Source organism: Actinoallomurus sp. NPDC050550, from assembly GCF_040655075.1.
Lineage (GTDB): Bacteria > Actinomycetota > Actinomycetes > Streptosporangiales > Streptosporangiaceae > Actinoallomurus.
Genome location: NZ_JBFAJC010000029.1, coordinates 54865 through 112535 on the forward strand (window position 1 = coordinate 54865; position 57671 = coordinate 112535).

The 57671-nt window shown below is 70.7% G+C and carries 52 protein-coding genes (1 of these 52 running past the window's edge); 25 read left to right on the forward strand and 27 right to left on the reverse strand.

Annotation, left to right across the window (positions count from 1 at the left end; translation table 11 throughout):
- Positions 1-284: the 3' portion of a DUF6596 domain-containing protein gene (locus AB0I04_RS33045; RefSeq protein WP_360893376.1), read on the forward strand. 928 nt of this gene lie to the left of the window's left edge; only the last 284 of its 1212 coding nucleotides appear in the window; the start codon falls outside the window, past its left edge; its stop codon occupies positions 282-284.
- Between the two features lie 283 nt (positions 285-567).
- Entirely contained in the window at positions 568-1821 is a 1254-nt protein-coding gene (locus tag AB0I04_RS33050; protein WP_360893379.1) for a HEAT repeat domain-containing protein, read from the forward strand.
- Positions 1822-2271: 450 nt separating this feature from the next.
- Here the strand turns inward: AB0I04_RS33050 and AB0I04_RS33055 are convergent, their stop codons facing one another.
- The 14 genes from AB0I04_RS33055 to solA all read right to left on the reverse strand — a co-directional run bounded on the left by AB0I04_RS33055 (position 2272) and on the right by solA (position 19611).
- Positions 2272-2517 carry a hypothetical protein gene (locus tag AB0I04_RS33055; RefSeq protein WP_360893382.1) on the reverse strand — a complete coding sequence of 82 codons (246 nt, stop codon included), beginning with the start codon at positions 2515-2517 and terminating at the stop codon, positions 2272-2274.
- Between the two features lie 78 nt (positions 2518-2595).
- The gene (locus tag AB0I04_RS33060) at positions 2596-5748 is read right to left on the reverse strand and encodes a Tn3 family transposase (RefSeq protein WP_360893385.1); all 3153 of its coding nucleotides are present in this window, start codon (positions 5746-5748) and stop codon (positions 2596-2598) included.
- 740 nt (positions 5749-6488) lie between these two features.
- Complete coding sequence (locus tag AB0I04_RS33065) at positions 6489-7772, reverse strand: FAD-binding oxidoreductase (protein ID WP_360893388.1); 1284 nt, start codon at positions 7770-7772, stop codon at positions 6489-6491.
- Between the two features lie 14 nt (positions 7773-7786).
- Positions 7787-8467, reverse strand: coding sequence for a haloacid dehalogenase type II (locus AB0I04_RS33070; RefSeq protein WP_360893391.1), 681 nt, complete (start codon positions 8465-8467; stop codon positions 7787-7789).
- Positions 8468-8472: 5 nt separating this feature from the next.
- On the reverse strand, positions 8473-9438 hold the full coding sequence (locus AB0I04_RS33075; RefSeq protein ID WP_360893394.1) for an aldo/keto reductase: 966 nt from the start codon (positions 9436-9438) through the stop codon (positions 8473-8475).
- A complete protein-coding gene (locus AB0I04_RS33080; RefSeq protein ID WP_360893397.1) occupies positions 9413-10912 on the reverse strand; it encodes an aldehyde dehydrogenase family protein in 1500 nt (499 codons plus the stop codon). The genes AB0I04_RS33075 and AB0I04_RS33080 overlap by 26 nt, the downstream gene beginning before the upstream one ends.
- Positions 10909-11883 carry a M14 family metallopeptidase gene (locus AB0I04_RS33085; RefSeq protein ID WP_360893400.1) on the reverse strand — a complete coding sequence of 325 codons (975 nt, stop codon included), beginning with the start codon at positions 11881-11883 and terminating at the stop codon, positions 10909-10911. Before AB0I04_RS33085 ends, AB0I04_RS33080 begins: the two co-directional genes overlap by 4 nt.
- Before the next feature lie 21 nt (positions 11884-11904).
- Positions 11905-13296 carry an aminotransferase class III-fold pyridoxal phosphate-dependent enzyme gene (locus tag AB0I04_RS33090; RefSeq protein WP_360893403.1) on the reverse strand — a complete coding sequence of 464 codons (1392 nt, stop codon included), beginning with the start codon at positions 13294-13296 and terminating at the stop codon, positions 11905-11907.
- Positions 13293-14153 carry an ABC transporter permease gene (locus AB0I04_RS33095; protein WP_360893406.1) on the reverse strand — a complete coding sequence of 287 codons (861 nt, stop codon included), beginning with the start codon at positions 14151-14153 and terminating at the stop codon, positions 13293-13295. Before AB0I04_RS33095 ends, AB0I04_RS33090 begins: the two co-directional genes overlap by 4 nt.
- The gene (locus AB0I04_RS33100; RefSeq protein ID WP_360893409.1) at positions 14150-15070 is read right to left on the reverse strand and encodes an ABC transporter permease; all 921 of its coding nucleotides are present in this window, start codon (positions 15068-15070) and stop codon (positions 14150-14152) included. The genes AB0I04_RS33095 and AB0I04_RS33100 overlap by 4 nt, the downstream gene beginning before the upstream one ends.
- Positions 15071-15073: 3 nt before the next feature.
- Positions 15074-16207, reverse strand: a complete 1134-nt coding sequence (locus tag AB0I04_RS33105; protein ID WP_360893412.1) for an ABC transporter ATP-binding protein — start codon at positions 16205-16207, stop codon at positions 15074-15076.
- Positions 16200-17309: an ABC transporter substrate-binding protein gene (locus tag AB0I04_RS33110; RefSeq protein ID WP_360893415.1), complete on the reverse strand. Its 1110-nt coding sequence runs from the start codon at positions 17307-17309 to the stop codon at positions 16200-16202. The genes AB0I04_RS33105 and AB0I04_RS33110 overlap by 8 nt, the downstream gene beginning before the upstream one ends.
- Before the next feature lie 138 nt (positions 17310-17447).
- On the reverse strand, positions 17448-18449 hold the full coding sequence (locus AB0I04_RS33115) for a succinylglutamate desuccinylase/aspartoacylase family protein (protein ID WP_360893418.1): 1002 nt from the start codon (positions 18447-18449) through the stop codon (positions 17448-17450).
- A gap of 28 nt (positions 18450-18477) precedes the next feature.
- A complete protein-coding gene (solA, locus tag AB0I04_RS33120) occupies positions 18478-19611 on the reverse strand; it encodes an N-methyl-L-tryptophan oxidase (protein ID WP_360893421.1) in 1134 nt (377 codons plus the stop codon).
- Between the two features lie 247 nt (positions 19612-19858).
- On the opposite strand from solA, the gene AB0I04_RS33125 reads away from it, so the two are divergent.
- From AB0I04_RS33125 to AB0I04_RS33135, 3 genes are all read left to right on the forward strand, one after another.
- Positions 19859-20617 carry an IclR family transcriptional regulator gene (locus tag AB0I04_RS33125; protein WP_360893424.1) on the forward strand — a complete coding sequence of 253 codons (759 nt, stop codon included), beginning with the start codon at positions 19859-19861 and terminating at the stop codon, positions 20615-20617.
- 84 nt (positions 20618-20701) lie between these two features.
- Positions 20702-21979 (forward strand): transposase, encoded by a 1278-nt coding sequence (locus tag AB0I04_RS33130; RefSeq protein ID WP_360893427.1) that lies wholly within the window; start codon positions 20702-20704, stop codon positions 21977-21979.
- 11 nt (positions 21980-21990) lie between these two features.
- Positions 21991-22491 carry an MFS transporter gene (locus tag AB0I04_RS33135; protein WP_360893430.1) on the forward strand — a complete coding sequence of 167 codons (501 nt, stop codon included), beginning with the start codon at positions 21991-21993 and terminating at the stop codon, positions 22489-22491.
- Positions 22492-22505: 14 nt separating this feature from the next.
- Here AB0I04_RS33135 and AB0I04_RS33140 read toward each other — a convergent pair whose 3' ends face one another.
- The 3 genes from AB0I04_RS33140 to AB0I04_RS33150 are packed head-to-tail and all read right to left on the reverse strand — an operon-like array spanning position 22506 to position 25722.
- On the reverse strand, positions 22506-23264 hold the full coding sequence (locus tag AB0I04_RS33140; RefSeq protein ID WP_360893433.1) for an ABC transporter permease: 759 nt from the start codon (positions 23262-23264) through the stop codon (positions 22506-22508).
- Positions 23261-24790, reverse strand: coding sequence for an ABC transporter permease subunit (locus tag AB0I04_RS33145; RefSeq protein ID WP_360893436.1), 1530 nt, complete (start codon positions 24788-24790; stop codon positions 23261-23263). Before AB0I04_RS33145 ends, AB0I04_RS33140 begins: the two co-directional genes overlap by 4 nt.
- A complete protein-coding gene (locus tag AB0I04_RS33150; RefSeq protein WP_360893439.1) occupies positions 24787-25722 on the reverse strand; it encodes an ATP-binding cassette domain-containing protein in 936 nt (311 codons plus the stop codon). The genes AB0I04_RS33145 and AB0I04_RS33150 overlap by 4 nt, the downstream gene beginning before the upstream one ends.
- A 183-nt stretch (positions 25723-25905) precedes the next feature.
- Here AB0I04_RS33150 and AB0I04_RS33155 point away from each other — a divergent pair, with 183 nt between their 5' ends.
- From AB0I04_RS33155 to AB0I04_RS33210, 12 genes are all read left to right on the forward strand, one after another.
- Positions 25906-26568 carry a response regulator transcription factor gene (locus tag AB0I04_RS33155; protein WP_360893442.1) on the forward strand — a complete coding sequence of 221 codons (663 nt, stop codon included), beginning with the start codon at positions 25906-25908 and terminating at the stop codon, positions 26566-26568.
- On the forward strand, positions 26565-27710 hold the full coding sequence (locus AB0I04_RS33160; RefSeq protein WP_360893445.1) for a HAMP domain-containing sensor histidine kinase: 1146 nt from the start codon (positions 26565-26567) through the stop codon (positions 27708-27710). The genes AB0I04_RS33155 and AB0I04_RS33160 overlap by 4 nt, the downstream gene beginning before the upstream one ends.
- 69 nt (positions 27711-27779) lie before the next feature.
- Positions 27780-28751 carry a LysR family transcriptional regulator gene (locus AB0I04_RS33165; protein WP_360893448.1) on the forward strand — a complete coding sequence of 324 codons (972 nt, stop codon included), beginning with the start codon at positions 27780-27782 and terminating at the stop codon, positions 28749-28751.
- A 44-nt stretch (positions 28752-28795) separates the two neighbouring features.
- Positions 28796-29977, forward strand: a complete 1182-nt coding sequence (locus tag AB0I04_RS33170) for an alpha/beta fold hydrolase (protein WP_360893451.1) — start codon at positions 28796-28798, stop codon at positions 29975-29977.
- Positions 29974-30957, forward strand: coding sequence for an NADPH:quinone reductase (locus AB0I04_RS33175; protein WP_360893454.1), 984 nt, complete (start codon positions 29974-29976; stop codon positions 30955-30957). Before AB0I04_RS33170 ends, AB0I04_RS33175 begins: the two co-directional genes overlap by 4 nt.
- 117 nt (positions 30958-31074) lie before the next feature.
- Positions 31075-31458, forward strand: a complete 384-nt coding sequence (locus tag AB0I04_RS33180) for a DoxX family protein (protein WP_360893457.1) — start codon at positions 31075-31077, stop codon at positions 31456-31458.
- 65 nt (positions 31459-31523) lie between these two features.
- Positions 31524-32447 carry an RNA polymerase sigma-70 factor gene (locus AB0I04_RS33185; protein ID WP_360893460.1) on the forward strand — a complete coding sequence of 308 codons (924 nt, stop codon included), beginning with the start codon at positions 31524-31526 and terminating at the stop codon, positions 32445-32447.
- Positions 32448-32747: 300 nt separating this feature from the next.
- Entirely contained in the window at positions 32748-33155 is a 408-nt protein-coding gene (locus tag AB0I04_RS33190) for an Hsp20/alpha crystallin family protein (protein ID WP_360893463.1), read from the forward strand.
- 75 nt (positions 33156-33230) lie between these two features.
- On the forward strand, positions 33231-33434 hold the full coding sequence (locus AB0I04_RS33195; RefSeq protein WP_360893466.1) for a DUF1918 domain-containing protein: 204 nt from the start codon (positions 33231-33233) through the stop codon (positions 33432-33434).
- Positions 33435-33534: 100 nt separating this feature from the next.
- On the forward strand, positions 33535-34293 hold the full coding sequence (locus tag AB0I04_RS33200) for an HAD family hydrolase (protein WP_360893469.1): 759 nt from the start codon (positions 33535-33537) through the stop codon (positions 34291-34293).
- Positions 34294-34476: 183 nt separating this feature from the next.
- A complete protein-coding gene (locus AB0I04_RS33205) occupies positions 34477-36837 on the forward strand; it encodes a phosphoketolase family protein (RefSeq protein ID WP_360893472.1) in 2361 nt (786 codons plus the stop codon).
- On the forward strand, positions 36813-37904 hold the full coding sequence (locus AB0I04_RS33210; protein WP_360893475.1) for an acetate/propionate family kinase: 1092 nt from the start codon (positions 36813-36815) through the stop codon (positions 37902-37904). Before AB0I04_RS33205 ends, AB0I04_RS33210 begins: the two co-directional genes overlap by 25 nt.
- Positions 37905-38082: 178 nt before the next feature.
- On the opposite strand, the gene AB0I04_RS33215 is transcribed toward AB0I04_RS33210, so the two are convergent.
- The 5 genes from AB0I04_RS33215 to AB0I04_RS33235 all read right to left on the reverse strand — a co-directional run bounded on the left by AB0I04_RS33215 (position 38083) and on the right by AB0I04_RS33235 (position 43536).
- Positions 38083-39243: an MFS transporter gene (locus tag AB0I04_RS33215; protein ID WP_360893478.1), complete on the reverse strand. Its 1161-nt coding sequence runs from the start codon at positions 39241-39243 to the stop codon at positions 38083-38085.
- 29 nt (positions 39244-39272) lie between these two features.
- Positions 39273-40445 carry an ROK family protein gene (locus AB0I04_RS33220; protein WP_360893480.1) on the reverse strand — a complete coding sequence of 391 codons (1173 nt, stop codon included), beginning with the start codon at positions 40443-40445 and terminating at the stop codon, positions 39273-39275.
- Positions 40446-40622: 177 nt separating this feature from the next.
- Positions 40623-41381, reverse strand: coding sequence for an ABC transporter permease (locus tag AB0I04_RS33225; RefSeq protein WP_360893483.1), 759 nt, complete (start codon positions 41379-41381; stop codon positions 40623-40625).
- On the reverse strand, positions 41378-42322 hold the full coding sequence (locus AB0I04_RS33230) for an ATP-binding cassette domain-containing protein (RefSeq protein ID WP_360893486.1): 945 nt from the start codon (positions 42320-42322) through the stop codon (positions 41378-41380). The genes AB0I04_RS33225 and AB0I04_RS33230 overlap by 4 nt, the downstream gene beginning before the upstream one ends.
- A gap of 5 nt (positions 42323-42327) precedes the next feature.
- Entirely contained in the window at positions 42328-43536 is a 1209-nt protein-coding gene (locus tag AB0I04_RS33235; protein ID WP_360893489.1) for a cytochrome P450, read from the reverse strand.
- 146 nt (positions 43537-43682) lie between these two features.
- On the opposite strand from AB0I04_RS33235, the gene AB0I04_RS33240 reads away from it, so the two are divergent.
- The 3 genes from AB0I04_RS33240 (at position 43683) to AB0I04_RS33250 (ending at position 46244) form a co-directional block, all read left to right on the forward strand.
- Positions 43683-44366: a helix-turn-helix domain-containing protein gene (locus tag AB0I04_RS33240; RefSeq protein WP_360893492.1), complete on the forward strand. Its 684-nt coding sequence runs from the start codon at positions 43683-43685 to the stop codon at positions 44364-44366.
- Positions 44367-44577: 211 nt separating this feature from the next.
- Complete coding sequence (locus AB0I04_RS33245; RefSeq protein WP_360893495.1) at positions 44578-45321, forward strand: helix-turn-helix transcriptional regulator; 744 nt, start codon at positions 44578-44580, stop codon at positions 45319-45321.
- Positions 45322-45344: 23 nt separating this feature from the next.
- Positions 45345-46244 (forward strand): hypothetical protein, encoded by a 900-nt coding sequence (locus AB0I04_RS33250; RefSeq protein ID WP_360893498.1) that lies wholly within the window; start codon positions 45345-45347, stop codon positions 46242-46244.
- A 263-nt stretch (positions 46245-46507) separates the two neighbouring features.
- On the opposite strand, the gene AB0I04_RS33255 is transcribed toward AB0I04_RS33250, so the two are convergent.
- Complete coding sequence (locus AB0I04_RS33255; RefSeq protein WP_360893501.1) at positions 46508-47014, reverse strand: tyrosine-type recombinase/integrase; 507 nt, start codon at positions 47012-47014, stop codon at positions 46508-46510.
- Positions 47015-47113: 99 nt separating this feature from the next.
- On the opposite strand from AB0I04_RS33255, the gene AB0I04_RS33260 reads away from it, so the two are divergent.
- From AB0I04_RS33260 to AB0I04_RS33270, 3 genes are all read left to right on the forward strand, one after another.
- A complete protein-coding gene (locus AB0I04_RS33260) occupies positions 47114-47905 on the forward strand; it encodes an alpha/beta hydrolase (RefSeq protein ID WP_360893504.1) in 792 nt (263 codons plus the stop codon).
- 70 nt (positions 47906-47975) lie between these two features.
- Positions 47976-48626, forward strand: coding sequence for a TetR/AcrR family transcriptional regulator (locus AB0I04_RS33265; protein ID WP_360893506.1), 651 nt, complete (start codon positions 47976-47978; stop codon positions 48624-48626).
- Between the two features lie 224 nt (positions 48627-48850).
- A complete protein-coding gene (locus AB0I04_RS33270) occupies positions 48851-50095 on the forward strand; it encodes a hypothetical protein (protein WP_360893509.1) in 1245 nt (414 codons plus the stop codon).
- A gap of 156 nt (positions 50096-50251) precedes the next feature.
- Here the strand turns inward: AB0I04_RS33270 and AB0I04_RS33275 are convergent, their stop codons facing one another.
- From AB0I04_RS33275 to AB0I04_RS33285, 3 genes are all read right to left on the reverse strand, one after another.
- Positions 50252-51562 (reverse strand): FAD-binding protein, encoded by a 1311-nt coding sequence (locus AB0I04_RS33275; protein WP_360893512.1) that lies wholly within the window; start codon positions 51560-51562, stop codon positions 50252-50254.
- Between the two features lie 65 nt (positions 51563-51627).
- The gene (locus AB0I04_RS33280; protein ID WP_360893515.1) at positions 51628-52065 is read right to left on the reverse strand and encodes a DUF4267 domain-containing protein; all 438 of its coding nucleotides are present in this window, start codon (positions 52063-52065) and stop codon (positions 51628-51630) included.
- A 42-nt stretch (positions 52066-52107) separates the two neighbouring features.
- The gene (locus AB0I04_RS33285) at positions 52108-52746 is read right to left on the reverse strand and encodes a hemerythrin domain-containing protein (protein WP_360893518.1); all 639 of its coding nucleotides are present in this window, start codon (positions 52744-52746) and stop codon (positions 52108-52110) included.
- 101 nt (positions 52747-52847) lie between these two features.
- On the opposite strand from AB0I04_RS33285, the gene AB0I04_RS33290 reads away from it, so the two are divergent.
- Positions 52848-56063, forward strand: coding sequence for a BTAD domain-containing putative transcriptional regulator (locus AB0I04_RS33290; protein WP_360893521.1), 3216 nt, complete (start codon positions 52848-52850; stop codon positions 56061-56063).
- 271 nt (positions 56064-56334) lie between these two features.
- Complete coding sequence (locus tag AB0I04_RS33295) at positions 56335-56820, forward strand: DUF1062 domain-containing protein (protein ID WP_360893524.1); 486 nt, start codon at positions 56335-56337, stop codon at positions 56818-56820.
- 120 nt (positions 56821-56940) lie between these two features.
- Here AB0I04_RS33295 and AB0I04_RS33300 read toward each other — a convergent pair whose 3' ends face one another.
- Complete coding sequence (locus AB0I04_RS33300; protein WP_360893526.1) at positions 56941-57642, reverse strand: TioE family transcriptional regulator; 702 nt, start codon at positions 57640-57642, stop codon at positions 56941-56943.
- Between the last annotated feature and the right edge of the window lie 29 nt (positions 57643-57671).

The following is a 57671-nucleotide window of genomic DNA, read 5'->3' on the forward strand; positions in this document are numbered from 1 at the left end:
TGATCCTGGAACGGATCACGCCCAACCCGATGGTCACTCTCAACCGGGCGGTCGCGCTCGCCGAGACCGAGGGCCCGCCGGCCGGGCTGGCCCTGCTGTCCACCTTGGACGATGACGAGCGGATGGCCGGGCACCACCGGCTGCTGTCCGTACGGGCGCATCTGCTGGAAAAGACCGGCGATGTGGCCGGGGCGTACGAGCACTACCGGCACGCCGCGAAGGCCACCGCCAGCCTCGCCGAGCAACGCTACCTGGAATCCCGCGCCGGCCGGGTCAGACCGTAGATTCCAATCGAGGCCACCCAACGCGGAATCCGACGGCCCCCGCCGTACCAGAGGCCCCGGTCGCGGTCATCGTCCCTTCTCGCCGTGCTCGTCGACGGCGGCACGGCGGAGCGCGTCCAGGCCCTCCGCTCGGGTCCGTGCGCAGGGCGTCTAGATCCGTCGGCCTAGCGCTGGGGAAGGCCGGGCGCGGTTACGCACCTCGCCTTGTCCACCGTCCGGGGGTGTGCCAGGGTATGGGTCGTCCGCATCGCAGGTGATGCGTCCCCGAGAATTGAAGTGATACGTGGACAGGCGTCTGCGTCGGATCGCCGCCAAACTGGCGATCGCTCCCCACCTGCCCGGACGATCGCATTCGTTCGGCGAAGAACAACACCGTTTCCGACTGGGCCCGCCTTTGACGGCGGCCGCGGTCCGCCGGTTTGAGACCGAGCACCAGATCGCGCTTCCGCGTGGATACCGCGACTTTTTGATGATGCTCGGGCACGGTGGCGCCGGACCTTACTACGGGTTGCTGCCCCTGGGCAGTTGGCGGTACTCGGTCCGTGGCGATCTGCCATCTGGGCACCTGGCCCGGCCGTTCCCGCTCTCCCCCGGGACCAGTCCGGGGCCGCAGTGGTGGCGGCACGTGGGCACCCCGGACGAGCCATTCACCGGCGCGATCCCGCTGGTCCATCAAGGGTGCACCTATGCGAGCCTGCTGGTCGTGACCGGCTCGGCCCGTGGCCGCGTCGTCGACATCGACCTGGACCTGCAGCCACCGTTCTTCCCTGGCGATGCCGACTTCCTCGACTGGTATGAACGCTGGCTCACCGAAATCATCGACGGGGTCGACAGTACGGAGTGGGGGTTCAGCACCTCGCTGCCGGGCACCCAAGCTCAGCTCACCGCCGTACTACACGATCACCTCGACCCGCTCCAGCGCGCCCGTGCAGCGCAGACGCTGGGCCGCCATCCCGGCCTGACGCCACCCGCCCGAGCCGCGCTTGTGCACGCCGTCCACGTCGACGATGACCCCCAGGTCAGGTCGAAGGCGCTGTGGGCGCTGACCAATCCGCTGCTCGACCGGGATCGGCCCGTCGTGGAACACGCACTGGACGACATCGATCCGAAGGTCCGGGCTCTTGCCGTGCGGCGGTTGGACCGGCGAGGAGAGCATTGGCATCCGCGCATCCGGCAGGCTTTGCGGGACCTCGACGCCGAGGTCAGGCAGGCGGCGATCGCCGCCTTGCGGCATTCGGAGCTGCTGACCGAAAGTGATGTGCTGCCACTGCTGGACGACCCATCGGGGCCGGTGCGCGCGGACGCCATCGTGACATTGAGCGCACTGGGTTCACCGCACTTTGCGGCTGCAGCCCGAGCCGCATTGGACGATCCGCACGGCGCCGTCCGATATTGCGGCCTCACCCGTCTCCGTCGCGCCCGGCTCCTTACCTCAGAGGATCTGGCCAAGGTCATCGACGATCCCGATCCCTGCATCCGCGACCACGCAAAACGGTTTCAGGGCAGTACGCCGCCAGTGAGGCTTCACAGCGAATAACTGACATGGCCTGTGCGATGACCCACAGCAAAGATGCCCGAACGGCCATGTATCACTTCTGCTGGACACGCGGCCACCGAGCACATCCACCCCACTTCGCCCCCGAACTTCGCCGATTCTTCGCGGCCTGACCTCGAGACGAGCACCCGTACCCGGCCCCGGGGAACAACGGAACAGCGGTTGGCGCTAAGCGATTGATCTTGCTGGTACTCGGCCTCGGTGGGCTGGAGGACCTGGTCTTGGAGGCGCTGTCCCCGGTTCGCGATCACTGGAGCGCGCTGTTTGATCTCGCTCGGGCAAAGGATCGTTTTCGAGACGGTCGCCGGAAACCCCTGCACTGTCGATGTCCGAAGTCGACTGCACGGATGCCCGTAGTCCTCTGCACGCCGACTCGTTGCCGGGTCAAGCGATCTAGCAGGGGCAGGACGGGTTCCCTCGATGCGCCGGCAATCAACGAGGCGCCTTCCAGATGAAGTGATGTGCTTCGGTCTCACTGCCGCTTGCGGTGCTGCGCGTGGTCGAGGTCGTGGTCACGAGTTCCCATCCCGCGTTGGCCATCTCGGAGAAGTGGGCATTGGCTGCGTCATCGAACTCCTGCAAATAGTTGACGTACTCCGCCTGGGTGCGCTTTCCCACACGCACGGTCCGGGTTCGCTGTATCAAGATGGTCGTTTGCCGGTACTGCCATCCGCTCATCGTCGAAGCGTATCGGGGTCGAAGCTGGCTGTTTCGGTAACGTTCGTTACCGAGACGCGTGAGGGGGATCGTCTGGGGCTACACCCCGTCCTCGCCCACCCACTCGTCGCCGTCGGACAGGTTGGGGACATCGCCGAGCTGGCGCAGGCCGGCGGCGGGTGTGGAGGCGGCGATGGCGTAGCGGCCCAGGCAGTTGAGGTGGGCGTGGCCGAGTGGGGACAGCCGGGTGGCGTCGGTGTCGGAGACCGGGACCCCTTGGGCGCGCAGTTGGTCGACGGCGGCCGACAGGTACGTGGAGTTCCACAGCGCGGCGTTGACGACCAGCCCCAGCGCGGCCAGTTGGTCTTCTTGGCCTTCGCGGTAGGCCTGGCGGATCTGCCCGTTGCCGCCGTGGCAGATCCGGCGGGCGAGCCGGTGCCGGGACTCCTGCACCGTGAGCTGCTTGTTGAGCTTGCGGCGGTAGGTGTCATCGATCGGGTCCAGGATGGACAGCAGGTGCAGCGTCTTGTCGATCCGCCCGTACTCGGCGAACGCCTGCCCGAGCGGCGTCGGGCGCCCGCCTCGGGCGAACATGCGCAGCAGGTCATAGGCGCGGACCTGGTTCGTGACCAAGGATCCGGCGACCCGGGTCATGTCCGACCACTGGGTGTGGATCTTGTGCCGGTTGATCTTGTTGCGGGCGATCGCTTCCAGCGGGCCGTACTCCGGCGCCGTCCCGTCGGGCAGGTCGGCGCGCCAGAACCGTTGATCGCCGAGGTCGGCGAAGCGGGGCGCGAACCGGTAGCCGAGCATGGAGAAGATCCCGAACACCATGTCCGAATCCGAGGCCTGGTCGGTGGTGACGACCTCGGGTCGCGGCCCGGCGTCGATGTTGATCAGCGTGTCGAGGATGTACAGCGAGTCGCGCGGGGTGCCCGGCACGACCATCTGCCCGATCCCCATCACCTGGTCGTTCACGGCGTTCAGGAGCGTGAGGCCGCGTTTGTAGCCGAAGTACTTCGGCGAGGGGGCGGCGTTGATCGTCTGGACGGGGACGACGAACCGCAGCCCGTCGACCGAGGCGAGCAGCCCGCCGCCCCACAACGCGACGATCGGCACGCTCCGCTGGGCCTCGATCAGGATCGCGTTCGCCGCGGCGTGGGTCTCGGCGCGCACGTAGTTCTGATCGACGTGGGACAGGCGGCCGCGGGTCAGCGCCTCGTCCCCGTCCTTGATCACCGGGGTGAGGCCGACGTTGCAGGCTTCGGCGACCAGCAGGGCCACCAGCGATCGCGGCAGATCCGGCATGCGGGTGGAAACCTCGGCCAGGTGCACGTAGGCGTCCAGGAACCCGGTCCAGGAATGCACCTCCAACAGCAGCTCGGGCAGGTCGATGCGCGGCAGCATCGCCTGGCACGCCGCGCGCAGCCACTTCAGCGACGCGCTCTCGCCGAGCGCGCCGAGCTTCTCCACCGACAACCGGGCGTGCCCGTCGCTGGGGGTGACCACCCGGACCAGGGCATCGTCGCCGGCTTCGGCGAGGCGGCCGGCCATCTGCTTCCACGCCGCGTCCAGCGCCAAGATCTTGGCGTCCAGGTGAGCCTGGACCGGGTCGGTGAGCGACAGCGACGCGAGCACGTCCTCGCTGATCGCCTCCCACGCTTTGCCGTCCAGCAGGTGCGCGCGCGGGTCGGCCCACCGCAGCGACGGGGAGGCGAACACGTCCCGGACCTGCAGCGCCCGATAGAGGGCCTCCAGGACGCACACCACATACGCGTCGCGATCGACCGCGCCCTTCGGCAGGTCGGGGCTGGCGAACACCGGCCGTTTCCACGCCGCGCTCACCAGCGAGGTGTCGATCTCTTTCGGGACGAGGGGCTTGCGGGACACCTGCCGGCGCGCCAGCTCCGGCAGGCGCCGCACGGCGGCCAGGACCTTGCGGCCGCCGGCCGCCGCTGACAGGGCCTTTGATTCACCGAGGAGCTTGAGGAACGGCCGGACGGTGTTGTACTTGTCCACCAAAGCAGCGCGCAGCGCCGCCTCGGCGGCGCCATCGTCGGCCGGGACGAGCTCCTCGACCTGTTCCAGCGCGGCCAGGACCTGTTCCTTGGTCGCCCCGGCCTGGTCGGCGACCGCCGTCCACAACGCGGCCGGGTCCAGGTCGGCGTTCGTCTCGGCGACCAGATCCAGCTGCTCCACCAAGACCCGGCCCGCCCGCGTCAGCAGCTTGGAGGCCTTCTCCAGCCTCGGCAGCATCGCCAACCGGTCGCCCGAGGACTTGCGGCGCGCCGGAGAGATCAACCTGGTGGCCATCAGCAGCGCGAACAGGTCCAGCGCGTCGTCGATCGCCTCAGCCTCCAGCGACCGGGTCACCGCCAGCAGCGTCGCGGTCTTGCGCGGCTCCTCCAGCCTGGCCAGCAGCGGCGCCTTGCTGCCCGCTCCGTACTTGGCCAGAGTCTTCATCCGCCGGACCGGCACCTTGCCGACCTGGACCCGCCCCAGCCGGAACCGGGCGATGTCATCCACCCGCTGCAACGCCCGCACCATCTCCGGACCCGACTGCCGCTTCGGCGAGCGCCGCAGCCGCTCCAGCTCCGACACCTGCGCGCCCGCAGGAACCTCCAGCAACCCCGACAACGCCTGCGGCAGGGCCGGATCGGCGCGTTCCACCTGACGCGCCACCGTCGCGTACAGGCGCTCATCCGCCTGCTCCCGCACCGACGCCACCAGGCGTTCCAGCACCGTCACCCCGGGCAGCAGCACCCGATGCCGCCGCAGCCACGCCACCGACTGATCGAACAGCGCCGTCGGCCCCTCCGCATGCGTCCACGCCCGCCCATGCAGGAACGTCAAGAACCGCTTCGAGGCCACCCGGCCCTCCCACGAGTCCCGATCGCCGAACACACGGAACCCGTAAGCGTCCCGGATCATCCACGCGTGGTCGTACGCCGTCTGCGGACGCACGGTGTACTTCTTCACCTGCGAGGGATCCCCGATCCCCAGCTGCTCGGCCAGGTAGTCCACCACCGGCCACGGCACCGCCAAAGGGTCCTCCAGGAACAGGCCCTTGTACCGGACCGTCCCGATCTGGATCGCCACGCCCAGACGATGCGAATCCTGACGCGACCGCGCGATCACATCCCGATCGAACGCGTCCAGGAAGAAGAACTTCTCCAGATCCGACAGCGACGGCAACTCCTCGAACGCCGAATAAGCCCTGACCTGGTCATCAGACAAAAACCCCACAGGCATGAACGACGACGGTAGACACGCCGCCTATCACCCAGTAACAACCAGATAGATGCCAGATGTCCGATTCCTTGCCGGAAATGATCAACCCCAACTCACCCCAGAAACACAAGATCATTCTCAGCGATAACGGCTGTTCCTGGGTTCCCCAACCCCGGAGGTGGCTAAAGATCCCGCCCGCCCCGGCCCACAGGACCGCAGCGGAACAGGACCGGAATCGACGGTGAGCGGTGCGGCCGGCGGAATGCCGCAGGCACCCGGAGGGCGAAGTTCTGCCGGCGGCACTGCGCCCCAGATCGCAAACTGGCGGCGGTGCGGGGTGACGGCGACGGGCAGGCTCCGCGCGGGCGGTCATGCGAACAGCGGGCGGTCCGCCTCTCGGCTCGGGCGCGAACGGCCCCCAGGCCGCACGCGCAAGCCCGAAGCCGAGGAGCGGACCGGGCGGCGGGAGCGCCGCCGCCCGCCCCGGATCTCCTGAGCGATCCTGACCTGTCCGACTCGGAACGCCTGCCATGCTTGCGGCTCGGTAGGCGCTGATGCCGCTCAGGCGGCCTGTCCCCTTCGTTGGTCTGCGCACCAGCCGACCGGCGTCGGCCTCGCCGGAGCGGAGTCCGAACGGAGCCATAGGCGAGGTGCCGAGTTGGCCGCACGCGCCGCGGCCCCCGAAGGCAGGCCCTCGACGCGCGGAGCCCCGGCCGGCGCGACCCGAAAGGGCGCCGGCCGGGAGCCGGGACCGGCCGTGGTCAGCGCAGCCGGTCCTTGGCCTTGTAGTAGGCCCCGGCGAACGGCAGGAACCAGGCGGTGCCGTTGTAGAAGGGCACCGGGACCTTCGGGAAGCCCAGACCGCGCAGCGGGTTGGCGTCCGGATGGCCGTCCATGACCTCGGCCATGGCCCGCCCCATGTACGTCGCCATCTGCACGCCGTGGCCGCAGTAGCCCATCGAGTAGTACACGCCGTCGATCTCGCCGGCGTGCGGGATGCGGTCGTAGCTGAACCCGACGCTGCCGCCCCAGACGTAGTCGATCCGGACGTCGGCCAGCTGCGGGAAGATCTCGGCCATCTCCCGCTTCAGCACCTGCCCGCTCTTGCGGTCCGAAGCCGGGTCCGACGGGGCGAACCGGGCCCGCCCGCCGAACGCCAGCCGATTGTCGGGGGTCAGCCGGATGTAATGCCCGATGTTCTTGGAATCGACGACCAGCCGGGCCCGCGGGATGACCTCACCGGCGAGCTCCTCCCCCAGCGGCTCGGTGACGATGATGAAGCTGCCGACGCAGATCAGCCGCTGCCGGAACCACGGCATGGACCGGTCGGTGTAGGCGTCGGTGGCGGCCATGACCTGCCGGGCGCGGATCGTGCCGTGCAGGGTCTCCACGAGGAACCGGCCGTCCGGGGCGCGGGTCACGGCGGTCGCCGCGTTGCGCTCGCGGATCACCGCTCCGGCGCGTTCAGCGGCGGCGGCCATGCCGTGGACGTACTTGCCCACGTGCAGGCCGGCGCTGAGCGGGTCCAGCAGGGCGCCGTGGTAGTAGTCCGAGCCGAGCTCCGACCGCAGCTCGGTCCGGTCGAGCAGCGTGGTCCGATGATCGAAGTCGGCGGCCAGGACGCGCTGCTGTTCCTTCATCGCGGCGAAGTGCTCGGGCTTGAACGCCACGCCGAGCCGGCCGGACCGCTTGAAATCGCAGTCGATCTGCTCGTCGACGGTCAGCTTCTCGACGACGTCGACGGCCTCGCGGAAGGCGCCGTAGAGTTCGCGGGCGCGTTCTTGCCCGTAGCGTTTGCGGGCCTCGCCGACGCCGATGGTGATGCCCTGGGTGCACATGCTGCCGTTGCGGCCGGAGGCGCCCGACCCGACCTTGTCCTTCTCGACGAGGACGACGTCGGCGCCCTTGCGGGCGGTGTGCAGCGCGGTGGACAGGCCGGTGAGGCCGCCGCCGATCACGACGACGTCCGCCTCGTCGGGCAGGTCCCCACCGGACCGGTCGGGGAACGGCGGGGCGGTGTCGAGCCAGTAGGGGATCTGCTTCATGCGGGTCTCCGGGGTCAGCAGCCGAGCAGGGCGGGCAGGCCGGACAGGTCGGGCAGTTCGTCGTAGGGCCGGTAGTCGGCGCTGCCCGGGCGCCCGTACCGGTTGATCCACACCCGGCGGTGCAGCCCCAGGTCACGGGTGGGGATCAGGTCGTACTCCCAGCCCTGCGCGACGTGGATGACCGAGGACGGCTCGACGCCCATGGTCTCGTGGGCGTACTCGAAGGTCTCCCGTGAGGGCTTGTAGGCCTTGGCCTGCTCGGCGGTGATGACGTGGTCGAACTCCACGCCGATGTTGGCGACGTTGTGCTTGATGAGGTCGTCGTCGGTGTTGGAGATGATCGCGATCTCGTACCGGCTCTTGAGGGCCCGCAGCGCGTCCGGCACCTCGGGGAAAGGCCCGAACGTCGGGACCGCCGCGACGAGGGCCTCGCCGTCGGAGGGACGGTAGTCCAGGCCGTGCAGGCGCATCGCCTTCTCCATGCTGGAGTGCAGCACCTCGTCGTAGGGGCGGTAGGCCTCCAGGACGGCCTGGAACCGCATGACGCGGAAGTCGTCGAGGAACTCCTCGACGTTCAGCCCGTCCAGGTCGAGCCGGTCCGCGAGCACCTTCAGGGTGGTCGGTCCGAGCTGGAAGTCGATCAGGGTGCCGTAGGCGTCGAAGGTGACGATCTGCCGCATGTTCTCCAACCTCATGGTCTTCAGACCACCCGCTCGCCGGGGGTCACGATGTCGTCGAGTGCGGCCAGGTCGGCCGCGTCGGGGGTCCAGTCGGCCGCCGCCGCGTTGGCGGCGACCTGTTCGGGGGTCATGGCGCCGCAGATCACCGAGCCGACCGCGGGCAGCGCGGCCAGACCGCCCACGGCGACCTGCAGGAGCGTCAGGCCGCGTTCGGCGCCGAACGCGCGCAGCGCCTCGACCCGGTCGAGCGCCGCCTCGGTCAGCCAGCCCTCCCGCCACGACAGCCTGCTGCCGGGCGGCGGTGCCTCGCCCTTGCGGTACTTGCCGCTGAGCAGGCCGTTGGCCAGCGGATAGTACGGCAGCAGGCCGACGCCGAACCGACGACAGGCGGGCACCAGCTCGGTCTCGGCGGAGCGGTCCAGCAGGTGGTACCGCGCCTGCACGGCGGTGAACGCGGGCAGGCCGGCCGTGCGGGCCTGCCAGGCCGCGTCGGCCAGCGTCCAGGCGGGCAGATTGGAGCAGCCGACGTGGCGCACCTTGCCCTCGGCGACCAGCTCATCGAGCGCGCCGAGCGTCTCCTCGATCGGAGTGACGCCGTCGGGCTCGTGGTACTGGTACAGGTCGATGCGGTCGGTGCCCAGCCTGCGCAACGACTCCTCCACGGCGTGCCGCACGTACCGGGGCGCGCCGCGCGGGCCGTACCGGTCGGCCTCCTCGCCCATGCTCATGCCGAACTTCGTGGCCAGCACGACCTCGTCGCGGTGGCCCTTGAGCGCGGCGCCGAGCAGGCGCTCGCCGTCTCCGGCCGCCGCGCCGCCGTACGCGCCGTAGATGTCGGCGGTGTCGAACAGGGTGATCCCGGCGTCCAGTGCCGCGTGCACGATGGCGCGGGTGCCGTCCTCGTCGAGCCGGGAGGCGATGTTGTTGCCGCCCAGGCCGACGGTCGAGACGAGCGGGCCGTCACTGCCGAGCCGCCGGTAGCGCACGGTCACCTCCCTGCGTGAAGCCGAGGCAGACGTTCTTGACCTGCGTGTAGCTGGCGAGGGACTCCATGCCCTTCTCCCGGCCCCAGCCGCTGTGCTTGTAGCCGCCGAAGGGCAGTTCGACGCCCGTGCCGACGCCGGTGGCGTTGACGTACACCTGCCCGGCCCGGATCCCGGCCGCCAGGCGCATCGCCCGGTCGACGTCCCGGGTCCACACGTAGGAGGACAGGCCGTACGGGCTGTCGTTGGCGATCGCGAGGGCCTCGTCGGCGTCGTCGAACTCCAGCACGGTGATGACCGGCCCGAAGATCTCCTCCCGCGCGGTGCGGGCGTCGTTGGTGAGCCCGGTCAGGACGGTGGGCTCGATGAAGTACCCATCGGCCAGGGCCGGGTCCGCCGGCCGGCCGCCGCCGGCGCGGACGACCGCGCCCTCCTCCCGGGCCAGGGCCAGGTACCGCTCGACCCGGTCGCGCTGCCGGGCCGACACCAGCGGGCCGATGTCCGGGTCCGACAGGCCGGGGCCGGGCCGCATCGCCTCCGCGTGCTTGACCAGCAGGTCGAGGAACTCCTCCGCGCCCCGCTGCAGTAGCAGCCGGGTGCCCGCCGAGCAGGTCTGCCCGGCGTTGCCGAACGCCGAGCCCGCCACCGCGGCCAGCGCCCGGTCGAAGTCGGCGTCGGCGAAGACGACGACCGGGGACTTGCCGCCGAGCTCCACCACCGAGGGCACGACGTTCGCGGCGGCGGCCTGAGCCACCTTGACGCCGGTCGCGACCGAGCCGGTGAAGGTGATCTGGTCGATGCCGGGATGGCCGGCCAGCGCGGCCCCGGCGTCCTCGCCGTATCCGGGCACGACGTTGAGCACGCCCCACGGCAGCCCGCATTCGACCGCGATCCGGCCGATCTCCAGTGGGCTCAGCGGCGCCTCCGGCGACGGCTTGAGGACCACGGTGCAGCCGGCGGCCAGGGCCGGCGCCGCGCCGCGCGCGGTGTTCTGCAGCGGATAGTTGAACGGGATGATCTGCCCGGAGACGCCGATCGGCTCGCGGACGGTGTAGTCCAGCAGGCCGGGCCCGAGCGGGACGGTCGTGCCGGCCGGCTTGTCGGCGGCACCCGCGTAGAACTCGAAGTAGCGGGCCGCGGCCTCGACGTCGGCGCGGGCCTCGCGCAGCGGTTTGCCGACGTCCAGGCTCTCCAGCCGGGCCAGCGCCTCGCCCTGCGCGCGGATCTCGGCGGCGATGCGGGCCAGCAGGCGGCCACGGTCGGCGGCGCGCATCCCGGCCCACTCCGGGCAGGCGAGCGCGGCCCGCGCGGCGGCCACCGCCCGGTCCACGTCGGCCGGGGCGGCCCGGGACACCTCCGCGACGGGGGCGCCGCAGGACGGATCGACGACCGTGAAGGTGCGGCCGTCCGCGGCCGGGACGCGCTCACCGTCGATGAGCAGCCCGCGAACGTCCTGGCGTCCTGTATCGCCGGTCACGGCCGGATCTCCCCGCGCACCGCGCCGAAGATCACAACTTCGTCGCCGGGGCGTACGGTGCGGATCCTGCGCTGCCACAGCACGATGCCGTCCTCCGGGGCGCGGACCTCCTCCAGGGTGCGGCCGTAGTGGTCGACGACGCTGCCGAGCAGGTCGCCGGCCTTGCACTGGTCGCCCGGCCCGGCGTGGCCGAGGAAGAAACCACCGGCGGCCGAGCGGGCGAACGTCCCGGTGACCTCCGTGTAGCGGTCGCGCAGTTCGACCTCGCCGTCGATCATCTCCAGCCGGCGCATGATGTTGCGCACGCTCCCGACGTGCAGGTCGACGGTCCCCTCCCGGTAGGTGCCGCCGCCCGCCTCGATGGTGATGGCCGGTTTGCCCGCCTGCAGCGTCGACAGGCGCGCCGTGCCGCCCCAGGAGCCGCCCTTCCAGATCAGCTCGTGACTCGCCGCCAGACCGATCGGGGTCGCCAGCTCCTCGTATCCGCCCTGCACGATCGTGAGCGGGGCGATCTCCCCGAACGTCCCGCCGGTGTGCAGGTCGACCAGCGCGTCGACGGCCGGGATGACCTGCTCGACGAAGGTCGCGGCGAGCCGGAGCGAGAAGGAGCCGTCGGCGTCCCCGGGGAAGATTCGGTTGAGGTTGGCGTGGTCGAGGCCGCTGGTGCGGGCGGCGGCCTCGAAGGCGGGCGTGTTCACGCAGGGGATGCCGACGAGCGTGCCGCGCAGCGTGGCCGGATCGGTCTCGGCGAGGACGCGGCGGACCGCCTCCATCCCGTCGTACTCGTCGCCGTGCACACCGCCGTCCACGCACAGCACCGGTCCGGGCGCGGCGCCGTTGACCACGATGACCGGCATGCCGAGCTCGACGCCGTACGAGCTGACGCCGACCGGGATCAGGCCCTCGGCGCGTTCGCCGGGCGCGCAGGTCACCGGGCCGATGGTGTACGCGGTCGTGGTGTCCACCGTCATGTTCGATTCCTCGTTCCGTCGTCAGTGGATGGGGATGGCCGGGGTCGTCAGCCGCGCGGACGCGCGCTCCAGCGCGTCCGCGATGATGTCGACGATCCGGTCGAGCAGGTCCCGGTCGCCGACCAGCGGCGGCGCGATCTGCACCAGTGGCGCGGCGCGGTTGTAGACCCTCGCCAGCAGCCCGGACTCGCGCAGGGCACGCGGGATCAGGTCGCCGACGAGTTCGGCGCGGCAGGCGTCGCTGAAGCCGCCGTCCTCCCGGTCGCCGGACAGCTCGACGGCGTAGAAGAACCCGGCGCCGCGTACGTCGGCGACGATCGGCAGCGCGGCCAGCGCCGCCATCCGCTCGGCCAGGTGGTCCTGCAGGTCCCGCACGTTGTCCAGGACCCGCTCGCGCGTCATGATGTCGATGGCGCGCAGCGCGATCGCCGCGCTCACCGGATGGCCGCCGAAGGTGTAGCCGTGGTTGAGGACGGCGCCGGGGCGGTTCAGCACCTCCACGACCCGGTCCGCGACGAGCGTGGCGCCCATCGGGGCGTACCCGGCGGTGAGGCCCTTGGCGACCGTGACGATGTCGGGCCGGACGCCGTACCGGTCACCGCCGAACCACTCGCCGAGCCGGCCGAACGCCGTGATCACCTCGTCGGCGACCAGCAGGAAGCCGTACCGGTCGGCCAAATCCCGCAGCCCCTGCCAGTAGCCGGCGGGCGGCGTGATGCACCCGCCGCGGTTCTGGACCGGCTCGGCGATCATCATCGCGATCGTCTCCGGGCCCTCGGCCAGGATCGCGGCCTCGACGTCGGCGAGGAGGTAGGCGGTGAAGGCCGCGTCGTCGGCCATGCCGGCCAGCCCGTGGCGGTTGGTGTTGGCCACGAAGCGGGTCTCGATCGCCGGGTCGCCGTACGGCTCCCGCAGGCCCGGGTCGTCGGTCAGGGCCAGCGCGCCGAGCGTCAGCCCGTGGTAGGCGCCGCGCCGGGAGATGGCCTTGGTACGGCCCGGCTCACCGCGCAGCGCGTGGTACCGGCGGGCCATTTTCAGGGCGGTCTCCACGGCCTCGGCTCCCCCGGCGCTGAAGAAGACGTGGTCCACGCCTTCGGGTGCCAGGGCGGCGAGCCGTTCGGCCAGTTCGATGGCGGCCGGATGCGCCGAGGCGGACCACAGCGGGCTGAAGCACAGCTCGCGGATCTGTCGGTCCGCCGCCTCGGCGAACTCACCGGCGTAGGAGTAGCCGAGCTGGCAGCAGTACAGCCCGGACAGCCCGTCGATGTAGCGCCTGCCGTCGGTGTCCTCGACGTGGACTCCCTCGCCCCGGCGCAGCACGAACACCGGCGTGCCGTCGGGGCCGAGCGAGCCGTTGGACGTCATGTTGAGCAGCAGGTGCCGTGCCGCCAGGGTCGGCCATTCGGTGGTCATGGGGCCTCGTTTCCGGGGAGGGCCGCGGCCGACTCGACGGGGAGCAGACCGCTCGCCCGGCCCGAGCCCAGCCGGCGCGCGACGCCGACCAGCGCGAGGGCGAGCACGGCGACGGCGATGAGGACGGCGCTGATCGCGGTGACCGTCGGATCGACGTCGTAGTTCAGCACGTTGAACACCTGCACCGGCAGGGTGGTCGTGTTGACCGAGGACAGGAACTGGGAGATGAAGAACTCGTCGAAGCTGGTGATGAAGGAGAAGATCGCGGCGGCCACCATCCCGGGAGCGGCGAGCGGGAAGGTGATGCGCCGGAAGATCGTCAGCCGGCCGGCGCCCATGCTCGCCGCCGCGTCCTCCAGCCGCTCGTCGATGCCGCGCAGCGTCGCCATCAGGATGAGCACCGCGATCGGCGCGGCCAGCACGGTGTGGCCAAGGGCGATCGCGATCGGGCTGCCGAGCATCGCGGCCGGGTCGAACAGCAGGAACAGCCCGAGCGCGATGACCACCTGCGGGATGACCATCGGCGCCAGGACGAGCCCGTAGACCGCCGAGCGCAGGGGCAGGTCGCTGCGGACCAGCGCGGTCGCGGCGGTGACGCCCAGCACCAGGGAGAACACCGTGGTGATCGAGGCGACGAGCACGCTCAGGGAGAGCGCTCCGGGCCACTTGCTGCCGGAGGCGAACAGCTGGTGGTACCAGTTGAACGTCCACGAGTGCGGCGGGAAGGAGCCGAGCGCGTCGTTGCCGAACGAGGTCACGACGATCACCACGATCGGCATCGCCAGGAACAGCAGGATGACGGTGGAGGCGACGGCCAGGCAGATCCGCCCGGCCCAGGTGCCGCGCAGGCCGATCATGCCGCACCTCGCTGCCTGGCGTTGGCGCCGATCGCTCTGGCCAGGCGGAGCAGCGACAGCCCCGCGAAGGTGAGCAGTAGCAGGATGACGCCGAGCGCCGCCGCGCTGTTCCACTGGTTCTGCTTCATGACCTGGTCGTCGATGAGCGCCGCGACGACCGTCTGCTTGGTGCCGCCCATCAGTGCCGGGGTGAGGTAGTAGCCCAGGCAGAGGATGAAGCTGAGCACCGCGGCGTTGACCAGGCCGGGCGCGACCAGGGGCAGGTAGACGCGGCGGAACGTCACCAGGCGGCCCGCGCCCATGCTGGCGGCGGCGGCGAGCAGCCGCCGGTCCACGCCGCGCATCACGGCGTACAGCAGCAGGACCGTGTAAGGCAGCATGACGGACGTCGTGCCGATGATGACGCCGATCTCGTTGTAGAGCAGCTGGAACGGCGCGCCGGGGACGTGCAGGTCGACGAGCAGCTGGTTCACTACGCCGTGGTCGCCGAGCAGGATGATCCAGCCGTACGTGCGCACGAGCGCGCTGATGAAGTGCGGTACGACGACGATGAGCATCATCAGGCCGGCCCACAGCGGACGCAGGCGCGACATCGCGTACGCGAGCAGGAACCCGATGACCACGCTGATCAGCGAGGTCTCGACGGAGATCCGCAGGGTGGTGAGCAGGACGGCGAGGTTCGTGCCGCTGAGGGCGTCGGCGTACCAGTGCAGGGTCAGGCCGCCGCGTGCGCCTTTGAGGCTGAGCATCAGGGTGCTCAGGATCGGATAGACGAACAGGAGCAGCAGGTAGATCACGATGGGCGCGCCGTTGAGCAGGCCCGAGCGGGTACGGCGGCTGCGCAGCGAGCGGCGCAGCCGGTCCTTGGCGGTGGGCGCGGCGGAGGCCGGCACGGGGGCGAGAACGGATCCGGCCACGGCTCACCCGCTCTCTTCGAGGGCGAAGAGGCTCACGTCGCCGGCCTCGGCGGTCAGCCCCACCTGCTCTCCGGCGACGGGGGCACGGCCCGCCGGGAGCTCCAGCCGTACGAGGCTCTCGGCGCCCTGCGGCCGGACCCCGACGCGGACCAGCGTTCCCACGTAGGTGACCGTCTCGACGGTGCCGGTACAGAAGCCCTCGGCCGGCGCGCACAGGCCCACCCGGCCGGGCTGGACCGCGGCCTGGACCCGATGGCCGGGCGCGTACGAATGCGATCGTGCGGTCAGGAGCCCGCCGTGGTCGAGCCGGACCAGGGTGTGCTCGGCGGTGTGCTCCTCCAGTCGGCCGGACAGGAAGTTGGCCGCGCCGAGGAAGTCCGCGACGAACGCGGTCCGCGGCCGCTCGAACAGCTCCCGCGGAGTGTCGAACTGGTCGATGCGGCCGTCGCGCATCACCGCGATCCGGTCGGACAGGACCAGTGCCTCCTCCTGGTCGTGGGTCACGTAGATGACGGTCAGGCCCAGTTCGCGCTGGATGTTCTTGATCTCGGTCTGCAGCTGGTCGCGCAGCTTCTTGTCCAGGGCGCCGAGCGGTTCGTCCATGAGGATCACCGGTGGCCGGTACACCAGCGCCCGGCACAGGGCGACCCGCTGCTGCTGCCCGCCGGACAGCTCGCGCGGGCGCCGTCGGCCGTATCCGGTGAGCCCGGCCATCTCCAGGACCTGCCCGACCTGACGGCGAATCTCGGCCTTGGACAGTCCGCGCAGTTGCAGCGGGAAGGCGATGTTCTCCGCGACGGTCATGTGCGGGAACAGCAGGTACTGCTGGAAGACGAACCCGAGCCCCCGTTTCTGCGGGGCCAGCCGGGTGACGTCACGGTCGCCGACCTTGATGACGCCGGCGTCCGGTTCGACGAATCCGGCGATCATCATGAGGGTCGTGGTCTTGCCCGAACCGGAGGACCCGAGGAAGGTGACGAACTCCCCCGCCTCGATGTCCATCGACACCTCGTCCACCGCGACGACGCCCGCGTATGTCTTGCGCAGCCCGGTGGCGGACAGCGGTTTGCCGCTTCCCGCCAGTGTCCCGGCGCCGGCGCGTGGCTCGCGCTGCGACATCACTCCGGCCTCAGCCACGTGCCCATCCCCTCCAGCGCTTGATGACGGCGTCCTGGTTCTTGATCCACCAGTCGACGTCGAGGTCGAACCCGGTGTGCAGGTGCTCCGGGGAGCTGGCGAGGTTGGAGCTCACGGAGGCGGGCAGCTGCTTGTACGCCGCTTGGACGACCGGCCCCATGGGGTAGAGCGTGGCGAAGTGCGCCTGCACGTCGGGCCGCAGGGAGAAGTCGATGAGCTGGTAGGCCGCGTCGGTGTTGGCGGCGCCGTTCGGGATCCCCCACCCGTTGCTCTGCCGCCGCGCGCCGTTCCACTGGTAGGCCAGCGGCTGTCCCTGCTTGATGAGCGCGTCGAGCCGGCCGTGCCAGACGCTGGAGGCGACGACCTCCTTGCGGCCCAGCAGGACGCCGGGAAGGGCGCCGGTGTCCCAGTACTTCTTGACCGAGCCCTTGATGCGGTCCATCGCCTTGAACGCGCGGTCCACGTCGATGGGGTACAGCTTGTCGAGCGGCACGCCGTCGGCCAGCAGCGCGAACTCCAGTTCCGGCAGGTCCGCGTCCGGATTCTGCAGCGACCGGTTGCCGGGGAAGGTCTTGGTGTCCCAGAAGTCCGCCCACGACTGCGGCTTCTTCCCGCCGAACGCGTCGGTGCGGTAGGCCATCACGCTGGCCCAGTAGTTCTTGCCGATGGCGTTCGGGGTGACGAGGTTGGCCGCGATGCCGGCGCCCTTGAAGTTCTTCAGCCGGTCCTGGTCCAGCTTCTGCAGGGCGTTCTCCTTGCCGAACAGCACGAAGTCGGCCATCGAGTCGTCGATGACGTCGAACTGCGGCCTGCCCTGTTTGATCTGGGCGAGCATCTGCGCGTACTCGATGTTCACCACCTGGACGGTGATGCCGGTCTCCTTGGTGAACGGCTCGTAGATCGCCTTCTGGTTCGCGTCCCCGTACGTGCCGCCGCTGTTGCGGACGACGAGGGTCTTCTTGCCGCCGCCACCGCCGGCCGCGGCGCCCGCCGAACGGCTCGTTCCGGTCCCGCATCCGGTCAGCGACGTCGCGGTGATGCCCGCCGCGACTCCGCCGACTCCGAGGAGGAACGCCCTCCGGTCGATCCGTGCTTCTCTCATCGCCGATACCTCCAGGTCTTGCTGTCGTCTGTCCCGATCTGTCCCCGATGTGGTCCCTGCCGTGGTCACGCGTGGTGTGCGGGCGGGGTAAGGCGGGAGGTGGGCACCGGCCGCCTGCCGAGAGGAAGCGGGCCATGGTCACGCGCCTCCGTACGGGGCGGCGATCGCCGCGAGCTCCGCGCCGGGCGCGACGGTGAGGCCGTGCATGCCGTAGAAGATCCGGCCGGTCGCCGTCGCGGTGACCTTGTGCTCGCGGCCGTCGGCGGGGTCGATGACGCGGCCGATGACCTGGCCGGCGCTCACGTCGTCGCCCGTCCCGGAGTCCGGGTACCACAGGCCGGCGACCTCGGCGGTCACGGCTCCGGCCCAGACCCATTCGCGGACCGGCGGCGGCTGCGGGCCCGCGTCCCGCCGCAGCACGCTCAGGTGCTGCAGCAGCCGGTACAGGGACTCGGTCAGGGCGCGCGCCACGTCCGGGCCGCGCTCGCCGAGCCGGCCGGTCTCGACCAGGACGGCGGGAACGCCCTGCCGGGCGGCGGCCGCGTGGCTGTTGCCGCCCTCGGCCTTCAGGCCGAGGATGACGTCCTCGATCCCGAGCGCGTGCGCCATCGCCCGCGTCCTGGCGTCGAGGTCGGCGTCGCCGGTGAGCCGGTAGCCGACGAAGTCGCGGAGCGTCTCGTCGATGCCTCCGCTGTGCAGGTCGACGTAGGCGTCGGCACCGGCGATCAGGGCGTCGAAGATCCAGGCGGCCAGCCGCTCGGTCGGCCCTCCCGCCGGGTCGCCGGGGAACACCCGGTTGATGTTGACGCCGTCGAGCGGGGACGCGCCGAGACGCCCGTGGTAGACCGCCGGTGGGTTGGCCACCGGGCAGATCACCAGCCTGCCGTGCACCTCGTCGGGCTCGATCAGGGCGCCGAGCCGGGTCGCGGCGTCCACTCCGGTGAACTCACCGCCGTGCACGCCCGCGGTGATGACCACGGTCGGGCCGGGTTGCGCCCCGTTCACCAGGGTGACCGGGATGTCGACGGCCGTGGAGCCCAGGTCGGCCCGTACGCTGCCGCGGGCCTTGGTCCCCGGCTCGGCGCGCAGCGGGCCCACGGTCAGATCGCCGTGGCCGGTCGCGTGCGCTGAGGTCGTCATCTCACTCCTCTTCTCGCGGCGGGGCGGGTCAGGCCGCCGCGCGGCCGACGGTGGACAGGAAGTCGATCGGCCGGCCGGTGGTCCCGGTCAGCGCGAGGTCCGCCGCGATGTCGCCCATGGCGGGCGACAGCTTGAAACCGTGGCCGGAGAAACCGGCCAGCAGCACGACGTTCGAGGCGCCGGGCAGCGGGCCGACCAGGGGCCGGCTGCTGTCGGTGTAGCCCTCCATGAAGACCGAGAGCCGGATCGGATCGGGGTTCAGGTCGGGCAGGTAGCGCCGGAGCAGGCCGGTGAACACCTCCAGCTCCTCCGGCCGTACCGTCCGGTCCACCTGGTTCGGATCGTCGACCGGCCGGTGCAGCGCCCGGGACAGGCCGATCTTCACCGAGATCCCGTCGGGCGAGGGCAGGCCGTAGCAGTGGGTCGGCGCGGTCCGGATGAACGCGGGCCGTTCGGCGCCGGACCAGGCGTCGGAGGCGGGCACGTACCAGGCGTTGATGAGCCTGCGGACGTCCACCCCCCAGGGCAGGCCGGGGAGCAGTTCGTTGACCCACGGGCCGACGGTCACCACCACGGCGTCGAAGCGCTCGGTGTGCTCGTCCGTACGGACGTCGACGCCGCCGCCTGCGGGCACGATCTCGCGGACCGGGGTGTAACGGTGGATGCGCGCGCCCAGCCGCTCCGCCTCGCGGGCGGCGGTGACGACGGTGAGCTCGGGACGGACGTACCCGGCGTTGCGGTCGAGGACCGCGGCGTCGCCGTCCTCGAGCCGGAACTGCGGGAACCGCTTGGCGAGCGCGTCGGCGTCCAGCACCTCGTGCTCGAGCCCGTGCTCGGCGATCGACTCGAGCACGGTGCGCATCTGCTGGTGCTCGGCCGGTCCCATCAGGAGGCAGCCGGTCAGGCGGCGCAGCTCCCGGCCGCTCTCGTCCTGCAACCGGCGCCACAGTGTGTCGGCGTGCTTCAGCAGCGGCACGTAACGCGAGTCCTCGAAGTGGGCGCTGCGGAAGATCCGCGTCTCGCCGCCGGCCGCGCTGCGGTCGTGGCCTGGAGCGAAGCGGTCGAAGCCGACGACCTCGGCCCCGCGGGCCGCCAGCCGCCAGGCGGCCTGGCTGCCCATCGTCCCGACGCCGACCACGGCGACGCGCTTCCTGGGTACCACGGAGGACTCCTCTTCGTCTCGAGGGGTGGACCGACTCTTGCTCGTATCGCGGGAGAGGCGTATTCGAAGGGGAACGCGCGCGGGTTCGCCGCGCGGGGAGCCGGGAGACGAAGGTGTGTCACCGAAGGCTCGTGCCACTATGTGGCATGGCGTGCTATTATTTGGCACAAGCTTGAGGGTTGCCAGAGATCAAGTCAAGGGGTCTCTTCACCGGAGACCGGGATTTAACTGGGGAAACCTCGTGGAAATGAAGAGCGTGACGCGTAGCCTGCGGCTCTTGGAAGCAGTGGCTCAGCATCAGCCGGTGACCGTGGGAGAGCTCGCGAAGCTCTATGGGATTCCCAAGTCGACGGTCCAGCGCACCCTCGTGACGCTGCACGAGGCGGGGTGGCTGCGGGCGAGCCGGGGCGACACGACCCGCTGGGAGATCGGCGCGCGCGTGCTCGCCGTCCGTCCGGCCGCCCTGCAGGGAGCGAGCCTGTTCGCCGCCGCCCGCGAGCCCATGGTCCGGCTCCGGCAGGCGCTCAACGAGACGATCCACCTGTCCGTCCCGGACGGACTGGACTGCATGGTCGTGGTCGACCGGGTCGACTGCGACCGGACGGTGCGCACCTTCCACGAGATCGGCGACACCTCACCGCTCCACGCCACCGCGACCGGACGCGCCATACTCGCCCACCTCCCCACCGCGGACGTGGAGGAGTTCATCGCCCAGGGGCTGGAGAGCTACGGCGAGGCGACCATCACCGACCCGGAGGAGCTGCGCGCCGAGCTCGAGCGCGTACGGCGGGACGGATACGCGCTCAACCGTAACCAGTACCGGCCCGACGTCGCCGCGATCGCCGCGCCCATCTTCGACGCCGACAACACTCCCCTGGCCACCCTCGCCATCTCGATGCCCGACTCCCGGTACGAACCAGACCGGGAGTCGGAGCTGGGCCGGCTGATCGCCGACACGGCCACCGAGATCAGCACCCGCCGCCTCGGCGGAATGACCGGGATGTAACCGGCCGGCAGCCGCTACCAGGCGTCACCGTTGAATTCGTGGAGTTGCCCCTGATGTCGGTGCGCACTTGTAGGGTCACTTTCCGTGAAGTTGGTGGTGCAGGTGAAGCTGTTGCCGTCGCCTGAGCAGGCGGAGGCGCTGGCGGCGACCCTGCCCCTGTGCAACGCCGCGGCCAATGAGGTGTCGGCGGTCGCCTTCGAGGAGGGCGTGTTCGCGCGGCAGAGACTGCAGAAGCTTGTCTACGCGGATGTGAAGGCGCGGGGGTTGTCGGCGCAGCCGGCGTTGCATGTGATTCGTAAGGTCGCCGATGCCTACACCACGTTGCACGCCCAGATCGAGGCGGGCCTGCTGGGTGGTGAGGATTCGCGTCGGCGTCGTAAGGCGGAGTCCAAGCCAATCGTCTTCCGGGCTGATGCGGCTCAGCCGTTCGATGATCGGTGCCTGTCGTGGCAGATGGACGCCCGGACCATCTCGATCTGGACCCCCCACGGCCGGGTCCGGGGCATCGCCTTCACCGGCGAGCCGGGGCAGGTGAAGTTCCTTGCGGCCCACCGTAAAGGCGAGACCGATCTGGTGCGCCGCGACGGGATGTGGTTCCTGATCGCGACGTGTGAGGTCGAGGAGACCCCGCAGTTCGAGCCTGCCGATTGGATCGGGGTGGATCGGGGGATCGTGAACCTGGCCACCACCTCTGATGGCGACAACCACCAGGGCAAGGGCCTGCAGCGGTATCGCAGGCGCCAGGCCCGGCTGCGTGCCGAGCTGCAGGCCAAGAAGGCCGCGGGTAGCCGGTCGGCGGCGCGTCGTCTGGCTCGCCGGTCGGCGCGGGAGGCGAGGTACGCCTCGAATGAGAACCACAAGATCAGTAAGCGGATCGTGGCCGATGCCCGACGCACCGGACGCGGTGTCGCACTTGAGGAACTGAGTGGGATACGCGATCGGGTACGGCTCAGGCGGCACCAGCGGGCCACTCTCTCTTCCTGGCCGTTCCACCAGCTCGGTGAGTTCCTCCAGTACAAGGCGCTGCGGGCCGGGGTGCCGTTCGTGGAAGTGGATCCGGCCTACACCTCCCAGGCATGTCCCGTGCCGTGGTGCGGGCACACCATGCGGGCCAACCGGCCCGATCGCGATACTTTTCGTTGTCGCCGGTGCGGGTTCGCTGGCCCCGCCGACGTCATCGCCGCCACCAACATCCGCAAACGGGCGTGTGTGGCGTGGGCATTCGTCAGCATGCCCGTCCCGACCCCCAATCCTGGGGTGAAGGGAGATGCGACCCTGGCGCGACGGCCAGCCGCGACGGGGAGCGCGACAAGGCGTGAACACCCGAGCCGCAAGCCCGACCGTTCACGGCCAAGAAGCTGACCCTCCTCTACATGCCGATCGAGGTGGCCCTGCCGCTGTACGTGCGGGGGACGCTGCACACCGGCGCGTCCGGCCTGGGCCTGCTCTGGACCGCGCTGGGCGTCGGGGCGCTCGCGGGCGCCGGCCTGGTCGACCGGCTCCGCAACCTCCCCCAGCGCCCGCTGCTCATCACGATCATCGCGTTGTGGGCGCTGTGCCCGATCGCGCTGGCCGGCGTCGAGAATCAGACCGCGGCGATGGTCGTCTTCGGACTCGGCGGCCTGATCTGGGCCCCGTTCACCCCCGTCGCGTACAGCTTCCTGCAGTCGGGCCTCCGGCCCACCGAGCAGCAGCCGGTGGTCACGCTCTGGACGACGGGCTCGACGGTCGCCGCCCCGCTCGGCCTGCTCGCCGGCGGCCCGCTGATCGCCCTGACGGGCGTCGACACCAGCCTGTTCCTCTCCGGCCTCCTGACCCTGCTGCTGGCCCCGCTGGCCGCCTGGAGCGTGCTGACACGGGCGGAGGTCCGATGACGTCCGCGAGGTGTTCAGGCGTCGCGTCTTCGCAGCAGCAGGCCGCCTGCCAACAGCGCCCCGGTGGCCCACCCGGCGGTCACGCCAAGACCGGCCCAGGGGCCGATGGGCAGGCTACGGAGGTCGGTGGTGGCTTGGATCGTAAGCCCGGCGCTCATCGGCGCGATCTGCTGGAGCAGGCGCTGCCAGTGCGGATCGCCGATCGTCTGGGAGAGGATGGGAAATAGGTAGAGCAGGCCGAGGACGATCCCGATACTGGCGGCGGAGTCCCGCACGGCGGCCGCGATACCGAGGCTGAGAAGGGCGATCAGAATCAGGTAGAGGACCGTCCCGACGACCGCGCGCAGCGTCGGCCCGTCGGCCAGGGACAGGGCCCGGTCGCCGAGGTCGGGCAGGACGATCCGCCCGGCGAGCACCGACCCGAGGACGGCGGCGGTTCCGCCGACGGCCACGACGCCGGTGAGAGTAATGGCCTTGGCCCCGAAGGCGGTGGCTCGCCGCGGCACCGCTGTCAGGGTGGTGCGGATCATGCCCGAGCTGTACTCGCTGCTGATGACCAGCACTGCCAGGATGGCGACCGGCGCCTGGCCGATGTAGACGCCCATAAGGGTGATCTTGGTCGTGTCGCCGCCGCAGCCATTGGCCGTGCAGTTCACCACCGAGGTCGCCACGGTGCTGAGGGCCACTGTCGCCGCGACGGTACCGAGCAGCAGCCAAAGGGGGCCGGCGACGGTCCGTATCTTCGTCCATTCCGCGTGCAGTGCCGGTCTCATGCGTCCCTCCTGTTGAGAAGGACGGCGGCCACGGCCAGGCTTGCCACCGCGTAGCCGGCCAGGACGGCGAACCCGGCCCATGGCGCCAGCGGGTAGTAGCCGTAGTAGGGCGTGTAATTGCTTGCGACCTGGTGATACGGCACAAGTGTCTGCTGGACGGCGAAAGCCGCGCCCGGTGTCACCGTGGCCACTCCCTTCGACACGCTCGCGGGCAGGAACGGGATGGCGATCAGGATGTAGGGCAGCACGATGGCCACGATGACGGTGGTGACCGCGCCCGCACTGTGCCGGAAGACGGCGCCGACGGAGAGAGCCAGGACCGAGGCGGTCGCGAGCAGCGCCGCGGTCCCGAGCGCCACCCGCAGTTCGGTCGAGGATGACACCGGGAAGATGAAGACGCCGTTGCCCCGGGCGAGCCGCTCACCGAGCGGAGTCGCGAGGATCGTCCCCACCAACCCGGCGACGAAGGTGACGGCCCACAACACGATCGCCTTGGCCACCAGCACCCGGCTCCGCCTCGGACTCGCGGCCAGGGTGAGCCGGATCATCGTGTTCCGGTACTCCGCAGTGATGAACAGCGCCCCCACGACGATCATCGCGATCAGCGCGGCGAACGTGCCGGTGAGGATGTCCCGGAGGAGGCCGCCGGTCGGCAGGCTGTCACGGACGGCGGGCGCTATGTCGCCGGCGCCGGTCACCGTGAACCGGGCGTCGGATCGCGTGACCGAACCTGAGCCGTCCTCCGGGTAGCCGGCGAAGCTGGGGGATTTGGCTCCCACCTGATCGCCTGTCCAGTTGCCGCCGGCCCAGCCCCCCTGGGTACGAAGATCACCGAAGGTGGCAGTGGACACACTGCCGCGCGTGCCCCCGCCGCCCACGACTTGCGGAGAGGCGACGAACAGCCCGACCTGCGCGGTCGATCCGAGCCCGCTCACCCGCGCGGTGCCCACCTTGGTCCAGTTCGTGCCGTCCGTGGAGGCATAACCGGTGATCACGTCGCCCGAGCGGTCCAGCCGCAGCCGGCGGGGAGACGTGGCGGAGACCGGGCCGGGGAGGCCGGCCGTGTCGTTGACGTAGCCGTCCTGCATCCGCACGCCGTGGCTGCCGGTGACCATGATCGCCGCGTACGGTGTTCCCTGGCGGGTGCTCTCCTTGACGATGAGCCCGGCCTTCGCCCACGGCACGATGCCGGGCCGCAGGTCCCCGGGGCGCTTGGGGATGCTGCTCTTGAGCGCGGAGACGGAGACGGTGATGCTGCCGTTTCCGGCGAGCGGCCGGTGCACGAAGTAGAAGCTGTCGGTGACGGGTTCACCGCCCGGTCCGATCGGAACGGGTGGTGCGCCCTTCTGGTTGCCACTGGCCCCGGCGAGCAGGGCGAACAGCACCATCATCAGTGCCGCCACCACCGTGCCCGTCACCCAGCTGCGGACGGTCCGGAACTTGGTCCATTCCGCGTGCAGCACCTGGGGGAAGCCGTCCCGCCCGACCCGTTGGCCGGGTCGGTAAGGCGTAACGGTAGGGGTCACCGTGACACCTCCGTGGGCGTCGCGGCGCGGAACTCGACCGCCTCGCGGGTGAGCTCCAGGTAGACGTCCTCAAGGGTGGCGCGGTGTGCTGACACCTCGGAGAAAGGCACCGCGCTCCCGCTGAGCAGCGTCACGATCCGATCCGCGGGCAGGCCGGAGACGGTGATGGTGTCGCGGCCGGTGGCCGCCACGGTCGCGCCGGCATGCGCGAGCACCCTCATCGCGTGCGTCCCGGCCGTGGTCCGCAGGGCCACCCGGTTCGCGGAGGCGGCCGCGATCAGGTCGGCCACGCCGGCGTCGGCGATGGCCTTGCCGCGTCCGACCACGACCAGATGGTCGGCCGTGTCCTGCACCTCGCTCATCAAGTGGCTGGAGACCAGCACGGCGCGGCCCTGAGCGGCCAGCGACCGCAGGAAACCGCGCATCCAGATGATGCCGTCGGGGTCCATGCCGTTGAACGGCTCATCGAGCATGATGATCGGCGGGTCGCCCAGCAGGGCCGCGGCGATCCCGAGCCGCTGGCGCATGCCGAGCGAGTAGCCGCCGGCCTTGCGGCGGGCCGCCGAGGTCAGGCCGACCTGCTCGATCACCTGGTCCACCCGCCGCGCGGCCAGGCCCTGCGAATGCGCCAGCCACAGCAGGTGGTCACGAGCGCTGCGGCCGGGGTGCAGCGCCGCCGCGTCCAGCAGTGAACCGACATGGTTCAGCGGGCGCCGAAGACTGCGGTACGGCCGGCCCCCGATCAGCGCGGTGCCCTCATCAACCGCGTCCAGGCCGAGGATCACCCGCATCGTGGTGGACTTCCCGGCCCCGTTCGGCCCCACGAAACCGGTCACCACACCCGGACGGACGGTGAAGGACATGCCGTCGAGGGCCAGGGTCGCCCCATACCGCTTGCGCAGTCCGGCGACGACGATCCCTGCCGTGCTCATCGCAGCGAACTCACGGTTCGAAATGGATTCATGCCGACGGTTGTACGCGGCACCCGGTTCCAGCCCGGTCGCAGCGGCTGCGACCGGGCTGGAACCTGGGATCTGGCATCGTCAACGCATGGCACCTCGACCCGATGGCCGGTTCGGCCGCCCCGCCCGCACGACGACCGGCGGTGAGCGGCGGTGAGGGTCCTCGTCGTCGAGGACTTCGAGGTCCTCGCCCGCTCCATCGGCACCGGGCTGCGCCGCGAGGGCATGGCCGTCGACGTCGTCCTGGACGGAACCGCCGCCCTCGATCGCCTGGCCGTCACCCGCTACGAGGTGGTGATCCTCGACCGCGACCTGCCCGGCGTCCACGGCGACGAGATCTGCCGGCAACTCGCCCACGGCCGCTGCGAGACCCGCATACTGATGCTCACCGCCTCCGACACGATCGAGGACCGCGTCGACGGGCTCAGCCTCGGCGCCGACGACTACCTGCCCAAGCCGTTCGCGTTCACCGAACTGGTCGCCCGCGTCCGTGCTCTGGCCCGCCGCGCCACCCCGCCACTACCGCCCACCCTGGCATGCGGGGACATCACGCTCGATCCGGCCCGCCGCATCGCGTTCCGGGCCGGCCGGCGCCTTGAGCTGAGCCCCAAGGAGTTCGCCCTGCTCGAATGCCTGCTCGCCGCACCCGGCCTGGTCATCTCCGCCGAGGAACTACTCGAACGCGTCTGGGACGAGGCCGCCGACCCCTTCAGCAGCGCCGTCAAGCACACCATGCACCGGTTGCGGGCCAAGCTCGGCGACCCGCCAGTGATCGAGACCATCCGCGAAGGCGGCTACCGCATCGGATCGTCATGACCTCCCAGCAGCTCGCCAGAAGGTCCTTGCAGACGCGGCTCGCGCTCGCCTACGCGGCGGGTATCTACGCCGCCGGAGTCTTCGTGCTCGTACTCGTCGACGTCCCGCTCGCCAGCGTCCAGTCGGCCAAACCCCAAGGCCAGGCCTCATCGAGCGCGATCACGGGAACCGGGCACGGGATCAGCCTGCCCCAGCTCCTCGCGGGATCCGCCGTCGCCTTGGTCATCCTGATTCCCGTCGCCCTGGCTCTCGGCTGGTTCGTCGCCGGCCGGTTCCTGCACCCGCTTCGAGCCATCACCGCCACCGCCAAAATCATCTCCGCCGGCGACCTCCACCGGCGCCTCGACCTCGGCGAGCCCACGGACGAGCTGACCGAACTCGGCCATACCCTCGACGACCTGTTCGCCCGCCTTCAAGCCTCCTTCGACGCCCAACGCCACTTCGTCGCCAACGCCTCCCACGAGCTGCGCACCCCCCTCTCCGGGCTGCGCACCCTCCTCGAAGTCGCTCTCGCCGATCCCGACGCCGACGCTGACGCCCTGCGCTCGGCCTGCCAGGAGGCCCTCGCTCTCGGCGGACACCAGGAACGGCTCGTCAAGGCACTGCTCGTCCTGGCCACCAGCGAGCGCGGAATCTCTCGCTGGGACACCCTCGACCTCGCTCAAGTCGCCGAAGGAGTGCTCGCCTCCCGTCGGGACCGAGCAGCGGAGAGAGGCATTGACCTCACCGAACACCTAACGCCCGCAGTGACGGCCGGGGATCCGAGACTGATCGAAAGCCTCATCGTCAACCTCATCGACAACGCCATCCGCCACAACCGCCCAGGCGGGCACGTAGAGATCACCACCCAGACCTCCGGCACGCAGGTGACCCTTACGGTCACCAACAGCGGGCCGGTCATCCCCGACGACCAGATCCAGCGCCTCTTTCAACCCTTCCAGAGACTGGCGCCCGATCGTAACGGCCGCCGCGACGGCTACGGTCTCGGTCTCGCCATCGTCAACGCCGTCACCCAGGCTCACCACGCCACCCTCACCGCCGGCGCACGCCCCGAAGGCGGCCTGTCCATCACCGTACGGTTCGCGCACGCATCTCATCCGAGCCTCCAACATCAGAGCGGCTCGGCTGCTCATCTGCGATAGAGGCTTCGTTACCGACGGGCCGCGTCCGGCGCTTACCGTCGTGTTCTGTGGGGGTGGGATAGTCGGGCGGTGATCAGTTCGCGTCAGCTCGAGTACTTCCAGGCCGTGGCGAGGGAGCTGCACTTCACTCGGGCCGCGCGGGAGCTGCGGATCGCCCAGCCCGCACTGTCCCAGCAGATCCGAAAGCTCGAACGCCAGCTCGGCGTGGTGCTGTTCGAGCGGGACAACCATCGGGTGGCGCTGACCGAGGCCGGTTCGGCGCTGCTGGAGCGAGCCGACCGGATCCTCGCGGACATCGGCGCGGTCGAGGACGAGATGCGCGGGTGGGGCGGCGGTACACGCGGCCGGATCCGGCTCGGGGTGGCGCGCGGACTCATCGCGGGGATGTCCAGGCTGCTGGCCGAGTTCTGCGCCGCCTATCCCGGGGTCGAGATGCGGTTCCGCGAGATGACCACCGGGGAGATGGTGGAGGGCTTGCTGGCCGGGCGGCTGGACGTGGCGACCGTGGCCGAGGTGCCGCGGAACGAGCCCAGGCTGGCCACCCACTCACTCGGTGAGGAACCACTGGTGCTGATCGTGGCGCCGGCCCCCTCGCCGGGGCATGTCACGCCCGCCGTCTCCCCGGACGCCGCCTCGCCGGGCGCGGTGTCGCCGGGCGCGGCCTTCGCGCCGGGCGATCGGGCGAGGGTGGCCGGCCTGGGCGATCTCGACCTCGTCACCTATCCGCCCGGGTCGGTCGTACGGGAGGTGGTCGCGGGGGCGCTGGCCGACGCCGGGATCTCCGGGCGGTTCCGGTTCGAGACGCGCGACTACGGGACGGCGCGGTCGCTGGTGAGCGTCGGGCTCGCCGCGGCCGTGCTGCCGCGCTCGGTCGCCACCGAGCCCGGCCCGCCCGTACGGGTGATCGATCTGGAGCCGGTGCTGACCTGGCGGCCGTCGCTGGCCTGGTCCGCGGTACGGGTGTCGCCTCCCGCGCTGAAGGTCTTCGTCGACTTCGTGGCCGAGCACGGCGATATCCTCGGCCTATCACCGCGAGGCTGATCAGATATTGGACGTATGACTCGATCTACGGAAATGATCGAGTCATGGACAGAAACGAACGTGGCCTGAGGGAATACGCGGCGCTCATCGGCGGCTCCGCCGAGGAGCAGCTCGCCGGGATCAGGGCCGCCTCGCCGCACATGTACGAAACGATGATCGAGACCGGCTTCGCCGGGCCGATGGCCCGGCCGGAGCTCGGCCGGGCCGCCCGGGAGCTGGCGACGGTGGCGGTCATCGCGGCGCTCGGCGGCGCTGACGACAAGCTCGCCGTGCACGTACGTGCCGCCCTGCGCCAGGGAATCGGAGCGGACGAGCTGCGGGCGCTGGCCGAGCACGTGGCGCTGTACGCGGGTTTCCCGCGTGGCCTGACCGCGCTGAGCGTCATCGACGAGGTGCTGGCCGAGGCGGGCGTCCCCGCTCCCGCGCGGCTCCATAAGGTACGGCTCGAGGACCACGAGACCGTGGTGGCGCAGGTGGGCGAGAGCGGACCGGCCATGCTGCTGTCCCACTCGCTGGGGTTGGACTGGCGGATGTGGGAGCCGGTCATGCACCGCCTCGCCACGGGCCGCAGGGTCTTCGCCTACGACATCCGCGGGCACGGCTCGGCCGCCGGCTCACCCGCGCCGTTCACGATGGACCAGACCGGCGACGACCTGGTCGGCGTCATGGACGCGCTCGGGCTCGACCAGGCACATGTGGTGGGCCTGTCGATGGGCGGCTCGATCGCGCAGACCGCCGCCGTACGGCACCGGGAGCGGATCGCGTCGCTGGCGCTGCTGGCCACCAGCGACCACCCGTTCACCGACGCTTTCGAGAACCGGGCCCGGTCCGGCGAGACCGACGGGATGGAGGCCCAGGTGGCGCCGACGCTGACCCGGTGGTTCACGCCGGACGCGCTGGCGGCCAACGCCTGGGGCGTCCGGTACGCGCGCGAGCGGATCCGCCGCATGCTGCCCGAGGACTGGACGGCGGCCTGGCGCGCGTACAAGGGCCTCGACGTGCAGGGCCGCCTGGCCGGCTTCCCCGCGCCCACGCTGGTGCTGGCCGGTGCCGTCGATGCCTCGACGACCCCCGAGATCATGTCCGCGATCGCCGAGCGCATCCCCGGCTCGACCTACGTGGAGCTGCCCGGCACGCCGCACCAGCAGACCCTGGAGCGGCCCGAGCTGGTCGCGGACGCCCTCGACGACTTCCTGCCCGCCGCCGCGGACGCCGATCCGCGATGAGGGCCGCCTGGTACGACCGCAACGGCGCCGCTCGCGAGGTCCTCACCGTCGGGGAACTGCCCGATCCCGAGCCCGGGCCCGGCGAGGTCCGCGTACGGCTGGCGGCGGCCGGGTTGAATCCCGCCGACGTCAAGCGGCGTTCCGGCGCCGGCGGGCGGACGATGACCGCGCCGCGCGTCGTCCCCGGCGACGACGGTGCCGGGACCATCGACAAGATCGGCCCTGGCGTGCCCGCCGACCGCGTCGGACGCCGGGTGTGGGTGTACGCCGCAGGGCAGCACTCGCCGTTCGGCACCTCGGCCGAACACGTCGTGGTGCCGGACGCGCAGGCCGTCGAACTGCCCGACGCCGTCCCCTTCGATGCCGGGGCCTGCCTCGGCTTCCCGGCGCTGACCGCGCACCGCTGCCTGCTCGCCGACGGCCCGGTCGATGGGGCGACGGTCCTGGTCACGGGCGGTGCGGGAGGCGTCGGCCACTACGCGATCCAGCTCGCCAAGAACCACGGCGCGACCGTCATCGCAACCGCCAGCACCGGCGAGAAACGGAGCGCCGCCCTGGCTTCCGGCGCCGACCACGTCGTCGACTACCGTCGTACGGACGCGGCCGAAACCGTCCTCGAGCTGACCGGCGGACGCGGCGTCGACCGGGTCGTGGACGTGGCGTTCGGCGCCAACCTTCCCCTCACCTCCGCGGTCGTCGCCACCAACGGCACCATCGCCGGTTACGCCTCCGACGCCGTACCGGAGCCGACGCTGCCGTTCTATCCGCTGATGCGGCGCGGCATCGTCGTCCGCATGGTGCTGGTGTACGTGATGCCCGAAGACGCGCTGCGGTCGGGCGTCGAGGACATCACCGAACTGCTGGCCAAGGACGCCCTCCGCCACCCCATCGCCGCACGCCACCCACTCGACGAGATCGCCGCCGCCCATGAGGCGGTCGAGACCGGCAGCGGGATCGGCAAGATCATCATCAGGCCGTGACCTCCTCTGCCGGGCCTACCAGGCCCGGCCCCATGCCCGGATGTTCGCAGATGTCACAGGCGGGGGTTGCCGTCTCGTCGTATGGGGTGCAGGCAATCCTCGACCAAGGAGCAGACGATGAACCTCGCGCTGTGGATCGCAGCCGGGCTGCTGGCCGCGGTCGCTCTGACCGGCGGCATCACCAAGACATTCGTGCCCAAGGAGAAACTGGCCGCGGCCCATGGTGGTGGATGGACCGGCGACGTCGGCGTCGCTTTCGTCAAGACCCTCGGTGTCCTCGAGCTCCTGGCCGCGGTGGGCCTGATCCTGCCCGCCGCGCTCGATATCGCACCGGTTCTGATGCCCGTGACCGCCGTCTGCTGGATCTTGCTGATGGTCGGCGCGATGATCACCCACGGCCGTCGCGGCGAATCCGAACTTGTGGTGCTGAACCTGATCTATCTCGCGCTCGCAACGTTCATCGCCTGGGGCTGCTTCGGCACCGGGTCCTTCACCGGCTGATCGGCGGCATGATGACCGAGGGGCGCGGCTTCCTCAATGCGGCGGGGCGTCTAGGAGGAACTGGTATGAGCAAGACCGAGGAGTTCGAGGAGCTGCGGCCGTTGCTGTTCTCGATCGCCTACCGGATCCTGGGCAGCGTGAGCGAGGCCGAGGACGCGGTCCAGGAGACCTGGCTGCGCTACGAGGCATCCCCGACCCGACCCAGGTCGGCCAAGGCGTACCTCTCGGCCACGGTGACCCGGATCTCGATCGACGTGCTGCGCTCGGCCCGCGTCCGGCGGGAGGCGTACGTCGGGCCGTGGTTCCCCGAGCCGCTGCTCGCCGACCCTTATGAGGATCCGACACGGTCGGCGGAGCTGGCCGACTCGGTGTCGATGGCGGCCCTGCTGCTGCTCGAGCGGCTCAGCCCGCTCGAGCGGGCGGTCTTCGTGCTGCGAGAGGTGTTCGACTTCGGCTTTCCCGAGGTCGCGTCGGCGGTGGGGCGCTCGGAGGCGGCGTGCCGCCAGCTGGCGGTGCGGGCGCGGCGCCACATGGCCGAAGGCCGGCCCCGCTTCGAAGCGGACCGCAAGGAGCGGCAGCAACTGGCGTCGCGGTTCTTCGACGCGCTCCGTGAAGGCGACGTCGCCGGCCTGCAGGACCTGCTCGCCGCCGACGTATCGATGGTCGGCGACGGCGGCGGCAAGTCCCCGCAGCTGGCCAGGGCCATCGTCGGTGCCGCGAACGTGGCTCGGCTGCTCGCCTCCGTCTTCCCCCGGCTGGCCCGGATCGACGTGACGTACGAGCCGCACGAGGTCAACGGCCAGCCGGGCGCGATCTTCCGCGCCCGGGACGGCAAGGTCCTCCACACCCTGGCGCTCGATGTACTCGACGGGCAGATCCAGGCGATCCGCTTGGTGATCAACCCCGACAAGCTCGGGCACGTGGGCCCGGTGGCGGACGCCTGGGCGGTCGACCGCGAAATAAGGCAGGAACGCCGACCAACGGAATGACCGGCCTGCCAAGGAGCAGTGACGCTCAGCGCCATCGACCACATCACCGTCGAGAACGGCAAGATCACGCACGTGACCAGCGTCTTCGGCCTGCTCCCGATGCACCAGGCCAAAGGCAAGATCCAGCACTGACCCGGCCGTCCACCAGCGGGCCCGTATCGAGCTACAGCCTCCGGCATGGCTCCGGGCCCGCCGGGCCGGTAAGGACTGAAGTCCTAGAGCACGAGGGCAGTCCGCCTCTACGGTCCGGCGATGCGCCGCGTCTGGAATGAAGGTGCACGTCGAGTTGAGGAGGATCCCATGGGCACGCCGGCCCGCAGAGAGGCCAGACTTCCTGATCTGTTCGACCTGCTGGAGATGCCGTTCACCACGCTGCGGCCCTTCACCGGCCAGGCCATCCGGATCGAGGATTACGTCGACGACGACAAGTACGTCATCAGCGCTGAGCTTCCGGGAATCGACCCGGAACGCAATGTAGAGATCAGCGTCTCGCGGGGCACCCTGATGATCCGCGCCGAACGCCATGAGGAACGCGAGGGACGCCGCCACTCCGAATTCCGGTACGGCACCTACGAGCGCCACATCCGGCTGCCGGACAACGTGCGGGAAGAAGACATCAAGGCGACTTACGACAAGGGCATCCTGACGATCACCGTGCCGCTCCAGGAGGCGAAAGAGGCCGCCCGCCGGATCCCGATCGAGCACTGAGCCGTCGGGCCGGTTGCCGCTGTCGGCTACGGCGATCGTGCCGGTTGGTCAAGTGACGACGAATGAGGAGGAACGATGCACGCTGATGCCGGCGACGCGCTGGTGGTGAAGGGCCGTCACGTCGGAGATGAGATCCGCGAGGGTGTGATCACCGAAGTGCACGGAAAGAACGGAGCGCCGCCTTACCTCGTGTGCTGGAGCGATGGCCATGAGAGCGTTTTCTTTCCCTCCGCCGACACGCTGATCGAGCACCGTCCCGCCAAGCAGGGCGCGCAATAGTCAACGGCTTCGGCGGGAAGTTCAGAGCGGCCCGGCCGCGGCGTCGGGCCCGACGCGGGCCACCCGGTGAACCGGCGGCGTAAGGGACGGGGGGAAGGCCATGCAGACCACGGCCGATCGATGCGTGCTCGGCGACGAGATCGCGGCGATCATCTTCGGGGTCGACGGAGTCGTCATCGACAGCGCCCGGGTCGCGGCCGCCGCCTGGAAGTCGGTGCTGGACCCGCTCCTGCGCTCCTACGCCACGATGCAGGAGGCGGAGGTCAGGCCGTTCGAGGTCCGTGACGACTACCTGGAACACATGCACGGCAGACCACGGCTCGACGGCGTGCGCGACTTCCTCGCCTCCCGGGGGATCACACTGCCCTATGACGATCTGCGCGGGCTGGCGGGGCGTGAGGAAGAGCTGTTCCTCACCGAGGTCCGCCGTCATGGCATCGCTTCGTTCGCCTCGACCGTCGACCTCGTTCGCGTGGTGCGCCGCCGCGGCCTGCGTACGGCCGCGGTCTCCGTCGACTGGTACGCCTCGGAGTTGCTCACCCGAGCGGGTGTCGCGGAGATGTTCGACGTGCGGCTGGACGGCCTGGAGGCCCCGGGGACAATGCTGCCCGTACATCCCGAATGCGGCCTGCTCCTGGAGGCGGCCCAGCGGCTGAGGACGCCACCGGCACGGACCGCCGTCGTCGAGCAATCCCCGGCCGGCGTATCGGCCGCACGGTACGGCGCCTTCGCGCTGGTGGTGGGAGTCGATCGCATCGGCCGACCCGCGGCGCTCCGCGACCACGGCGCGGACGTAGTGATCAACGACCTGTCTCGGCTGCGGCTCCTCGCAGAGCCCGCCATGGTGGGGCGGCCCTGACCCGTACGAGTCGATCCCTGCTCGAGGACCTTCGTCTCTGTCAGAGATCTGAGCGCCCGTGGTCCAATGGGCACCGGATGCCGCAGCGAACCGGCCGAAGGGGTACGTCTCTGGGCCCGAGGGGTCGCGGGGATATGCCGTCGGCCCTGGCCATGTTCAGGTTCGACCCGAGGAGATCACGCCATGCCGCTGACGGATGAGGAGCTGCGCCGGATCGACGCGTACTGGCGAGCCGCGAACTACCTGTCGGTCGGGCAGATCTATCTACGGAGCAATCCCCTGCTCCGGGAGCCGCTGACCCGTGATCACATCAAGCCCCGGCTGCTGGGCCACTGGGGGACGTCGCCGGGGCTGAACCTCTGCTACGTCCATCTGAACCGGGTGATCAAGGAACGCGACCTGAACCTGATGTACGTCATCGGGCCGGGCCACGGGGGCCCGGCGGCGGTCGCGAACGCCTGGCTCGAGGGCACCTACAGCGAGGTCTACCCGCCGGTGTCGCGCGACGCGGCGGGCATGGCCCGGTTGTTCCGGCAGTTCTCCTTCCCCGGCGGCGTGCCCAGCCACGTCGCGCCCGAGACCCCCGGATCGATCCATGAGGGCGGCGAGCTCGGCTACTCCCTCGCCCACGCCTACGGCGCGGCGTTCGACAACCCGGACCTGGTCGTCGCCTGCATCGTCGGCGACGGCGAGGCGGAGACCGGACCGCTGGCGACCGGCTGGCATTCCAACAAGTTCCTGGACCCGGCGGCCGACGGCGCGGTCCTGCCGATCCTGCACCTGAACGGATACAAGATCGCCAACCCGACCGTGCTCGCCCGCATCCCTGAGCATGAGCTGGTGGCACTGCTGGAGGGGTACGGTCATCGGCCGATCATCGTGAGCGGGGACGAGCCGGCGGACGTACACCGGAAACTGGCGGATGCCCTGGACGACGCCTTGGACGACGTCGCCCGCATCCAGGAGGCGGCCCGCGGCGGCGGCTCGACCGAGCGCCCCCGCTGGCCGATGATCGTGCTTCGGACGCCGAAGGGCTGGACCGGCCCGCGTGAGGTCGACGGGGTGCCCGTCGAGGGCACCTGGCGCGCCCACCAGGTCCCGCTCGCCCGAGTACGGGAGAACCCGGAGCACCTCGCCGCGCTGGAGGTATGGCTGCGTTCGTACCGTCCCGAGGAACTGTTCGACGAGAACGGCAGGCCGGTCCCGGAGCTGCTGGCGCTGCCACCCGAGGGCGAGCGGCGGATGAGCGCCACCCCGCACGCCAACGGCGGTCTGCTGCTGCGCGACCTGGCGCTGCGCGACTTCCGTGCGTACGCGGTGCCGGTCGACAAGCCGGGCACGACGTTCAGCGAGGCGACCCGCGTGCTGGGCGGCTTCCTGCGTGACGTCGTCGCCGACAACCCCGACATCTTCCGGATCATGGGGCCCGACGAGACCGCCTCGAACCGGCTGTCGGCCGTCTTCGAGGCCACCGACCGGGTCTGGGAGGCCGAGCGGCTGCCGACCGACGAGCACCTGGCCCCGCACGGCCGGGTCATGGAGGTGCTGAGCGAGCACCTGTGCCAGGGCTGGCTCGAGGGGTACCTGCTCACCGGTCGGCACGGGCTGTTCAACAGCTATGAGGCGTTCGTCCACATCGTCGACTCGATGTTCAACCAGCACTCCAAGTGGCTGTACGTCACCCGCCGCCTGCCGTGGCGGCGGCCGATCGCGTCGCTGAACTACCTGCTCAGCTCCCACGTGTGGCGCCAGGACCACAACGGCTTCACCCACCAGGACCCGGGCTTCCTCGACGTCGTGGTGAACAAGAAATCGCAGATCGTCCGGGTCTACCTGCCGCCGGACGCCAACACGCTGCTGTCCGTGGCCGACCACTGCCTGCGCTCCCGCGACTACGTCAACGTGATCGTGGCCGGCAAGCAGCCCGCGCTCACCTGGCTGTCGATGGACGAGGCGGTCCTGCACTGCACGCGCGGCATCGGCATCTGGGAGTGGGCGAGCACCGACGCGGGCGCCGACCCCGACGTCGTCCTGGCCTGCGCCGGCGACATCCCGACTCTGGAGACCCTCGCGGCCGCCGATCTGCTCCGCCAGCACTTCCCCGACCTGCGGGTCCGCATCGTCAACGTCGTCGACCTGATGCGGCTCGAACCCGACACCGAACACCCCCACGGGCTGTCCGACGCCGAATACGACGCGCTGTTCACCACCGACAAACCGGTGATCTTCGCCTTCCACGGCTACCCCTACCTCATCCACCGGCTCACCTACCGGCGGCACGGCCACCACCACCTCCACGTCCGCGGCTACAAAGAGGAAGGCACCACCACCACGCCGTTCGACATGGTGATGATGAACGACCTCGACCGGTTCCACCTCGTCATGGACGTCATCGACCGGCTGCCGCAGCTGGGCGGCCGGGCCGCGCACGTACGCCAGCAGATGACCGACCGCCGTATTCGCGCCCGCGCCTACACCCGTGAGCACGGCGAGGACATGCCGGACGTGGCGGACTGGGTATGGCCGCACGGCCGGGGGATGTGAGCGCCGTGACCACCGTCCTCGTGGTCAACGCCGGCTCCAGCAGCCTGAAACTGACGCTGCTCGGCGCGGACGACACCGTGCTGGCCAAGCCGGAAAGCATCGAGGACGTACGAGGGCTGCCCGCCCCGGACGCGATCGGGCACCGCATCGTCCATGGCGGCCGGGACTTCACCGGCCCGGTGCTGATCGACGGCGACGTCGAACGCCGGCTGCGGGACCTCGTCGACCTGGCACCCCTGCACCAGCCGAAGTCGATCAACGGCATCGACGCCGTACGGTCGGTGCTGCCCGGCGTTCCGGAGGTGGCCTGCTTCGACACCGCCTTCCACGCCGGGCTCCCGCCCGCCGCCGCGACGTACGCTCTGCCGGCGGAATGGCGGGAGAAGTACAGCCTTCGCCGGTACGGGTTCCACGGGCTGTCCCACGCGTACGCGACCCGGAGGGCGGGCGAGCTTCTCGGCGCCGATCCGGCCGCGCTGCGCATCGTCGTCTGTCACCTGGGGGCCGGCGCCTCGCTCTGCGCGGTGGCCCAGGGCCGTTCGGTGGACACGACCATGGGGTTCACGCCGCTGGAAGGACTGGTCATGGCCACCCGCTCCGGCAGCATCGACCCGGGCATGCTGCTGTGGCTGCAGCAGCACGCCGACCTGTCCCCCGACGACCTCGCCCAGGCGCTCGAGCACGAGTCCGGGCTGCTGGCCCTCGCGGGCACCGCCGACATGCGACGGATCCTCACCCGCCGCGACGCCGACGCCGTCCTCGCGGTGGAGGTCTACCTGCACCGGCTCCGCGCCCAGATCGCCGCGATGGCCTCCGCCCTGAACGGCCTGGACGTCCTGGTCTTCACCGGGGGCGTCGGCGAGCACGCGCCGCAGATCAGGCAAGGCTGCGCCGACGGGCTCGGCTTCCTCGGCATCGCACTCGACGAGGCCCGCAACGAGGCAGCCCGATCCGACGCGGACATCGGCACCACCGACGCGCCCGCCCGCGTACTCGTCGTCACCGCGCGGGAGGACCTGGAGATAGCGGCCGCCACCCGCCGCGTGCTGCGAGCGGGGGCGCGGTGAACGCCGACGCCACCTCCCCGTCCTCGTCAACGAGTCGAGCTTCGCGGCCGACCCGGGCGATCAGCTCATCGACCGAGCGGGTCGATGGCCGGCTGCCGTACCCCGGCGGGCCACGGCCCGCGACGTCGGCGAGTTGACCGCGTTGCCGCGCGGCGCGCCCACTGTTGACGCCGGTAGCTCAGGTTCGGGCCGGAAGAGTCGTGGCGGCGGCCAGGACGATGAGGGCGGGCATGACGAGCAGGCCGATGCGAAGGTCGGCGGCTTGGGCGAGTGCACCGGCGACGAGGGGGCCGGTGATCTGGCCGGTGCCGGCGATCGTGAGGATCTGCCCAAGTGCCTGGTCGGCCGTTCGGCCGCTGGCGGCGACGTGTAGTGAAGACGCGAGCGGGAAGGTGCCGCCGATCCCGATACCGGTCACGGCGAGCCCGATCGTCGCCAGCGCTGGATCGTCGGTGGCGAGCAGGATCGGACAGCCCGCGAGGGCGGTGGCGAGCGAGAGCCGGAGCAGGGTCGTCGGCGGCAGCCGCCGGGCCAGTCGGCTGGCGAGTACGCGGCCGGCGAGGTTGGCGGCGTAGAGGGCGCTCACCAGGCCGGCCGCGGTGTCTTGTGCGATGCCGATGTCGTCGTGCAGGTAGCTGGCGGCCCAGAAACTGAGGGTGAACTCCAGGCCTACCACCGCGAAGATCGTGGTGAGGGTGCGTCGGTGTGTGTGCCGATGCTTACCTGCGTGTCCGGCGGCGTGGGGTTCCGTGGTGTCGGTGGTGTGCCGTTGAGTCGAGTCGGGTAGGCGCGTCGCGGCCACGCCGACCGTCGCGACAGCGACAAGGACGAAGGCGATCATGAAGGAGAACCGCCAGCCGAGTGCCGTGGCGGCGCAGGTGCTGACCATCGCCGGTGTGACGATTCCGGCGAGGCTGACGGCGACTTCCCCCTCGGTCATCGCCACGGCACGGTGGCGGTGGTGCAGATCGGCGAGAACTGCCCAGACCCGGATGAGCGCTGCGGTAGCGAAGGTGCTGATCAGCAGGGCAGCGGCGATGGTCAGGAAGAACGTCCGGCCGTAGCCGAGCAACAGACCGGCCACGGCGGCACCGCTCAGACCGACAATGATCACGCGTCGTCGCGGCGCGTTGGACCGGCTGGCCTGAATACCGGCCGTCATACCGCCGACCGCGAAGGCAACCTGGTGCAGCGCACCGACAAGGTAGGAAGTGTGTTCGATCCGCCGCAGATACGGCAGGACCGGTCCGAGCGCCGCGTTGAGGATGCCGAAGGCGAACAGGGCAGCGAACGCCACCCAGGTCGCGGTGTCACGGTGGTAGGCCACCTGCACGCGCATGGCCGCGGGGGCTCCGTACCGGCGTCGATTCACGTAGCCACCCGACTGCGGGTCGCCCACCGCGCGAGCATCTCGGCGTCGAGAACGCTGTCGAACACCGACAGGCCGACGCCGATGAGCGGCGCGTCTTCGCCCGAGCGGGCCGCGACGAAACTGAGGGGTCGGTCTCGATGCACGTCCATGAGACCGAGGTGGAGGGCGCGCTCGAAACTGGCAGATGCCGCGTCCCGCAACTGTGCCGCCAGCCCGCCGAGCGTGACGAGATTCGGATCGAGTGCATTGACCAGCCCGGCGATCCCGCGCCCGAGGTCAGCCGCCAGTGCCGTGCGCGTCCGATGAGCGTCGGGTGATGGGTGAGGGTCGGTGTACAGGCGGTGCAGCCACGCGCGGGGATCCGGCTGAGCGCGGAGGCCGGCGCGGCGGGCGACTGTCGGCGCGTCAAAGGCGACGGTCCAGCAACCGCGCGCGCCGCACGGGCAACGGTCGTCGGGATTGCCGAACGGGAGGTGCCCGAACTCGCCATGCAGACCGTGCGCGCTGGGTGCGGGTCTGCCGTCCACAACGAAGGCGCCGCCGACACCGACCTCGACGACCACGTGCAGCAGGGTGTGCGGACGCGGCGCGTGCAGGCGGGTCTCGGCTACCGCCGCCATGGTCGCGTCGTTGCCGACGATGACCGGGACGTCCGGATTGGGCGCGACGCGGGCGACGTCCAGGTCGTGCCAGCCGAGCATGGTGGCGTGCACGAGCCGACTGTCGGCGGTAGGGCCCGGGACGGCCACGCCGATCCCGGCGACACGGTCGTCAAGGGTCTGTATCAGGCTGCCGACCCGCGCACGAAGCCGCGAGAGAAGTCTCCCCGGAGACGTGCCGTCGTGCTGACCAGTCGCCACGACCCCCACCACCCCATCGAGGTCGCACGTCCCGATCCGCCAGTCACCGTGCCGCATGTCCACGACGACGGCGACCGGTCCGGACGGGTGGGCGTGCACGGTGGTCGTCGGGCGTCCGCGTCGATGAGATGTCGCCCGACGCTCGCAAATCAACTCGGCGGTCGAAAGCCGCTTGACGAGGTCCGACATCGGGCCGCTTTCCAACCCGAGATCGTGGCCCAACTGCGGCCGGGTGACCCGGGCCTCGCGCCGAAGCACCGCGAGCGCCTCGGCCGCCGAACGCCAGTGTCGTGCCTGACCCGATGTCATGGCGACCAATATACTCGCACAACGAGTTTAAGTAGCTATCGTTGACGTCATGGAGACGATGGCGGTCTACGACCCGCGACGCGTGCGGCGCAGCGACGCGAGGCTGTCGAAGCGGTACGTGCGACGCGAGCCGGACCTACTGGCGATGCCGCCCCGCACCCGGAGGGCCAGTGAACCTCATCGGTTGTAGAGCCTGCGTGCCCACAGATAACTGACCAGGGCGATGCCCGCGCTCCACACGGCCGCCTCCAGGAAGCTGGACCCGGCCGGACGCCCGGCCAGCAGCGCGCGCAGCGTCTCGATGACAGGGGTGGCCGGCTGGTGCTCGGCGAACCAGCGCAAACCAGCCGGCATCGACTCGGTCGGAACGAAGCCGCTGCCCAGGAACGGCAGCAGCATCAGCGGCATCGGCAGGTTGCTGGCCGTGGCCACGTTCTTGGTGACCATGGCGAGCGCGACCGACAGCCAGGTGATCGCGAAGGTGAACATGGCCAGCACACCGACCACGCCGAGCCAGTCCAGGACCGAGGCGGGCGAGCGGGCCCCGATCAGCAACGCCACCACGGTCACCATGGCAATCGCGAGGAACGTCTGCACCATCGACCCGAGTACGTGCCCGGTGAGCACCGAGACGCGGGCGATGGCCATGGTCTTGAACCTGGCGATGATGCCCTCGGTCATGTCGGTCGCCACCGAGATCGCGGTCCCCTGCGCGGCCCCGACGATCGTCGTGATCATGATGCCGGGGGTGAGGTAACCAGCGTAGGCGGCGCGGTCGGCGCCGATGCCCGCGCCCATGGTGCCGCCGAAGACGTAGACGAACAGCAGCAGGAACACCACGGGCACGGACGCGAACGTGAGGATCAGCGTGGGGTAGCGCCAGATGTGTTTGACCTGGCGCCGCAGCATCGTCGCCGAGTCGGTGATCGCTCTCATCGGGAGGGCTCCTTGGCCGAGGGCTCCTGGGTCAGGGTGAGGAAGACGTCGTCCAGGTCGGGAGTGTGCACCGACAGCTCGGCGACGTCGATGGCATGCGTGTCCAGCCACTCCAGGAGCTTCCTCAGCGTCCTGACTCCGCCGGAGTCGGGGATCTGGACGGTGAGCGCCGCGTCGTTGCTGGAGGTGGCGTCGACGCGGCCGGCCGCCCTGCGGTACCCGTCGGGGTCGGCGAAGCGCACGACGATGTGGCCGCCGGGCACCATGCGCTTGAGCTCCTCAGGGGTGCCTTCGGCCACCAGCCGGCCCTGGCTGAGCAGAGCGATGCGGTCGGCGAGTTCGTCGGCCTCCTCCAGGTATTGGGTGGTCAGGAAGATGGTCACGCCGTCCTGCTGGACGAGGTCCCGGACGATCTGCCACATGGTGCGGCGGCTGCGCGGGTCCAGGCCTGCGGTCGGTTCGTCGAGGAAGATGAGCCTGGGCGTTCCGACCAGGGTCATGGCGAGGTCGAGCCGCCGGCGCATGCCGCCCGAGTAGGTGACCGCGCGCTTGCGCGCGGCGTCGGTGAGGTCGAAGCGCTCCAGCAGTTCGCGGACGCGCCTACGGCCCTTGGCGCGGCCGAGGTGGAGCAGGTCGGCCATGAGTCGCAGGTTCTCCTCGCCGGTGAGGAGGCTGTCGACCGCGGAGAACTGGCCGGTGACGCCGATCGCGGCACGCACCTTGTCGGGTTCCTTGGCCAGGTCGTGCCCGGCGACCCAGATCTCGCCCGCGTCGGCCTTGATCAGGGTGGACAGGATCTGCACTGTGGTGGTCTTGCCCGCGCCGTTCGGGCCGAGCAGCGAGAAGACGGTGCCCTGCGGGATGGTGAGGTCGATGCCGTCCAAGACGCGGTGGGCGCCGTAGGACTTACGCAGCCCCGTCACCGAGACGAAGGTTCGCATCGCGTTCACCCCCGATCCCAGGTGACGGGCAGGCTGTGCACGCCGTAGACCTGCGAGGGGTCGGTGCGCAGCGACAGGTCTTCAGCCGGTACGGCGAGCCGCAGCGTCGGGAAGCGGATGAGCAGCGCGGGAAACGCGACACGCATCTCGATGCGGGCGAGCTGCTGACCGAGGCACTGATGGACGCCGTGGCCGAAGGCCAGATGCCCGGCCGCCGAGCGGCGCAGATCGAGCACGTCGGGGTCGGAGAACCTGGCCGGGTCCCTGTTGGCGGCGTTGATCGCGATGACGACCGTGTCGCCCGCCTTGAGCTGCCTGCCGCCGAGCTCCACGTCCTCCAGCACGCCGCGCATACCGGTGGCGGCGACGGACAGGTAACGCAGCAGCTCCTCCACGGCACCGACGGCCAGGTCGGGGTCGCCGCGCAGGGCGGTGAGCTGGGCCGGGTTGCGCAGCAGGGCGAAGGTGCCGAGCGCGAGCATGTTGGCGGTGGTGTCGATCCCGGCGCCGAGCATGAACGCGGCCACGCCGCCGAGCTCCTCGTCGGTCAGGTCGCCGCCGGTGGCCAGGTCGCTGAGCAGGTCGTCGGTCGGCTTGGCCCGCTTGGCGAGCGCGAGCTCTCGCAGGTACGTGCCGAGCTCGACGAAGGCGGCATACTGCGCCTCAGCGGTGCCGGCGTCCGGCAGGGCCCGGGTGGAGCTCTGGAACTGGTCGCGGTCCTCGTACGGCACGCCGAGCAGCTCACAGATCATCAGCGCTGGAACCGGCTGCGTGAAGACCTCGACGAGGTCGGCGGGCGGTCCCTGCCGCTCCATCGCGTCGAGCCGCTCACGGGTGATCTCGGTGACCCTCTCGGTGAGCAGGTTCATCCTGCGGACGGTGAACTTGCCCGCCAGCAGCTTGCGGAAGCGGGTGTGCTGGGGTGCGTCCATGCCGGTCAGGTCGCCGACAGGGGCGGGCGGCAGGTGCCCGCCCGCCAGGGGGTGGTAGTGGGTTTCGTAGCGGGAGCTGAACCGCGGGTCGGCGAGGATCTGGCGGACCAGGTCGTATCCGGTGATCATCCAGACGCCGGGGGCGCCCTCGGGCGCGGCCAAACGGGCGATTGGCTGCTCTGCGCGCAGGGCGGTGAGCGAAGGGGCGGGATCGAAGGGGCAGGCGGGTGCGCGGTCGAGAGACGGAGTGACCGGCTCGTCGCGATAGTACGTGTTCGTCACAATTGAAAGCTACGTTGCGTTCAGAAATTCTGTCAATCAATTGATGTACATAAGTGCATGTCAAAGCCAATAAACTGGTGCGTTGACACTGAAGCTGAATGCAATAAAACGTTGCATTGTGTGGCGCCGAACGCAATAGTGGTGTCATGTCAGAAGGAAGGTTGACCCTGCAGGACCGTCGGCGCATCGCGACCGGCCTCGCCGACGGCCGCTCCTACGCCGAGATCGCCAGGCGGCTGGACCGGCCGACCTCGACGATCAGCCGTGAGGTCGGCCGCAACGGCGGCCCCAGCGACTACCGCCCCGAGCGGGCGCACCAGGCGACAGCGCGGCGGGCGCGGCGCGGCACGCCGGCACGTTCGCCCGAGGCCGAACCCCAGGACCGCAAGGTCTTCGAGGTGGAAGAGGGAGCCGTCGAGATGGCGATCGGGATGGGCCTGCCGAAAATGATGGCGCGCGTGCTCATCGGCCTGTGGCTGAGCGAGGACGGCAGGCTCACTGCGGCCGAGCTGTCACGCGGGCTGAAAGTCAGTCCCGCCTCGATCTCCATGGCAGTGGGCTACCTGACCCGGCAGGGGCTGATCAGGCGCGAACGTGATCCGCGGCGGCGTCGCGACATCTACGTGGTCGACGACGACGCCTGGTACCACTCGACGGTGATCAGCTCGCGGCAGACGCTCGAGGCGGCGGAGGTCGCGAAGGCGGCGGGGCGGACGCTCGGGCTCGACACCCCCGTGGGACGCCGCCTGGCCAGGGGCGGGGCGTTCCTGGAGCGGATCAGCCTGGACGGTCTGGCGTCGGCCGAACGCTGGCGCGACCTCCCGCCGTGATCAGACAGGGACCCGCCGTGAGCCGCCCCGAATGGACCCAGCACTGGGACTACGACGTCGTGAAGGTCTCCCGGCTGCCCGTACCCACCGACCTCCGCGACCCGCTCTGCATGGCCGGCGTCCGTCCTAGGGTAGGCGGGGACCGGTTCGCGGCCCGCGAGGTCCGGACCGCGAGCGACCTGACGCACCCTCAGGACGGGAGCCCGATCACGTGGAAGCGGCACGGAGAGCCCGTACGACGAGCTACGCCGAGTGGGCGCCTCCGGCGGAGTTCGCCGCGGATGTGCGGTGCGTGTGGTGGTCGTCCTTTGGGGGCACCGCGCCGATTCTTCCCGACGGGCATCTCGATCTCGTGGTGGGAAACGGCCGCGTGCGCGTCGCCGGGCCGGACACGGTGGCGGCCGCCAACGACTCGCCAGAAGGTCTGGTCGTCCACGGCATTCGGTTCCGCACCGGGCGGGCGCGCAGGATCCTCGGCGTGCCGGCGGACGAGCTGCGCGATCTCCGTGTCGATCTCGAAGACCTGTGGGGCGCGGCCGGGCGACGAACCTCCGAGTGGCTGATCGACGACCCGCAACGGCTGCTCGACCTGGTCAGGGATCGGTTGACTCGGACGGCACAGGGCCCGGACCGGCAGATCGACGGTGCCGTGCGACGCCTGACCGCGGATCGGCCGCGCGTCGCGGATCTGCACGATGCGGTCGGTCTGTCACAACGGCAACTGCGGCGCCGCTTCACCAGCGAGGTGGGCTACGGACCGGCGACGTTCCTGCGCATCGTCCGGCTGCAACGCGTCCGGCACCTCGCCCGCGAGCGTCCCCTGGCCGGTCTCGCGGACATCGCGTCCGGCGCCGGCTACGCCGACCAGGCGCACATGTCACGCGAGGTCAGGAACCTCACCGGGATGAGCGCCCGCGCCCTGCTGCGTGGCCGATCTGTTCAAGACGGCTCGTAGGGACCGCTCCTAGGCTCGGCGGCATGGCAGTGAACATCGAGGCCGCTCGGACCTTCATCCGCACCAACGCCCGGATCGTCGAGCGACGGCTTGCGGAGTTCTATCTAGACGGCGAGGAAACCGCGGCACCCGCCGCGATCGCCGGACTCGAGGCGTACCGCAACGGCGACGGCGGATTCGGTCATGGACTCGAGCCGGACGCGCTCGCTCCCGAGAGCCAGCCGCTCGCCGTCGATTCCGCCTTCGACATCCTCGGCGACATCGCCCGCACGACGTCGAACCCAGCGACCCGGACGCGGGCGGCCGATGCCGTCCGCGCCACGATGCCCTACCTGGCCGGCGTCTCGAGCCCGGATGGCGGGCTGTCGATCGTCTTTCCCTCGGTCGCGGCGCACCCCCGCGCCGAACACTGGGGCGATGGAGTCTTCGCTCCAGGGCTCAACCCGACGGCCAAGATCGTAGGCGTCGCACGCGCGTTGGGGATCGAGCATCACTGGCTGGACCGGGCCGCGACCTTCTGCCGCACGGCGATCAACACCCCCGGCTCGGTCGGCGACGCGCACAGCGCCCTTTGCGTCCTGCCGTTCCTCGAGACGGACACCGACCACGACTGGGCGGCCAAGGCCTACCACGACCTGCGAAGCCGGATCACCGAACTCCCGCTCTTCAAGGAGATGCCCGGCCCGGACTACGGACTCTCCCCGCTCGACTTCGCCCCTTCCCCGGACAGCCCGCGTCGCGAACTGTTCTCGGACGAATCCATCGCGGCCCACCTGGACGACCTGGCCGCCACCCAGCACGACGACGGCGGTTGGCCCCTCGCATGGGAGCCGCCGGGCCACGCCTCGGTCCTGGCCTGGCGCGGCGTCGTGACGCTGCACGCCCTACGGGTACTGCGCGCTTACGGCCGCATCCCAAGCTGAGACGGCCTGGAAACTCCAAGAGCTAGGCCCAGGGGCGAAGTAGCGGCCGCGCCCAGGTCAGGCCAGTGCCGCCCAGGGGCAAACGCTCGCCGCCGACCATCTGATCGACCAGCACATCATCGGCTCACGCCGACGGGAACACCGGCAGCGCGACGGCGCCATCGACCCCGGTGCACCGGGGTCGGTGGAGTTTCCACCGCTCGGGATATCGCTTCCTCGCGCGCTGCCCCTGCGCTGGGTGGCGCAGGGGCAGCGTTCTCGGTTTATAAGAGCGGCCCCTTGGCGCGGCCGCCGATGAGGCGGAGCAGCAGGCGGACAGTGCCGGTCTGCCAGACGATGACGTCGACGGCGTTGCCCTTGCGGCGGACCTTCGCACGCCGGTTGCGAAGGTCCAGGTTCTCGATGTCGAGGGCGAGGACTTCAGACGCCCGGGCTGCGGTCTCGTACAGCATCCGGGCCAAGACTTTGATCCGCAGCTCGAGGTCCTCGCGGGCCAGGAAGTCGGCGACGTCGCCGCGGGTCAGGGCGCGGGTACGGTCGGGGGCGCGGCCGCGGCGGCGGAGCCGCCGGGTCGGGTCAGCGGTGATCCAGCCTTGGCCGATCCAGTAGCGGACGGCCGCGCGTACGGCGTCGAGGTTGCGGTTCCAGGTCGCCGGCGCCCGGTCCGCCCACCGCGCGGTGAACCAGTCGGTGAGACGCTCGACGCCGGCCTCGGTGTCCAGGTCGCCAACCGGGTAGGCGGGTGACAGTTCGGCAGCCAGCGCTCGCAACGTCGAGCGGTAGACCGTTCTGGTGCCTCGCTGTTCCGGTCCGGACAGCGTGGCGAGTAGGCGGAGATCGCCGGGCCGATCGCCATGACGGCCGGCGGTGTGAACGGCCCGCTCCTGCTGTTGATCTCCGGTGGCGGTGGCGAAGCGGCACGCTACGCGCCGATCTCCGCGATCCTCGCCGAGGACTACACGGTCGTCAGCTACGACCGGCGAGGCAACTCCCGAAGCACCGGCGACACCACCATCGACCTGGACATGGCACAACAGGCACGCGACGCGGCCGCGGTGATCCACGCGATGGGCCACGACGACGCCTACGTCTTCGGCAACAGCGGCGGCGCCAACATCGCGCTCCAACTCGCCACCGACCACCCCGCCGTCATCCGCGGCCTAGTCGCCCATGAGGGACCGACCACGCCGCTGCTTCCCCACGCCGACACCTGGCTGGCCTTCATCGAGCGTGTGCACGCCGCATTCACCTCCCACGGCGCTGCGGAGGCCTTCAAGGTCTTCGCCACCGAACTCGTCGGCTTCGACACGACCCCGCAACAAGCTCGTGTCGCCGCGGGCGAGATGCCACCCAACGCCGAGTTCTTCATGGCTCGTGAATACGTTGCGATCAGCAGGTACAACCCCGACCTCGACACCATCCGCCGCAATGAGGTCCCCATGGTCACCGCCGCCGGGCGCGACAGCGCCGACGCATACTACGCACGCACAGCAAGGATCCAAGCCGAACGCCTCGGATGCCCCTACATCGAGTTTCCCGGGAACCACCTGGGCTTCATCTTCGAGGCAGAAGCCTTCGCCACCGCGCTCCGCAGCGCCCTGGACGGCATCAAACCCGAGACGCCGTCCGGCCGCTCGACGAACCTCAGAGACGCACAGTAACGACATTACGCAGAGCTACTTCGGGGTTCATTGCACAGACCCGAGTGGAGGGTCGAATGAGGGAGTTCGCATGGGGCTGCGGGAGCGCAAGAAGCACGAGACCCGCGCCGCGCTGAGCCGGGCGACGATACGCCTGAGCCTCGAGCGCGGGTGGGACAACGTGACGGTTGAGGACATCGCCGCCGAGGCGAACGTCTCCGTCCGCACCTTCCGCAATTACTTCTCCAGCAAGGCCGAGGCGTTCGTCGCCCAGTACCTCGACCGCATGCTGCGCGTCGCGGACGACCTGCGCGCCCGCCCGGCCGACGAGCCCCTGTCCGAGGCCGTCGTCGACGCCGTGCAGGCACGGTTCTCATCGGAGCCCGACGCAAACGACGGATACCCGCGCAGCCGGGAGTGGGCCGACGACATCCGGCTCATGCTCACAGAGCCGGATGTCCAGGGCGCGTTCCTCCGGGCGGGGATGCTCATCCAGCACGAGCTCGCGAAGGCGATCGCCGAGCGCACCGGCACCGACCTGATGCGTGATGTCTATCCGAACCTGGTCGCCGCCGCGACCGGCGCGGCCACCACGGTCGCCATGGATCATTGGCTCAGCGCCAATCCGCCCGTCGAGATCGGCCCGCTCCTGCGCGAGGTCCTCGACCGGCTCTGGGTCGGCCTTTCCGCCCCTGAAAGAGATGCCCTCACGTACGAGGGAAGCCTCGGCGAACCTCTCTGAGCTGTCAGCTTCTCGATCGCGGTCTTCACCGACGACGCAGAGGCGTCCTTGGCCGGGTTGACCAGCCACTAGGACACCCGGACGGAGCTCCCAAGGGGACGGGACTGAGCGACTGGTTGATAACAGTTATTCTCATCCTCTTAGTGAGCGTCGTCGTATTTAGTTACGGCTAACACGAAACAAGTTTCGAGTATCGCGAAACGAATGTCTGCTAGCGTTGCCTCATGACTGACGTCTCCAGCAGCGCCGGAGAGTCCACGCCGGACCGCGATGGCACCGTCGGATCCTCCCCCGCTCCCCCGTTCGGTTCGGGCGTTCGGCCGCAGGACGCCGACGCGGCGAGCCGGGAACCGGAGGAGGCGGCCCCGCACGGGCGATGCCAGGTGTGCCGGTCGCCGCTGCCCGAGCCGGTTCGCCGCCCCGACGGCCGCTACAAGGGCGGCCGGCGCCGCCTGTACTGCCCGCCGCCCAAGGATTGCAAGGAGCGCGCCCAGGCCATGCGCGACGCCCGCCTCGCCGAGGCGCTCAGCGATCCGTTGCGGCTCGTGGCGGCGGTGGCCGAGGAGGCCGTCCCGGCGATGGCCGAGACCCAGGCGGTCCTGGCCAAGGCCATCGAGGGGTTCGCGGCCATCACCGGCGTCACCACCGCGCAGGTCGCCGAGGCCAAAGCCGAGGTGGAGGCCGCCCGCCAGGAGGCCGAGGCCGCGTGCCGCCGCGCCGATCAGGCCGAAGAACGGGCCGCCCAGGCGGAGGCCCGTAGTGACCAGGACCGGGCAGCACGTGCCGACGCGGAACAGGCGGCCGCCCTGGCGCGTACGGAGGCCGCGCAGACAAAACAGCAGGCGGCCGAGACGATCGCCGCCCACCGGCAGGCCGCTGTGAACGCTGAACGCGCGGCCGCGCTGGCCCGCCAGGCCGAACAGTCCCTGGCCGTGCGCCTGGAGGCGGCCACCGACGACCTGGAGGAGGAACGACAGGCCCGCGAGCAGCTCACCACCCGCCTGGCCCAGTGCCACGCCGAGCTGACCGCGGCGCAGATCGCCACCCAGGCCGCCCAGAGCGACACACGGGCCGCCCGGCAGCGCGCCGAGACAGCCGAACGCCAGGCCGCCGAAGCCCAGCAGAAGGCTGCGGCGATGGCCGCGCTCGCCGACCGCGCCGAGCGGGACGGCCAGGCCCTCACGCTGCAGGTCGAAGAGCTACGGCGGGAGGCCGAACGCGCCCGCGCCGAGGTCCATCGCCTGGCGGCCGGGAGCGAGGCACTGCGCGATGACCGCGACGCCGCCCGGGCCGACGCCGCCGCCCAGCGCGAGCGCGCGGCCCAAGCCGAGCTGCAGGCCCGGGCCGCGCGCGAAGAACTGCCCGCACGCGATCGGCGCACCATCGACGGCGGGACCGCATCGACGGACGAGCCGAAACCCGAGGACCCCGGCTCCCCCAGCGCCGGCGGCGAAGCGGCTCGGGACTAGAGGAAACCGGAGCGGACGCGGCCGGTGGCGGGTGTGCGCAGCGGGCGCAGGGCGCGCCGTCGCGGATGATCTCCGGCCGGGCGAAGTCGTAACGCGGGTTCGGTGCGGCCCCGCCGCCCCGGTGGGCGGAGGGGCCGTGACCTGCTGGGAACCGATCTATCCGAGCACCGGGTAGTTCGCGCGGAACACGTTGTGCGGGTCACGGGCCCGCTTGATCTCCCGCAGCCGCGCGAGCGCGCTGCCGGAGAAGGACTTCGCCGCCGTGTCACCGGGGGACAGCACGGTGTACGGCTTGCGGCCGCTGATGTAGGTCTCCAGGTCGGCCACGACCTCGGCCTGCTTGGCGCGCGTCGCATCGGCCGCGTGCGGCAGGCCGAGACCCAGCAGGCTGAGCAGGTACGGCTCAACCACCGCGCCGCTCGCACCGGCCCCGCCGCCCGGCTCGGCGAGCGCCCCACCCAGGTGCCTGATCTGCACGTTGATGAGCGGTTCGACCGGCTTGGCCAGCAGGAGCTCCACCGCGTCCGCGTCCAAGCCGGTGAGCAGCTCCGCACGAGCGATGGATGGGGCCGGGTCGGTGGGCTCGGCGGCGATGTCACCCAGGTCGGCAACCGGGACGACGCCGCGGCTGTCGGAGATCGCGCCCTCGATCTTGTCGATGCGCGCCAGCAGGTCCTCCCCCTGAGCCGCCTCACCCAGGTAGGCCAGATCCAGCGTCACCATCGGCGGCGCGCCGGGTGGCTGGAGCCGGTTGATCCAGACACTGAGTTCACGCGGCGCCTCGGCGGTGATCTCCAGGAACGCGTCGTACACCTCTCTGGTCCGGTGCTCCGGCCAGATGACGCGCCCGCCGTACATGGTGGGCGCGGGATACAGCTCGAGTTCGAGGGCGGTCACCATCGCGAAGTCCCCGCCACCGCCGCGCAGCGCCCAGAACAGCTCGGGATCGGACTCGGCGGTCACCCGGCCCGGCTCGCCATCGGCGTCCACGATGTCGATGGCCCGCACGCTGTCGGAGGCGAAGCCGTACTTGCGACTGAACCAGCCGACCCCACCGCCCAGGGTGTAGCCGGTCACGCTGACCCCCGGCGCGCTGCCGGACAGGCCGGTCAGACCCAGCGGTCCGGCCGCCGCCAGCAGCTGCCCCCACTTCACGCCCGCGCCCACCCGGACCACGCGCTCCTCCGCGCGTACCTCCACCTCGTTCAGCAGGCCGGTACGCAACAGGATCAGGCCTTCCACATCACCCGAGGCGCCATGCCCGCTCGGCTGCGCGGTCACCGTCATACCCGCCCGCCGCGCGTAACGCACGAGCGCCGCCACGTCATCGGCATCCGCGGCCTCCGCCACGGCCGCCACGGGCTGCCTGACGGTCAGATTCCACGCGGTGGTCGCCTGTTCAAAGCCGTCGTCATCGGCCAGGAGCACGCGCCCTTTGAGGACATCGCGCAGATCGTTGATCGTCATCATCGTCTCCTTTTTCGACTTCTCAAAAAATGCGAAGGAATACACCCTTTCGGGGCGTGCAGACGTCAGGCGGGCTGCGCGGCGAGCGCTGGGGCGACGGCCTCGTGGGACTTGCGGGCCTTGCTGGTTTCGCGCATCATCAGCAGGCCGTTGACCACCATCAGCGTCGCGGTCAGGCCGTGGACGCCGAGCGCGGTGGCGACGGAGCCGTGGTGGGCCAGCACGGTGGTCATGTCGCCGTACGCGGCGAGGGCCTCCGTCAGCAGGACCCAGCCCAGGGCCCGGCGGTGGCCCGTCACCAGCAGGATGCCCAGGACCAGGGCCAAGACGACGTCGCGGATGCCCTTGATGATCAGGAAGCCGCCGCCGTCGCCGGAGGGCCAGTTCGGCAGGCCGAAGCCCGGCGCCGTCGTCTCCGGGCTCAGGATGAACTCCACCCCGAACCAGAGGATGAAGAGGATGAAGGCGGCGGCCAGGACGGTGTTGATCTTTTTTAGTGACATGGTTCTTCTCCTTAAAACGTTCAGACTGGGGCGGGACAGGGTTCAGCCGCGGACGCGGCGGATGTGGCGGGCGTAGCGGGGGCGGCCGATGACGTGCCAGATGACGCGGACCGGAGTGGGGAGGCCGCGCAGGACGATGGCGCGCTCGGCCGGGTTCGCGTCTTCCAGGACGGCGCCGAAGAGCGTGAGCAGGGTGAGCTTGGGGGTGTTGTTCACCAGGTGGTCGCCCAGGGAGGCCCACTCCTGTTCGGTGATGTGCTCGGCCGCGAGCGGGAGGAGGGTGGCCTCTTCGTCGTCGAGGTGTTCCAGCAGGACCGCGCGGTGCTCGGACAGGGCGGCCACGAGGGTGTCGCGTTCGTCGGCGCCCGCGGTGGCCTCCCAGGCGGGGACCGCGGCGTCCAGCCTGGTCAGGGTGGCCGCGATGCGTTCGTGTTGGGCCTCCATGCGCAGGACGATGTCGGCCTCCAGGTCCACCCGGGACAGGAGCGGCGGCCACAGCAGCTCGTCCTCGCCCTCGTGATGGTTGTGCAGGCCCAACCGGTAGTCGCGGAAGTGGTCGGCGATCACCTTGGCGCGAGCGGTGTCACCCGGGGCGACGGCCGCGACGAGCTCCACCAGCAGCCGTGACTCACGGCGGAGCACGCGGTGGACGATCTCCATGTCCTGGGTGTTGACGCTCATCTGTACCTGCCCGTGGTCGGTTGCGGTGTGTTCAGGCTGCTCCCGGGTGTTTGGAGGGGACTTGGAGCTGACTTGGAACGTCCACGTACGATGTGCGAATCATGGTCTTCATCCGGGTGCTGGGCTCGTTCGCGACCGAGGTGAACGGTGAGACCGTTCACCTCGGCGGGCCGCGGCAGCGGGGCGTGCTGGCGTTGCTGGTGGCGGCGCGTGGGCAGGTCGTGCCGGTCGACCGGATGATCGAGGATCTGTGGCGCGGGGAGCCGCCCGCGCGGGCACTGATGTCCTTGCAGGCGTACGTGTCCAACCTGCGCCGGCTGCTGGAGCCCGGGCGTCCGCCGCGCACGCCGGCCCGGCTGCTGGTGAGCGCGGCGCCCGGTTATGCGCTGCGGCTGCCGCCGGAGTCGGTGGACGCGTGGCGGTTCGAGGACCTGCTCGACCAGGCCCGTACGGTCACCGACCCGCGCGCGGCCCGGGCTCGGCTCGCCGAGGCGTTGGGGCTGTGGCAGGGACCGGCGTTCGCCGAGGTCGCCGACGAGCCGTGGGCCGCCGCCGAGACGGCCCGGCTGGGCGAGCTGCGCCTGGTCGCCACCGAACTGCACGTCGCGGCGGGTCTGCGAATCGGCGACCCCGCCGCGGTGGTTCCCGAGGCCGAGCGGCTCACCCGCGACGAGCCCCTCCGTGAGGAGGGCTGGCGGCTGCACGCCCTTGCACTGTGGAGCAGCGGCCGCCAAGCCGACGCGCTGGCGACGCTCCGCCGCGCCCGCGGCATCCTCGCCGAGGAGCTCGGGCTCGACCCCGGCCCGGACCTGACGGCGTTGGAGGAGGCGATCCTCACCCAGCGCACGGACGTCATGCGCGAGACCGTGCCCCCGCCATCGCCGACCGCACCGCTGCCGCGGCCGGCTCCGATCATCAAGGCGCCGTTCGTCGGACGCGAGGCACAGCTGTCGGCACTGGTCACGGCCGCCGCCGAGGCCGCCACCGACGGCGCCCGCATCGCCGTTGTCACCGGCGAGGCCGGGCTCGGCAAGTCGACGCTCCTGGAACACCTCGGCAGGCGGCTCGAACGTGACGGATGGCTGGTCGCCGCCGGCCACTGCCCCGAGGTCGACAGCGCGCCGCCCGCCTGGGCCTGGACCGAGGCGCTGAGAGCCGTCGCCGCGACCACGTCCCCAGGCGAGTTCGCGGACGACCTCGCGCCGCTGCTCACCGACACCGAGCCGGTGAACGCCGACGCCACCGCCGGACGGTTCCGCCTGCGCCAAGCCGTGTGGAAGTGGCTCGCGGCGGTCGCCACGGAACGCCCGGTCGCCGTCGTGCTGGACGACCTGCACTGGGCGGACGCCGCCACGCTGGAACTGCTCGGCGGCGGCCTCGGCATGCGGGCCCCGATCCTGGTCGTCGCCGCGTACCGCGCGGACGAGAGCGGGCACCTCACCGAAACGCTGGCCTCCCTCGCGCGCGCCACGCCCCTCCGCCTAGCGCTGCCGGGGCTGAACGACGAGGCCGTCGCGGAGCTCGTACGGACCGAATGCGACGCCGACGAGGAGACCATCGCCGGGATCGCCGAGCGCACCGGCGGCAACCCGTTCTACGTGCGCGAAAGCGCCCGGCTGCTGAACGGCGAAGGCGCGCTGGTCGCCCTCTCCGAGGTCCCCGAAGGCGTACGGGACGTACTGCGGCGCCGGCTCGCGCGCCTGCCCGAGGGAGGCGTGTCCATCCTCCGGCTCGCCGCGGTCGCAGGCCGGGAAAGCTCAGTGGACGTCCTCGTCAAGGCCGCCGACGCCGACGAGGACGGCGTGATGGACGCGCTGGACGCGGGCGTCATCGCCGGGCTCCTCGACGAGCCCGGCCCAGGCCTCATCCGCTTCGTCCACGCCCTCGTCAGGGACACGCTCGTCGCCGACGTCAGCAGATTGCGTGCCACCCGGATGCACGCCCGGATCGCCGACGCCCTGGAAGGCACCGACGACATCGCGGCGCTCGCGCACCACTACGCGCGCGCCGGCTCACCGAAGGCCGTCGGCTACTGCGTCCAGGCCGCCGAGTTTGCCGAGGCCCGCTACGCCCACGACGTGGCGGCCGACCTCCTCACCGACGCCGTCACCAACTCGACCGGACCGGACGAACGCGTCGAACTGCTCGGCAGGCTGCTGCGCGCGCAGATCCGGGCGGGAGCCGTCGGAGCCGCCCGCGAGACACGCCGTGAAGCCGTGGAGTACGCAGAGTCCCTGGGCCGCGACGACCTGATGATCGCCGCATTCACCGCGTGGACAGAGCCGACCCCCTGGCAGGCCCGCACGTACGGCACGGTGGACCGGCCCATCGTCGACCGCCTGAGCCGCCTGCTGAAGCGCGACCTGACCCCTCCGGTGCGGTCCCGGCTCCTGACGGCGTACGCGAACGAACTGGTCGGCGAGGACGACCCGACCATCCTGGAGGCAGCGCAGGAGGCACTCGACCTCGCCACCGAACCCCGGCTGCGGGCCGCGGCACTCGAGATCCTGGCCGAAGTCCGCGGCGACGCCGAGCTCTGCCGGGAGCTCGTGGAGATCGGCACCGAGCACGACCTGCCGGTCTACCGTGTCACCGGGCTGCTCAACCACGCCGGCGTCGCCGCCGCCGCCAACGACCCGGTGACCATGCACCAGGTGACCACCGAGGCCCTGGAACTCGCGCGCACCTACCGAATGCCCGAGGCGATCGCCGCCGCCGAGATCGCGCTGGCGGGCCTGGCGCTCATCGAAGGCCGATTCGCCGACGCCGAACTCCTCTACATCAAGGCCGACGAGGGCATGCGGCGCATCGGATCGGTGCACGCCACGGGCTTTCTCCAACTCGCCCTGGCCGTGATCTGGCTGAACGACGGCACGCTCGGTGCGCACCTGGACGACGTGCGCGCCCTCCACGCCGCGCTCGGCCCCATGGTCTCCGACCTGCTCGCGCTCGCCCTCCACGCCAACGGCCTGGACGCCGAAGCCCGCGAGGTCCGAGCGTCACCCAGCCCGATCCGCCCCGACTTCTTCTTCATCTTCCTCACAACGTTGCGCGCGATGGCCATCGTCGCCTTGAACGACCGCGACGCCGCCGAGGAGATCTACGCGACGCTGCTTCCGCACCGCGACGGCCCCCCGGCGGGCGCCACGAGCCTGTCGGTGGCGCTGCGCCCGGTCGCCCACACCCTCGGCGAGCTCGCCGTCCTCCTTGGCCGCGACCACGAGGCCGCCGCCCACTTCGCCCAGGCCGCCACCATCGCCGACCGGTGGAACGCGCCCCACTGGGCCGCCGAGGCCCGGTCGCGAACGACCACGTAGCCTCTGCCCACGGCGCCGCACATTCTGTGACACAGAACTTGTACTACCTGTCACGCTGTCCTGCGTCGGCTCGCGTCCGCCCAGCTCGCCGTCCGCCGCGGCGGTGTACTCGCCGCAGACGCATCCGCACATTGCCGAGCACCGGCCACCGATCGGCCGGTGCGGACGCTGGCCGAGCTGGTGGTCGAGCACGGCGGCTACACCATCGCCTTCGCCGCTGAGGGGTCGGGTCGTTCGTCGGACCAGGCTGCCTCTACTGTCGTTGCGGTGCGTGGACTGCCGGTCGGAGTCGGCCACCACCGGCGAGGGCAGGTTCCGCGTCAACGCCAACGGCAAGCTGCTGGACGTGTGGCTGCTGGTCCGCTGCGTATCCTACGATCGGACGAGCAAGCTCACCGTGCACGAGCGAGTGCCGGTCAGATCCTTCGATCCGGCCGAGCCCCACGGCTACCGCGTCAACGATCCGGAACTGGTGGCGTCCAGGCTGATGGATCCGCTGCTCGCCCGGCGCAACCGCTTCACCCTGGACTGGGAGGGGGCCTGGCGGCTGGACGCCCCGTCGGCATGGCTCGACGAGGCGTGGCCGGTCCAGGTGGAGGTCGTCTTCGAGGATCCGGTGCCGGTGCGCCCGGAACGGCTCATCGCGCAAGGGCTCGGCCTCAGCAGAAACGAGGTACTGCGCCGGATCAAGTGCGGCATTCCGCTGCGCCGTCCGGCGAGCGCGGGATTCACCTTCACCGTGATGGCCGGGGACTAGCGGGGATGTAGCCGCGGCGCGCGTTCCCCTCGAGCATCCGCGCGAAATACGCAGCTATATCCGGTGATTTTTTCGGCATGACTACCGAGACCTAGGCCCGACTTTTCGTTCGGTTGCTCCTCAAGGGCCGACTCGGCCGCCGGCTTCGCGGGCGCGGAGGTATGCGTCCAGGTCGGCTGCGCCCTTGAGCATGGCGCGGCCCCGGGCGGACTGGCGGGCCTGCCAGTCGCGCAGGGTCGACTCCAGCGGGGCGACGCCTCCGGCGGAGCGTACCTGGGCGATCAACGGGGCGATCTGTTCCAGCAGGTAGCCGCCCCGCCTGAGCTGGTGGGCCAGCCGGACGTCCCGTACGTCGGCCGCGCTGTAGATCCGGTAGCCCGTCTGCGGATCGCGGTGCGGCCGGACCAGCCCGGCGTTCTCCCATTTGCGCAGGGTGGCAGGGCGGATGCCGAGCCTCCTGGCCAAGGGGCCGATGAACGTGTCGCCGTGCTCCTGCGGCACGGGCGCCAGATCGCGGAGCGCGGCTTCGACGGCCTGGAGGGTGCGGCGGTCGTCGAGGAGCTGGCCGTGGCTCTCGTCGATGAGCCGCAGCGCGTCCTCGGTGGCACCCCGGTTGACCGCCTGCATGATCGACGTGGCCGTCTGGTGACCGTGCCCGGGCACGAGGGCAAGGAACGCGCGCAGGGCTTGCGCGTGCAGCGGCGTATAGGTGCGGTAGCCGTGGACGGTGCGTTCGGCGGCGGGCAGGATGCCGGCCTCCTCGTAGTTCCTGATCGCCTGGGTGGACAGGCCGTGCTCGCGCGCCAGGTCCACTGGCCTCATGGGTGCATCACCGATTGAAGGTCCATCGC

Coding starts and splice junctions, on each gene's coding strand:
- AB0I04_RS33210 (WP_360893475.1), top strand. CDS start 36,813: ATGGCCGCACGGCCGGGGGATGTGAGCGCCGTGACCACCGTCCTCGTG.
- AB0I04_RS33240 (WP_360893492.1), top strand. CDS start 43,683: ATGTCAGAAGGAAGGTTGACCCTGCAGGACCGTCGGCGCATCGCGACC.
- AB0I04_RS33180 (WP_360893457.1), top strand. CDS start 31,075: ATGAACCTCGCGCTGTGGATCGCAGCCGGGCTGCTGGCCGCGGTCGCT.
- AB0I04_RS33290 (WP_360893521.1), top strand. CDS start 52,848: ATGGTCTTCATCCGGGTGCTGGGCTCGTTCGCGACCGAGGTGAACGGT.
- AB0I04_RS33185 (WP_360893460.1), top strand. CDS start 31,524: ATGAGCAAGACCGAGGAGTTCGAGGAGCTGCGGCCGTTGCTGTTCTCG.
- AB0I04_RS33190 (WP_360893463.1), top strand. CDS start 32,748: ATGGGCACGCCGGCCCGCAGAGAGGCCAGACTTCCTGATCTGTTCGAC.
- AB0I04_RS33280 (WP_360893515.1), bottom strand. CDS start 52,065: ATGTCACTAAAAAAGATCAACACCGTCCTGGCCGCCGCCTTCATCCTC.
- AB0I04_RS33060 (WP_360893385.1), bottom strand. CDS start 5,748: ATGCCTGTGGGGTTTTTGTCTGATGACCAGGTCAGGGCTTATTCGGCG.
- AB0I04_RS33270 (WP_360893509.1), top strand. CDS start 48,851: ATGACTGACGTCTCCAGCAGCGCCGGAGAGTCCACGCCGGACCGCGAT.
- AB0I04_RS33065 (WP_360893388.1), bottom strand. CDS start 7,772: ATGAAGCAGATCCCCTACTGGCTCGACACCGCCCCGCCGTTCCCCGAC.
- AB0I04_RS33085 (WP_360893400.1), bottom strand. CDS start 11,883: ATGACGGTGGACACCACGACCGCGTACACCATCGGCCCGGTGACCTGC.
- AB0I04_RS33215 (WP_360893478.1), bottom strand. CDS start 39,243: ATGCGCGTGCAGGTGGCCTACCACCGTGACACCGCGACCTGGGTGGCG.
- AB0I04_RS33110 (WP_360893415.1), bottom strand. CDS start 17,309: ATGAGAGAAGCACGGATCGACCGGAGGGCGTTCCTCCTCGGAGTCGGC.
- AB0I04_RS33115 (WP_360893418.1), bottom strand. CDS start 18,449: ATGACGACCTCAGCGCACGCGACCGGCCACGGCGATCTGACCGTGGGC.
- AB0I04_RS33095 (WP_360893406.1), bottom strand. CDS start 14,153: ATGATCGGCCTGCGCGGCACCTGGGCCGGGCGGATCTGCCTGGCCGTC.
- AB0I04_RS33135 (WP_360893430.1), top strand. CDS start 21,991: ATGCCGATCGAGGTGGCCCTGCCGCTGTACGTGCGGGGGACGCTGCAC.
- AB0I04_RS33205 (WP_360893472.1), top strand. CDS start 34,477: ATGCCGCTGACGGATGAGGAGCTGCGCCGGATCGACGCGTACTGGCGA.
- AB0I04_RS33070 (WP_360893391.1), bottom strand. CDS start 8,467: ATGAGGTTGGAGAACATGCGGCAGATCGTCACCTTCGACGCCTACGGC.
- AB0I04_RS33200 (WP_360893469.1), top strand. CDS start 33,535: ATGCAGACCACGGCCGATCGATGCGTGCTCGGCGACGAGATCGCGGCG.
- AB0I04_RS33225 (WP_360893483.1), bottom strand. CDS start 41,381: ATGAGAGCGATCACCGACTCGGCGACGATGCTGCGGCGCCAGGTCAAA.
- AB0I04_RS33230 (WP_360893486.1), bottom strand. CDS start 42,322: ATGCGAACCTTCGTCTCGGTGACGGGGCTGCGTAAGTCCTACGGCGCC.
- AB0I04_RS33170 (WP_360893451.1), top strand. CDS start 28,796: ATGGACAGAAACGAACGTGGCCTGAGGGAATACGCGGCGCTCATCGGC.
- AB0I04_RS33265 (WP_360893506.1), top strand. CDS start 47,976: ATGGGGCTGCGGGAGCGCAAGAAGCACGAGACCCGCGCCGCGCTGAGC.
- AB0I04_RS33195 (WP_360893466.1), top strand. CDS start 33,231: ATGCACGCTGATGCCGGCGACGCGCTGGTGGTGAAGGGCCGTCACGTC.
- AB0I04_RS33250 (WP_360893498.1), top strand. CDS start 45,345: ATGGCAGTGAACATCGAGGCCGCTCGGACCTTCATCCGCACCAACGCC.
- AB0I04_RS33160 (WP_360893445.1), top strand. CDS start 26,565: ATGACCTCCCAGCAGCTCGCCAGAAGGTCCTTGCAGACGCGGCTCGCG.
- AB0I04_RS33275 (WP_360893512.1), bottom strand. CDS start 51,562: ATGACGATCAACGATCTGCGCGATGTCCTCAAAGGGCGCGTGCTCCTG.
- AB0I04_RS33090 (WP_360893403.1), bottom strand. CDS start 13,296: ATGACCACCGAATGGCCGACCCTGGCGGCACGGCACCTGCTGCTCAAC.
- AB0I04_RS33150 (WP_360893439.1), bottom strand. CDS start 25,722: ATGAGCACGGCAGGGATCGTCGTCGCCGGACTGCGCAAGCGGTATGGG.
- AB0I04_RS33285 (WP_360893518.1), bottom strand. CDS start 52,746: ATGAGCGTCAACACCCAGGACATGGAGATCGTCCACCGCGTGCTCCGC.
- AB0I04_RS33140 (WP_360893433.1), bottom strand. CDS start 23,264: ATGAGACCGGCACTGCACGCGGAATGGACGAAGATACGGACCGTCGCC.
- AB0I04_RS33125 (WP_360893424.1), top strand. CDS start 19,859: ATGAAGAGCGTGACGCGTAGCCTGCGGCTCTTGGAAGCAGTGGCTCAG.
- AB0I04_RS33055 (WP_360893382.1), bottom strand. CDS start 2,517: ATGAGCGGATGGCAGTACCGGCAAACGACCATCTTGATACAGCGAACC.
- AB0I04_RS33300 (WP_360893526.1), bottom strand. CDS start 57,642: ATGAGGCCAGTGGACCTGGCGCGCGAGCACGGCCTGTCCACCCAGGCG.
- AB0I04_RS33175 (WP_360893454.1), top strand. CDS start 29,974: ATGAGGGCCGCCTGGTACGACCGCAACGGCGCCGCTCGCGAGGTCCTC.
- AB0I04_RS33220 (WP_360893480.1), bottom strand. CDS start 40,445: ATGACATCGGGTCAGGCACGACACTGGCGTTCGGCGGCCGAGGCGCTC.